This is a genomic window from Pseudarthrobacter sp. NPDC058362 (assembly GCF_042723515.1).
Lineage (GTDB): Bacteria > Actinomycetota > Actinomycetes > Actinomycetales > Micrococcaceae > Arthrobacter.
This window is the reverse complement of record NZ_JBHXIW010000003.1, coordinates 287,616-345,029: the sequence shown is the minus strand read 5'-3', so window position 1 is coordinate 345,029 and position 57,414 is coordinate 287,616. Positions and strand designations below refer to the sequence as shown.

Annotated in this window: 47 protein-coding genes and 1 pseudogene (2 of these 48 running past the window's edge); 17 read left to right on the top strand and 31 right to left on the bottom strand. The window is 67.1% G+C overall.

Annotation, left to right across the window (positions count from 1 at the left end):
* From gap to ACFWIX_RS09085, 13 genes are all read right to left on the bottom strand, one after another.
* On the bottom strand, nucleotides 1-600 hold the 5' portion of the coding sequence (gap, locus tag ACFWIX_RS09145; RefSeq protein WP_377215805.1) for a type I glyceraldehyde-3-phosphate dehydrogenase. It extends 411 nt beyond the left edge of the window; only the first 600 of its 1,011 coding nucleotides appear in the window; its start codon is at nucleotides 598-600; the stop codon falls past the left edge of the window.
* Between the two features lie 263 nt (nucleotides 601-863).
* On the bottom strand, nucleotides 864-1,490 hold the full coding sequence (locus ACFWIX_RS09140; protein ID WP_377215804.1) for a superoxide dismutase: 627 nt from the start codon (nucleotides 1,488-1,490) through the stop codon (nucleotides 864-866).
* A gap of 100 nt (nucleotides 1,491-1,590) precedes the next feature.
* A complete protein-coding gene (whiA, locus tag ACFWIX_RS09135) occupies nucleotides 1,591-2,571 on the bottom strand; it encodes a DNA-binding protein WhiA (protein ID WP_377215803.1) in 981 nt (326 codons plus the stop codon).
* Nucleotides 2,572-2,580: 9 nt separating this feature from the next.
* A complete protein-coding gene (gene yvcK, locus ACFWIX_RS09130) occupies nucleotides 2,581-3,600 on the bottom strand; it encodes a uridine diphosphate-N-acetylglucosamine-binding protein YvcK (RefSeq protein WP_377215802.1) in 1,020 nt (339 codons plus the stop codon).
* Nucleotides 3,600-4,523: an RNase adapter RapZ gene (gene rapZ / locus ACFWIX_RS09125; protein ID WP_377215801.1), complete on the bottom strand. Its 924-nt coding sequence runs from the start codon at nucleotides 4,521-4,523 to the stop codon at nucleotides 3,600-3,602. Before rapZ ends, yvcK begins: the two co-directional genes overlap by 1 nt.
* Nucleotides 4,524-4,590: 67 nt before the next feature.
* The gene (gene uvrC, locus ACFWIX_RS09120) at nucleotides 4,591-6,591 is read right to left on the bottom strand and encodes an excinuclease ABC subunit UvrC (protein ID WP_377215800.1); all 2,001 of its coding nucleotides are present in this window, start codon (nucleotides 6,589-6,591) and stop codon (nucleotides 4,591-4,593) included.
* Nucleotides 6,592-6,644: 53 nt separating this feature from the next.
* Nucleotides 6,645-7,313, bottom strand: a complete 669-nt coding sequence (locus ACFWIX_RS09115; protein WP_377215799.1) for a lysophospholipid acyltransferase family protein — start codon at nucleotides 7,311-7,313, stop codon at nucleotides 6,645-6,647.
* On the bottom strand, nucleotides 7,300-8,016 hold the full coding sequence (locus ACFWIX_RS09110) for an HAD hydrolase-like protein (protein WP_377215798.1): 717 nt from the start codon (nucleotides 8,014-8,016) through the stop codon (nucleotides 7,300-7,302). The genes ACFWIX_RS09115 and ACFWIX_RS09110 overlap by 14 nt, the downstream gene beginning before the upstream one ends.
* Nucleotides 8,017-8,095: 79 nt before the next feature.
* Nucleotides 8,096-11,017: an excinuclease ABC subunit UvrA gene (uvrA, locus tag ACFWIX_RS09105; RefSeq protein WP_377215797.1), complete on the bottom strand. Its 2,922-nt coding sequence runs from the start codon at nucleotides 11,015-11,017 to the stop codon at nucleotides 8,096-8,098.
* 56 nt (nucleotides 11,018-11,073) lie between these two features.
* On the bottom strand, nucleotides 11,074-11,469 hold the full coding sequence (locus tag ACFWIX_RS09100) for a GntR family transcriptional regulator (RefSeq protein ID WP_377215796.1): 396 nt from the start codon (nucleotides 11,467-11,469) through the stop codon (nucleotides 11,074-11,076).
* Entirely contained in the window at nucleotides 11,466-13,184 is a 1,719-nt protein-coding gene (locus ACFWIX_RS09095) for an ABC transporter ATP-binding protein (RefSeq protein WP_377215911.1), read from the bottom strand. Before ACFWIX_RS09095 ends, ACFWIX_RS09100 begins: the two co-directional genes overlap by 4 nt.
* A gap of 101 nt (nucleotides 13,185-13,285) precedes the next feature.
* Nucleotides 13,286-15,043 (bottom strand): ABC transporter ATP-binding protein, encoded by a 1,758-nt coding sequence (locus ACFWIX_RS09090; RefSeq protein ID WP_377215795.1) that lies wholly within the window; start codon nucleotides 15,041-15,043, stop codon nucleotides 13,286-13,288.
* A gap of 105 nt (nucleotides 15,044-15,148) precedes the next feature.
* Nucleotides 15,149-15,973, bottom strand: coding sequence for a trans-aconitate 2-methyltransferase (locus ACFWIX_RS09085; RefSeq protein WP_377215794.1), 825 nt, complete (start codon nucleotides 15,971-15,973; stop codon nucleotides 15,149-15,151).
* Between the two features lie 97 nt (nucleotides 15,974-16,070).
* Here ACFWIX_RS09085 and ACFWIX_RS09080 point away from each other — a divergent pair, with 97 nt between their 5' ends.
* The 3 genes from ACFWIX_RS09080 to ACFWIX_RS09070 are packed head-to-tail and all read left to right on the top strand — an operon-like array spanning nucleotide 16,071 to nucleotide 20,457.
* Nucleotides 16,071-18,614: a DEAD/DEAH box helicase gene (locus tag ACFWIX_RS09080; RefSeq protein WP_377215793.1), complete on the top strand. Its 2,544-nt coding sequence runs from the start codon at nucleotides 16,071-16,073 to the stop codon at nucleotides 18,612-18,614.
* A gap of 27 nt (nucleotides 18,615-18,641) precedes the next feature.
* Complete coding sequence (locus tag ACFWIX_RS09075) at nucleotides 18,642-19,142, top strand: GNAT family N-acetyltransferase (protein WP_377215792.1); 501 nt, start codon at nucleotides 18,642-18,644, stop codon at nucleotides 19,140-19,142.
* Entirely contained in the window at nucleotides 19,135-20,457 is a 1,323-nt protein-coding gene (locus ACFWIX_RS09070; RefSeq protein ID WP_377215791.1) for an alpha/beta fold hydrolase, read from the top strand. Before ACFWIX_RS09075 ends, ACFWIX_RS09070 begins: the two co-directional genes overlap by 8 nt.
* Here ACFWIX_RS09070 and ACFWIX_RS09065 read toward each other — a convergent pair.
* The 4 genes from ACFWIX_RS09065 to coaE all read right to left on the bottom strand — a co-directional run bounded on the left by ACFWIX_RS09065 (nucleotide 20,443) and on the right by coaE (nucleotide 26,312).
* Nucleotides 20,443-21,765, bottom strand: a complete 1,323-nt coding sequence (locus ACFWIX_RS09065) for an MFS transporter (RefSeq protein ID WP_377215790.1) — start codon at nucleotides 21,763-21,765, stop codon at nucleotides 20,443-20,445. The genes ACFWIX_RS09070 and ACFWIX_RS09065 overlap by 15 nt on opposite strands.
* Nucleotides 21,766-21,786: 21 nt before the next feature.
* Nucleotides 21,787-22,815, bottom strand: a complete 1,029-nt coding sequence (locus tag ACFWIX_RS09060; RefSeq protein ID WP_377215789.1) for a TerC family protein — start codon at nucleotides 22,813-22,815, stop codon at nucleotides 21,787-21,789.
* 164 nt (nucleotides 22,816-22,979) lie between these two features.
* Nucleotides 22,980-25,079, bottom strand: a complete 2,100-nt coding sequence (gene uvrB / locus ACFWIX_RS09055; RefSeq protein ID WP_377215788.1) for an excinuclease ABC subunit UvrB — start codon at nucleotides 25,077-25,079, stop codon at nucleotides 22,980-22,982.
* Nucleotides 25,080-25,088: 9 nt separating this feature from the next.
* Nucleotides 25,089-26,312, bottom strand: a complete 1,224-nt coding sequence (gene coaE, locus ACFWIX_RS09050; RefSeq protein WP_377215787.1) for a dephospho-CoA kinase — start codon at nucleotides 26,310-26,312, stop codon at nucleotides 25,089-25,091.
* Nucleotides 26,313-26,392: 80 nt separating this feature from the next.
* Between coaE and ACFWIX_RS09045 the strand changes: the two genes are divergently transcribed.
* Both ACFWIX_RS09045 and ACFWIX_RS09040 read left to right on the top strand, forming a co-directional pair.
* A complete protein-coding gene (locus ACFWIX_RS09045) occupies nucleotides 26,393-27,082 on the top strand; it encodes an IMPACT family protein (protein WP_377215786.1) in 690 nt (229 codons plus the stop codon).
* Entirely contained in the window at nucleotides 27,066-27,569 is a 504-nt protein-coding gene (locus ACFWIX_RS09040) for a GNAT family N-acetyltransferase (protein WP_377215785.1), read from the top strand. The genes ACFWIX_RS09045 and ACFWIX_RS09040 overlap by 17 nt, the downstream gene beginning before the upstream one ends.
* A gap of 78 nt (nucleotides 27,570-27,647) precedes the next feature.
* Here the strand turns inward: ACFWIX_RS09040 and rpsA are convergent, their stop codons facing one another.
* Together rpsA and ACFWIX_RS09030 are read right to left on the bottom strand one after the other, a co-directional pair.
* A complete protein-coding gene (rpsA, locus tag ACFWIX_RS09035) occupies nucleotides 27,648-29,126 on the bottom strand; it encodes a 30S ribosomal protein S1 (protein WP_377215784.1) in 1,479 nt (492 codons plus the stop codon).
* 198 nt (nucleotides 29,127-29,324) lie between these two features.
* Nucleotides 29,325-30,626 carry a GNAT family N-acetyltransferase gene (locus tag ACFWIX_RS09030; RefSeq protein WP_377215783.1) on the bottom strand — a complete coding sequence of 434 codons (1,302 nt, stop codon included), beginning with the start codon at nucleotides 30,624-30,626 and terminating at the stop codon, nucleotides 29,325-29,327.
* A 236-nt stretch (nucleotides 30,627-30,862) separates the two neighbouring features.
* On the opposite strand from ACFWIX_RS09030, the gene ACFWIX_RS09025 reads away from it, so the two are divergent.
* On the top strand, nucleotides 30,863-32,323 hold the full coding sequence (locus ACFWIX_RS09025) for an APC family permease (RefSeq protein ID WP_377215782.1): 1,461 nt from the start codon (nucleotides 30,863-30,865) through the stop codon (nucleotides 32,321-32,323).
* Nucleotides 32,324-32,397: 74 nt separating this feature from the next.
* Here ACFWIX_RS09025 and polA read toward each other — a convergent pair whose 3' ends face one another.
* Nucleotides 32,398-35,040 carry a DNA polymerase I gene (gene polA, locus ACFWIX_RS09020; protein WP_377215910.1) on the bottom strand — a complete coding sequence of 881 codons (2,643 nt, stop codon included), beginning with the start codon at nucleotides 35,038-35,040 and terminating at the stop codon, nucleotides 32,398-32,400.
* Nucleotides 35,041-35,206: 166 nt separating this feature from the next.
* Here polA and ACFWIX_RS09015 point away from each other — a divergent pair, with 166 nt between their 5' ends.
* Complete coding sequence (locus tag ACFWIX_RS09015; RefSeq protein WP_377215781.1) at nucleotides 35,207-35,674, top strand: hotdog fold thioesterase; 468 nt, start codon at nucleotides 35,207-35,209, stop codon at nucleotides 35,672-35,674.
* A 30-nt stretch (nucleotides 35,675-35,704) separates the two neighbouring features.
* Here the strand turns inward: ACFWIX_RS09015 and ACFWIX_RS09010 are convergent, their stop codons facing one another.
* Both ACFWIX_RS09010 and ACFWIX_RS09005 read right to left on the bottom strand, forming a co-directional pair.
* Complete coding sequence (locus tag ACFWIX_RS09010; protein ID WP_377215780.1) at nucleotides 35,705-36,250, bottom strand: dihydrofolate reductase family protein; 546 nt, start codon at nucleotides 36,248-36,250, stop codon at nucleotides 35,705-35,707.
* Nucleotides 36,251-36,256: 6 nt separating this feature from the next.
* Entirely contained in the window at nucleotides 36,257-36,691 is a 435-nt protein-coding gene (locus tag ACFWIX_RS09005) for a VOC family protein (RefSeq protein WP_377215779.1), read from the bottom strand.
* Between the two features lie 119 nt (nucleotides 36,692-36,810).
* Here ACFWIX_RS09005 and ACFWIX_RS09000 point away from each other — a divergent pair, with 119 nt between their 5' ends.
* The gene (locus ACFWIX_RS09000; protein ID WP_377215778.1) at nucleotides 36,811-37,431 is read left to right on the top strand and encodes an L-threonylcarbamoyladenylate synthase; all 621 of its coding nucleotides are present in this window, start codon (nucleotides 36,811-36,813) and stop codon (nucleotides 37,429-37,431) included.
* Nucleotides 37,432-37,467: 36 nt separating this feature from the next.
* Here ACFWIX_RS09000 and ligD read toward each other — a convergent pair whose 3' ends face one another.
* Nucleotides 37,468-38,484 carry a non-homologous end-joining DNA ligase gene (gene ligD / locus ACFWIX_RS08995; RefSeq protein WP_377215777.1) on the bottom strand — a complete coding sequence of 339 codons (1,017 nt, stop codon included), beginning with the start codon at nucleotides 38,482-38,484 and terminating at the stop codon, nucleotides 37,468-37,470.
* Nucleotides 38,485-38,525: 41 nt separating this feature from the next.
* Between ligD and ACFWIX_RS08990 the strand changes: the two genes are divergently transcribed.
* On the top strand, nucleotides 38,526-39,203 hold the full coding sequence (locus tag ACFWIX_RS08990) for an alpha/beta family hydrolase (protein WP_377215776.1): 678 nt from the start codon (nucleotides 38,526-38,528) through the stop codon (nucleotides 39,201-39,203).
* Nucleotides 39,204-39,223: 20 nt separating this feature from the next.
* Here ACFWIX_RS08990 and ACFWIX_RS08985 read toward each other — a convergent pair whose 3' ends face one another.
* The 5 genes from ACFWIX_RS08985 to ACFWIX_RS08965 all read right to left on the bottom strand — a co-directional run bounded on the left by ACFWIX_RS08985 (nucleotide 39,224) and on the right by ACFWIX_RS08965 (nucleotide 43,964).
* Nucleotides 39,224-39,367 (bottom strand): hypothetical protein, encoded by a 144-nt coding sequence (locus tag ACFWIX_RS08985; RefSeq protein ID WP_377215775.1) that lies wholly within the window; start codon nucleotides 39,365-39,367, stop codon nucleotides 39,224-39,226.
* A gap of 165 nt (nucleotides 39,368-39,532) precedes the next feature.
* Nucleotides 39,533-42,154 carry an ATP-dependent helicase HrpB gene (gene hrpB, locus ACFWIX_RS08980; protein WP_377215774.1) on the bottom strand — a complete coding sequence of 874 codons (2,622 nt, stop codon included), beginning with the start codon at nucleotides 42,152-42,154 and terminating at the stop codon, nucleotides 39,533-39,535.
* Nucleotides 42,155-42,181: 27 nt separating this feature from the next.
* A complete protein-coding gene (locus ACFWIX_RS08975; protein ID WP_377215773.1) occupies nucleotides 42,182-42,760 on the bottom strand; it encodes a hypothetical protein in 579 nt (192 codons plus the stop codon).
* Between the two features lie 76 nt (nucleotides 42,761-42,836).
* Complete coding sequence (locus tag ACFWIX_RS08970) at nucleotides 42,837-43,778, bottom strand: 5'-3' exonuclease H3TH domain-containing protein (protein ID WP_377215772.1); 942 nt, start codon at nucleotides 43,776-43,778, stop codon at nucleotides 42,837-42,839.
* A gap of 24 nt (nucleotides 43,779-43,802) precedes the next feature.
* On the bottom strand, nucleotides 43,803-43,964 hold the full coding sequence (locus ACFWIX_RS08965; RefSeq protein WP_377215771.1) for a hypothetical protein: 162 nt from the start codon (nucleotides 43,962-43,964) through the stop codon (nucleotides 43,803-43,805).
* Nucleotides 43,965-44,338: 374 nt separating this feature from the next.
* Between ACFWIX_RS08965 and ACFWIX_RS08960 the strand changes: the two genes are divergently transcribed.
* On the top strand, nucleotides 44,339-44,953 hold the full coding sequence (locus tag ACFWIX_RS08960) for a response regulator (protein WP_377215909.1): 615 nt from the start codon (nucleotides 44,339-44,341) through the stop codon (nucleotides 44,951-44,953).
* Between the two features lie 24 nt (nucleotides 44,954-44,977).
* Here the strand turns inward: ACFWIX_RS08960 and ACFWIX_RS08955 are convergent, their stop codons facing one another.
* The gene (locus ACFWIX_RS08955; protein ID WP_377215908.1) at nucleotides 44,978-46,633 is read right to left on the bottom strand and encodes a GAF domain-containing sensor histidine kinase; all 1,656 of its coding nucleotides are present in this window, start codon (nucleotides 46,631-46,633) and stop codon (nucleotides 44,978-44,980) included.
* A 170-nt stretch (nucleotides 46,634-46,803) separates the two neighbouring features.
* Between ACFWIX_RS08955 and ACFWIX_RS08950 the strand changes: the two genes are divergently transcribed.
* The 5 genes from ACFWIX_RS08950 (at nucleotide 46,804) to ACFWIX_RS08930 (ending at nucleotide 53,319) form a co-directional block, all read left to right on the top strand.
* Nucleotides 46,804-47,274 (top strand): pyridoxamine 5'-phosphate oxidase family protein, encoded by a 471-nt coding sequence (locus ACFWIX_RS08950; protein ID WP_377215770.1) that lies wholly within the window; start codon nucleotides 46,804-46,806, stop codon nucleotides 47,272-47,274.
* A gap of 6 nt (nucleotides 47,275-47,280) precedes the next feature.
* Nucleotides 47,281-47,733, top strand: a complete 453-nt coding sequence (locus ACFWIX_RS08945; RefSeq protein ID WP_377215769.1) for a universal stress protein — start codon at nucleotides 47,281-47,283, stop codon at nucleotides 47,731-47,733.
* A gap of 46 nt (nucleotides 47,734-47,779) precedes the next feature.
* On the top strand, nucleotides 47,780-50,176 hold the full coding sequence (gene ppsA / locus ACFWIX_RS08940; protein ID WP_377215768.1) for a phosphoenolpyruvate synthase: 2,397 nt from the start codon (nucleotides 47,780-47,782) through the stop codon (nucleotides 50,174-50,176).
* The gene (locus tag ACFWIX_RS08935) at nucleotides 50,176-52,926 is read left to right on the top strand and encodes an HAD-IC family P-type ATPase (protein WP_377215767.1); all 2,751 of its coding nucleotides are present in this window, start codon (nucleotides 50,176-50,178) and stop codon (nucleotides 52,924-52,926) included. Before ppsA ends, ACFWIX_RS08935 begins: the two co-directional genes overlap by 1 nt.
* Before the next feature lie 165 nt (nucleotides 52,927-53,091).
* Nucleotides 53,092-53,319, top strand: a complete 228-nt coding sequence (locus ACFWIX_RS08930) for an SHOCT domain-containing protein (RefSeq protein WP_377215766.1) — start codon at nucleotides 53,092-53,094, stop codon at nucleotides 53,317-53,319.
* 26 nt (nucleotides 53,320-53,345) lie between these two features.
* Here the strand turns inward: ACFWIX_RS08930 and ACFWIX_RS08925 are convergent.
* Nucleotides 53,346-53,737: pseudogene (locus tag ACFWIX_RS08925) on the bottom strand (SDR family NAD(P)-dependent oxidoreductase).
* Between the two features lie 366 nt (nucleotides 53,738-54,103).
* Between ACFWIX_RS08925 and ACFWIX_RS08920 the strand changes: the two are divergent.
* Both ACFWIX_RS08920 and ACFWIX_RS08915 read left to right on the top strand, forming a co-directional pair.
* Entirely contained in the window at nucleotides 54,104-55,474 is a 1,371-nt protein-coding gene (locus ACFWIX_RS08920) for a prealbumin-like fold domain-containing protein (RefSeq protein WP_377215765.1), read from the top strand.
* Between the two features lie 166 nt (nucleotides 55,475-55,640).
* Nucleotides 55,641-56,735, top strand: a complete 1,095-nt coding sequence (locus ACFWIX_RS08915; RefSeq protein WP_377215764.1) for an alanine racemase — start codon at nucleotides 55,641-55,643, stop codon at nucleotides 56,733-56,735.
* 15 nt (nucleotides 56,736-56,750) lie between these two features.
* On the opposite strand, the gene ACFWIX_RS08910 is transcribed toward ACFWIX_RS08915, so the two are convergent.
* Nucleotides 56,751-57,414: the end of a bifunctional polysaccharide deacetylase/glycosyltransferase family 2 protein gene (locus tag ACFWIX_RS08910; RefSeq protein ID WP_377215907.1), read on the bottom strand. The gene runs 1,514 nt beyond the window's last position; 664 of the gene's 2,178 nt are visible here — the last part of the coding sequence; the start codon falls outside the window, past its right edge; it ends in the stop codon at nucleotides 56,751-56,753.

Sequence of the window (57,414 nt, the reverse complement as noted above, 5' to 3'; positions counted from 1 at the left end):
CCGTGCGCGGCGGAGGTCGTTGTGCGGGCCGTCCTGGAGGTTCTGGTCCGCAGTGTAGGCGTGCACAGTGGTCATCAGGCCACGCTCGATGCCGAACTCATCATTCACTACCTTGGCCAGGGGCCCCAGGCAGTTGGTGGTGCAGGAGGCGTTGGAGATGATGTGGTGGGTGGCGTTGTCGTACAGGTTGTGGTTCACGCCCATGACGATGGTGATGTCTTCATCCGAGGCCGGGGCAGAGATGAGGACCTTCTTGGCGCCGGCGTCGATGTGCTTCTGCGCAGCGGCGGCCTTGGTGAAGAAGCCGGTTGACTCAATGACGATGTCGACACCCAACTCGCCCCAGGGCAGGTTGGCGGGATCGCGCTCGGCGAGGACCTTGATGACATTGCCATTGACGACGATGTTGCCGTCCTTGACCTCGATGGTTTCCTTCAGGCGGCCGCCCACGGAGTCGTACTTGAAGAGGTGCGCGAGGGCTTCGGGGCTGGTGAGGTCGTTGACGGCAACGATCTCCAGGTCTGCGCCCTGTGCGAGTGCTGCGCGGAAGTAGTTGCGGCCAATGCGGCCAAAGCCGTTGATACCAATACGGGTCGTCACTTTTTCAGTCTCCTTGGTGCTTTCGGGAAGCACTACTAGTTGAGCGGGCCAGAAAGCCTACTAACAGATCCCGCACGTCATTGGGCAGAGATGATTTACATACCGGAGGACGACCAGCCTCATTGCTGAAGGCTGACCGCCTTCCGTGACCCATCTTACGTTTAACCGGGTCCGCCCCCGCAACTGCGGGGGCGGACGGTCCACATCGCGGCCCTTTTAAGTCCGAATGTGAAGTTTGTTACACGAATGTGTAGCCGGGGTCACTACGGGAGGGTAATGAGCCCCGTGGCGTTGGCGCGTGCTGCATCGAAGCGCTTGGCGACATCTGCCCAGTTGACGATGTTCCAGAAAGCCTTGACGTAATCAGCTTTGACGTTCACGTAATCCAGGTAGAAGGCGTGCTCCCACATGTCCAGCATGAGCAGCGGGGTGGTGCCCAGCGCGACGTTGCCCTGCTGATCATAAAGCTGCTCGATGACGAGGTTGCCGCCGATGGGCTCGTAGGCCAGGAAGCCCCAGCCGGAACCCTGCAGGCCGAGGGCCGCGGCGGAGAACTGGGCGCGGAAGGCGTCGAAGGAACCGAAGGCGTCATCGATGGCTGCGGCAAGTTCACCTTCGGGCTTGTCGCCGCCGTCCGGGGAGAGGTTGTTCCAGAACACGGAGTGGTTCACGTGGCCGCCGGTGTGGAAGGCCAGGTCCTTCGAGAGGCGGTTGATGTTAGCGAAGTCGCCCTTCTCGCGCGCTTCTGCCAGCTGGGCCAAGGCGTTGTTGGCGCCGGTGACGTAAGCGGCGTGGTGCTTGCTGTGGTGCAGCTCCATGATCCGCGCGGAGATGTGCGGTTCGAGGGCGGCGTAGTCGTAGCTGAGTTCGGGCAAAACGTACTCGGTCACAAAATCCTCCAATATCGTGGACCTCCCGGTCCTTCTGGTGTCTCTCGGATTGTGCATCCGGACGTCAGGCGCCCGGAATTATTTCGATTCTATGGGCCTGCTACTCGTCCAGCATTTCCGGCGTCACATTGGCGTCCGTGCCGGGAATTCCCAGGTCGATGGCGCGTTTGTCCGCCATAGCCAGCAGCCGGCGGATCCGTCCGGCGATGGCGTCCTTGGTCATCACCGGATCCGCGAGGCGGCCCAGTTCGTCCAGGCTGGCCTGTTTATGCGCCACGCGCAGCTCGCCAGCGTACTTCAGGTGGTCCGGGACGTCGTCGCCAAGGATTTCCAACGCACGCTCCACCCGTGCTCCGGCCGCAACGGCTGCCTGGGCGGAGCGGCGGAGGTTGGCGTCGTCGAAGTTCGCCAGGCGGTTGGCTGTCGCGCGGACCTCCTTGCGCATGCGGCGTTCCTCCCACACCATCAGCGCGTCATGGGCGCCCATCCGGGTCAGCAGGGCGGCAATCGTGTCCCCGTCGCGGATGACCACGCGGTCTACGCCCCTGACCTCCCGGGCCTTGGCCTGGATGTCCAGTCGGCGGGCGGCGCCCACGAGTGCAAGTGCAGACTCCGGGCCAGGGCAGGTGACTTCCAAAGAGGATGAGCGGCCGGGCTCCGTGAGGGAGCCGTGCGCCAGGAAGGCGCCCCGCCACACCGCTTCGGCGTCCGCAGCTGATCCGTTGACGACGGCGGACGGCAGCCCCCGCACGGGGCGTCCCCTGCCGTCGAGCAGTCCGGTCTGCCGGGCCAGCGCCTCGCCGTCGCGCACCACGCGGACCACGTAGCGGCTGGCGCGGCGCAGGCCGCCGGCTGACACCACGATGATTTCGCTCTGATGCCCGTAGACCTCGGCGATGGCGGCGCGGAGCCGGCGGGCTGTGGATGCCAGGTCCACCTCCGCCTCGATGACGATCCGGCCGGAGATGATGTGGAGGCCGCCGGCGAACCGGAGCATGGCGGAGACCTCGGCCTTGCGGACGGAGGATTTCTTGATGTCCAGCCGGGACAGTTCTTCCTTGACTGATGCTGTCAGTGCCATGGCACCTTCCTAACTGTTCCCGAATATGTCCTGGTACGCCGTGGCCAGACGCAGGGGGTCATGGACGGGCCGGCGACCCGACGCCCCTACTTTACCCAAGACAACCTCTGCGCCGATCATCTCCGCCGCCCGTTCGAACTCCACCCGGTCCGGCACCGAGGCGGGGTCGGCCAGCACCACGTCCACGCTGAAGCCGGGAGCGTACCGGCGGAGCGCGTGCAGGTGGTCCGCCGCGGACATCCCCATGGTTTCCCTGGTGTCCGTGGCCAGGTTCATCGTCAGGCAGCGTTTGGCCGCCGTGCTGCAGAGCGCCTCGCGCATCTCGGGCAGCAGCAGGTGCGGGAGGACCGAGGTGTACCAGGACCCCGGGCCCAGGATGACCCAGTCCGCAAGTTCAATGGCGCTCAGGGCCTCGACGCAGGCGGGCGCATTCTCGGGAAGCAGCCTGACGTGCTCCAGCGATCCGGCCACCGCGCACTTGGCCTGGCCACGGACCGTCTCCAGGGCAGTGGTGCCGTCCGGGGCGGTGACGCGCGCCTCTCCCTCGATGGTCAGGGGAACAGTGGACATCGGCAGGACCTGGCCCCGGGCTCCGAGCAGCGCACCGGCCCACTTGAGCCCGCCCACCGCATCGCCCAGCAGTTCCCACAAGGTCACGATCAGCAGGTTTCCCATGGCGTGCTCGTCCAGCGATCCGCCCGGGCCCTTGCCCGGCTGGAACCGGTGCTGCATGACGTCGCGCCAGGTGCGGCCCCAGTCGGTGTCGTCGCACAGGGCGGACAGCGCCATCCGGAGATCCCCCGGCGGGAGGACACCGTACTCCTCGCGCAGGCGCCCGGAAGAACCGCCGTCGTCCGCTACCGTGACGATGGCCGTCAGCTCTGAGGTGAGCAGGCGCAGCGCCGAAAGGGAGGCCGACAGGCCGTGGCCGCCGCCAAGCGCCACGACGTTGGGCCCCTTGTCCTGCTGGCTGGCGACGCCGGCGGCCGGAGCCGGCACCAGGGGCAGGGCTCCGGTAAACAGCCCCATTATTCCCGGCCCAGGTCCCGGTGCGTGGTGGTCACGGTGACCCGGGGAAACTGTGCCAGCTTCTTCGAAATCTCCATGGCTACCGCCACGGAGCGGTGTTTGCCGCCGGTGCAGCCGACCGCGATGGTGGCGTAATGCTTATTCTCCCTGCGGTAGCCGTCCAGCACCGGCTCCAGCGCCATCACATAGCGGTCAACGAAGCTCTTGACGCCCTCAGCCTCAAGGACGTAATCGCTGACCTCCTTGTCCAGGCCGGTGTGGGGACGCAGCTGCGGCACCCAGTGCGGGTTGGGAATGAAGCGGACGTCCGCCACGTAGTTGGCGTCCACGGGCAATCCGTACTTGAAACCGAAGCTCATGACGTTGATGCGCAGCGCAACGGGGCCGGACTCGCTGAACAGTTCGGTGATGGCGGTCGCCAGGCCATGGACGTTGTAGCTGGAGGTGTCAATGACGACGTCGGAGCTGTCGCGGAGTTCCTGGAGCAGCTCGCGTTCGGCGGCAATTCCGTCCAGGATCCTGCCGCCGCCCTGCAGCGGGTGCGGCCGGCGGCCCTGCTCGAAGCGGCGGACCAGCACATTGTCGCTGGCATCCAGGAAGAGCACGCGGAACGTGATGCCGCTGGCCTCCAGCGCGCCCAGGGCAGCCCGGATGTCGGCGAACAGGCCCTTGCTGCGCACGTCCACCACCACCGCAAGCCGCGGGATTGACTGGGGCGCGTGGGAAACGAGTTCGGCGAGGGTGCCGAGCATCTGCGGGGGCAGGTTTTCCACGACGTACCAGCCGTGGTCCTCCAGGGCATCCGCTGCGGTGCTCCGGCCTGCCCCGGACATCCCGGTGACCACCAGCAGCTCCGCCTCCAGCGGCTTGACGGGTTCCATCCCGTCCCGCCCTGCGCCGGATTCCGCCGTTGTGCCTGCCATCAAGTCCCCGATTCCGTTCGTTGTACTGCCGGTGGGCCGCACCGGCGGTCCCCGTCCTTTACCCTAGCTAAGTTTCGATGATTTCGCCGGTGGTCATGTTGATGGCGGGCGCGGCCGGAGCCTCCATGTCTGAGGCCGCGAAGTGGCTGACGATCGCTCCCGCCAGCGCCGGACCGATCCCCTTGGCCATGGCGAGCTCCTCGGCCGAAGCAGCCTTGACGCCCTTGACGGATCCAAAGTGCGCCAGGAGGGCCTTGCGTTTGGCTGCGCCGAGCCCGGGCACGCTGTCCAGCGCGGACACGGTCATGGCCTTGCCCCGCTTCTGCCGGTGGAACGAGATGGCGAACCGGTGGGCTTCGTCGCGGATGCGCTGGAGGAGGTAGAGCCCCTGGGAGGACCGGGGCAGGATGACCGGGAAGTCGCTGTCCGGCAGCCATACTTCTTCCAGCCGTTTGGCCAGTCCCACCACGTAGACGTCGTCGATGCCCAGGTCAGCCAGGGCCCGGGCGGCAGCGTTCACCTGCGGCTTGCCGCCATCCACCACGACCAGGTTGGGCGGGTAGGCGAACTTTGCCTTGGGGGCGGGAGTGGTGGTGTCCAGCGCGGCACCGGTCGCCCCGGGTGACGCCTCCCCGGCCTCAGCAGCCGACCCGTCCACCTGGGCGGTCTTGTCCTGCAGGTAGTGCCGGAACCGGCGCGTCAGGACGTCCCGCATGGCGGCGGTGTCATCAGCGGCGGCAGCCCCTGAGATGGAGAATTTGCGGTAGTCCGCCTTTTTGGGGAGCCCGTCCTCCACCACCACCATGGACGCCACCACGTTGGTTCCCTGCACATGCGAGACGTCGAAGCACTCGATCCGGAGGAGGGCCACCGGCAGGTCCAGGGCCTCCTGGAGCTCCTGCAGCGCCTGCGACCTGACCGTGAGGTCGCCCGCACGGCGCGTCTTGTGCAGCTTCAGGGCATGTTCGGCGTTTTCCCGGACAGTCCCCATCAACGTTGCCTTGTCGCCACGGCGGGGCACCCGGATGTCCACTTTCGCACCGCGCAGCCCGCCGAGCCAGCGGGCCAGTTCTTCGGCGTTGCTTGGTTCTACGGGGACCAGGACCTCGCGGGGGAGCCGGCCCTCCGTGTCGCCGTCTTCGCCGTAGACCTGCTGGAGCAGGTGCTCCACCAGGTCCGGTGTGCTGGAGTCCTCAACCTTTTCCACCACCCAGCCGCGCTGGCCGCGGACCCGGCCGCCACGGACATGGAACACCTGCACGGCAGCCTCAAGCTCGTCCTCGTGCAGGGCAAAGATGTCCGCGTCCGTATCCTCGGCGAGCACCACGGCGTTGCGTTCGAACACCTTCCGCATGGCGGTGATGTCGTCACGGATCCGAGCGGCGCTTTCATAGTCAAGCCTCGCCACCGCCTCGCCCATCTGTTTTTCCAGCTTGGCAATGAACCTCTTTGCCTCGCCGCCCATGAAGGCGCAAAAGTCGTCGGCCAGGGCCCGGTGGTCCTCCGGCGAAATGCGTCCCACGCACGGCGCCGAGCACTTGTCGATGTAACCCAGCAGACAGGGGCGGCCACTGGCCTCGGCCCGCTTGAAGACACCGGCGCTGCAGCTCCGGACCGGGAAGACCCGCAGGAGCGTGTCCATGGTTTCCCGGATCGCCCCGGCAGTGTAGGGACCGAAGTACCGCGTCCCCTTGCGGCGGTCGCCGCGCATCACCTGGACGCGGGGGTACTTCTCGCCCATGGTCACGGCGAGATAGGGGTACGTTTTGTCGTCCCGGAACACCACATTGAAGCGTGGCTTGAATTCCTTGATCCAGGTGTATTCCAGCTGCAGCGATTCGAGCTCGCTGCCCACCACGGTCCACTCCACGCTGCTGGCGGCATGCACCATGGCGTGGGTCTTGGGCATCAGGCCTGCGGGGTTGGCGAAGTAGGAGTTCAGCCGCGACCGGAGGCTCTTGGCCTTACCCACGTAAATGACGCGGCCGTGCGGGTCCCGGAACCGATACACCCCCGGGTTGGTGGGAATTTCACCGGTCCGGGGACGGTAACTTGCTGGATTTGCCACTTATCCATTCTACTGAGCCGGCGGGCGGCGCCCGGCCGGCGTTCGCAGTTGGCCTACTCCGCGGTCTTGCTCTGGTTGTAGCTGGTGGACCGTTCCTGGCCGCTGAGGGCAGCGATGGCATCCATGATCCGGTCCGTTACTTCGCGGCGTGCCGGCAGCGAATGGTCCGGGCCGGTCTTGTCGAAGTAGAGCGGCTCTCCGACCTTCATGGTGAAGTGCTGCGGGCGGACGCCCTTCTCGCCCGCGCGCTGGAGTTTTTCGGTACCGATCAGTCCGACCGGAACCACTGGCGCGCCGGTGGTCAGCGCCAGCCAGCCAACGCCGGTCCGGCCGCGGTAGAGGATGCCGTCCCGGGAGCGGGTCCCTTCCGGATAGATTCCGATGCCCTTTCCCGCCTCCAGGATGTCCAGGAGTGTCTTCAGGGCCTGCACGCTGGCGGCCTGCTCCCCACGCTCCACCGGGATGGAACCGACGGACTCAAAGAACGCTTTCATGGCCCTGCCTTTGAGTCCCCCGGTGGTGAAGTACTCGGCCTTGGCAAAGAAGGCGACAGGCCGGGGCATCAGGGCCTGGACTATCACGCTGTCGAAAAAGGAAAGGTGGTTCGGCGCAACGATGAAGGGGCCTTGCGTTGGGACGTTTTCAAGTCCCACAACGGTGGGCCGGCAGGTGCCGGCAATCAGGTTTCGAGTGCTCCAGCGGACGGCATCAAACATTTCCATCGTTGGTCACCTCGCTCATGGCCGCGGTGTGGATGGCGTGAAGCCGGCCAACGGCTTCCAGGAGGGCTGCGGGGGTATCGACGACGGCGACAGCGCCGGCCGCCTCCAGCTCACCTTCGGGCGCAAATCCCCAGGCGACGCCAATGCAGTCGAGTCCATTCGCGACCGCGCCGTCCACGTCCTGGGCACGGTCCCCCACCATGACGGCGTGCTGGGTGTCCAGGCCCCGGAGCGCGGCAGCGATGATAGCCGTCTTACCGACGGGAACGCCTTCGACGGCGGTTTCGTCGTCGGGCGCCCCATGGATGCCACGGAAGAACCCGTCAATCCCGTGCAGGGCCAGCAGCTTGCGGGCCAGGCCCTGGGGTTTCTGGGTGGCGACCGCCAGCGGCCGTCCGGCTGCGGCAAAAGACTCCAGCACATCCCTGATGCCGGGGTAAAGGCGGCTTTGCGCCATTCCGGTGGCGGCGTAGTGGCTACGGTAGCGGCGCACGACGTCCCCCAGCCTGTCCGCCGGGACTTTGGCGACATTCAACAGCGAGTCACTGAGCTTGGGGCCGATCATGGCCTCCAGCAGTTCCGGCGCAGGTACGGGAAGTCCGGCTTCTGCCAGGGCTGCGGAGATGCCCCCTGTTATCCCACCGGCCGGGTCGACAAGAGTGCCGTCCAGGTCAAAGATCACGGGCACTGTTGTTTGAGTCACCGGGTTAGTTTCTCATGAGAGCACACAAGCCCGAAACTCGCATTCCCGTTAAGGAATATTCGAGTACCGGGCCTGCAGGCTACCCCAGGATTTCGGCGAGGAACCGGGCCGTGTGGCTGGTGGTGGACTTGGCGACCTGCTCCGGAGTCCCGGAAGACACGATCTGGCCGCCGCCGGACCCGCCGTCCGGGCCAAGGTCCACAATCCAGTCCGCGCTCTTGATGACGTCGAGGTTGTGCTCGATGGTGATGACCGTGTTGCCTTTGTCCACCAGGCCCTGGAGCACCAGGAGGAGCTTGCGGATGTCCTCGAAGTGCAGGCCGGTAGTGGGCTCGTCCAGCACGTAGATGCTGCGGCCGTTGGAACGTTTTTGGAGCTCCGAGGCCAGCTTGACGCGCTGCGCTTCACCGCCGGAGAGCGTGGTGGCGGGCTGGCCCAGGCGCACGTAGCCGAGTCCGACGTCTACCAGCGTCCGGAGATGCCGGGCGATCGGAGTGAACGCAGCGAAAAACTCCGCTGCTTCCTCGATGGGCATGTTGAGGACATCGGCAATGGTCTTGCCCTTGTAGTGCACCTCAAGCGTCTCGCGGTTGTAGCGCGCACCGTGGCACACCTCGCACGGGACGTAGACATCCGGCAGGAAGTTCATCTCGATCTTCAGTGTTCCGTCACCGGAACAGGCCTCGCAACGGCCGCCCTTGACATTGAACGAAAAGCGGCCGGGAAGGTAGCCGCGCACTTTGGCCTCGGTGGTCTCCGCGAATAGCTTGCGGATGTTGTCGAAGACCCCGGTGTAGGTTGCCGGGTTGGAGCGCGGCGTACGGCCGATGGGGCTCTGGTCCACGTGGACCACCTTGTCCAGGTGTTCCAGCCCCTGGACCGTCTTGTGCCGGCCGGCCACCTGCTTGGCGCCGTTGAGCTTGTTCGCCAGGACCTTATAGAGGATTTCGTTGACCAGCGTGGACTTGCCGGAGCCGCTGACGCCGGTCACGGCCGTGAACAGCCCCAGCGGGAACGCGGCATCCACGTTCAGCAAATTGTTTTCCCGGGCGCCGACCACCTTGATCTCGCGCTTCTTGTCGTACTTGCGGCGCTTGGCCGGGACGTCGATTTTCTTGCGTCCGGCAAGGTAATCGCCCGTCAGCGAAGCCTTGTTTTCCAGCAGGGCCGGGTAGGAACCCGAGTGGACCACTTGGCCGCCGTGCTCCCCTGCGCCCGGTCCGATGTCCACAATCCAGTCGGCAACCTGGATGGTGTCCTCGTCATGTTCCACGACGATGAGAGTGTTGCCCATGTCCCGCAGCCGGGTGAGGGTGTCGATGAGGCGGCGGTTGTCCCGCTGGTGGAGCCCGATGGAGGGTTCGTCCAGCACATAGAGCACGCCCACCAGGCCGGAGCCGATCTGGGTGGCAAGCCGGATCCGCTGGGCTTCGCCGCCGGACAGGGTGGCCGAGGGCCGCTCCAGGTTAAGGTATTCGAGTCCCACGTCCAGGAGGAAGGTGAGACGGGCCTGGATCTCCTTGAGGACCTGGTGCGCGATCTGGGCCTCGCGGCCCGTCAGTACAAGATTGTTCAGGAAGGCTGCGCAGTCCCGCATGGGAAGCGCGGCCACCTCGGCGATGGACTTGCCGTTGATCAGGACCGAGAGTGACGCCGGGTTCAGCCTGGCGCCGTTGCATGCGGGGCACGGAACCTGCCGCATGAATTCCTCGTAGCGGTCACGGGCCCAGTCCGAGTCCGTTTCGCCGTGCTTGCGGTGCACGTACTGGATGGCGCCTTCAAACCCGGTGCTGTATTTGCGTTCGCGGCCGAAGCGGTTCCGGTACTGCACCACCACTTTATGGTCCTTGCCGTGCAGGACGGTCTGGCGGACGTCCCTGCCCAGCTGTTCCCACGGGGTGTCCATGGAGAAGCCCAATTCGGAGGCCAGCCCTTCGAGGAGCCGGTTCCAGTATTCCGTGGTGGCAGTGCCGAGCGACCAGGGCGCGATGGCACCTTCGGACAGCGACAGCTCGGGGTTGGGAACGATGAGTTCCTCGTCGACTTCCAGTCGCGTTCCGATGCCGCTGCAGGCTGCGCAGGCACCGAAGGGGTTGTTGAACGAAAAGGACCGGGGTTCGATCTCGTCGATCGCGAGGGGATGCTCGTTAGGACATGCCAGGTTTTCGGAGAAGGCCCTGATCTTGCCCGCGGCGTCCGCTTCCAGGTCGACGAAGTCCGCCAGTACGCGCCCTTCGGCCAGTCCCAGAGCCGTCTCAATCGAGTCCGTCAGACGCTGCCTGATGCCTTCCTTCACCACGAGCCGGTCAACCACTACTTCGATGGTGTGCTTGAACTGCTTGCCCAGCTTGGGCGGGTCGCTGAGCTGGATGAGGTCGCCGTCCACCCGGGCGCGCGAGTAGCCCTTGGCCGTCAGTTCCTTGAACAGGTCCACGAACTCGCCCTTGCGGCCCCGGACGACCGGCGCGAGGACCTGGAAGCGGGTTCCTTCGTCCAGCTCCAGAAGCTGGTCCACAATCTGCTGGGGAGTCTGCTTGGTGACCGGCTCACCGCACTCTGGGCAGTGCGGACGCCCCACGCGGGCCCAAAGCAGGCGCATGTAGTCGTAAATTTCGGTTATGGTTCCCACCGTGGACCGGGGGTTTTTGCTGGTGGACTTCTGGTCGATGGAGACTGCCGGGGACAGGCCCTCGATGAAGTCAACGTCGGGTTTGTCCACCTGTCCCAGGAACTGGCGTGCATAAGCGGAGAGTGATTCCACGTAGCGGCGCTGGCCCTCGGCGAAGATGGTGTCGAAAGCCAGGGAGGACTTGCCGGAACCGGACAGCCCGGTGAAGACGATCATGGCGTCGCGGGGCAGGTCAAGGTCCACGTTCCGGAGGTTGTGTTCGCGTGCTCCCTTGACCACCAGCCGGGACAGGTCCGGGCGGTGCGGTACAACATCCGATCCGGCGGAAAGAACGGAAGGGGCGGCGGTTTCTTCAGCTAGGGCTTTAGGCACCCCACTATGCTAATCGAAAATTTCTTCGAACCTCCACGCAGGACAACCTCACGTCCCTACTGGCCGGCGTCGTACGCCGCGGCCAGTAGCTGGACTGCCTCCGCGAAGGTGGCGCCCTGCGCCCTGGCAGCTGCTGCATAGTCGGCGGCGGCCGCGGACAGCCCGCCCAGCCGCTCGTCCCGCGGGCAGACGACGGTGCCGTTCCGGCCGCGCGTGGCCACGACCCCCGCTGCTTCCAGTTCCTTGTAGGCCCGGGCCACGGTATGCGGGGCGACCTCCAGTTCCTCCGCCAGCGCCCGCACCGCCGGCAGGCGGGTCCCGGGCGGCAGAGTGCCCCTGTCCACCAGATGGATGAGCTGCAGGCGCAGCTGCTCAAACAGCGCCACGGTACTGGTGGGATTGGGCCGCCATGATCCCGGAAAATCCTGGGCGGCGGTCCTGGCGGCGTTCACGATCCGGCCTCCAGCGCTACCGCGCGGTCCTTCCGAGATGTGAACTGCGCGTTGTAGAGCCTGGTGTAATAGCCGTTGGCAGCGAGGAGTCCCTGGTGGGTTCCCTGCTCAACGATGCGTCCGTGGTCCATGACCAGAATTAGATCAGCGTTGCGGACCGTGGACAAACGGTGGGCGATGACCAGGCTGGTCCTGCCGCGGAGCAGCCGTTCCATCGCCTGCCTGATCAGGAGCTCGGTCCGGGAGTCGACCGAGCTTGTTGCCTCGTCCAGGACCAGGATGTCGCGCCTGGCCAGCTGGGCCCGGGCAATGCTGATCAACTGCCGCTGGCCCTCGCTCAGGGGGTCGCCGCCGTTCTCGAGCACGGTGGCATAGCCGTCCGGCAGGGAGCGCACGAAGCGGTCCACATGGCTGGCTTCGGCGGCCGCCATGATGGCCTCTTCCGGCGCCTCCGGATTCCCGTACGCGATATTGTCGCGGATGGTCCCGCCGAACAGCCACGTGTCCTGGAGGACCACGCCGAACCTGGCCCGAAGCCTGTCCCTCGCAATCGCGCCCAACTCCACCCCGCCGAGGGTGATGCGGCCGGAGTCCGGCTCACAGAAGCGCAGCAGGAGGTTCACCACCGTGGACTTGCCCGCACCGGTATGGCCCACAATTGCTACGCTCTGTCCGGGCTCTGCCGTGAAGGAGAGGTTGGCTACAGCGGGACCTGCGCCCGCGTAGGCAAATGTTACGTCCTCGAACACGATGCGCCCGTCTGCCGGAACGGCTTCGTCGCCTTGGCGCTCGCCCGGATCTTCGCCGGCGTCGAGGAGGGCAAACACCCGCGCCGCGGATGCCACGCAGGACTGGATCAGGCTCAGCATGCCGCCAATCTGGCCCACAGGCTGGGTAAAGAGCCGGCTGAACTGGATGAAAGCCTGGATGCCGCCGATGGTCATGGCGCCTGCCATAACCTGGAAAGCACCCACCACGGCCACGGCTATGTAGTTCAGGTTGGACACCAGCGCCATGAGGGGCTGGACCATTCCGGCGGAGAACTGCGCCCGCGCGGCCGCCCATTCCAGCCGGTCGTTGCTGCGGGCGAAAACCCCTGCTGCCCGCCCCTGCTGCCCAAACGCCTTGATGACCTCGTGGCCGGTGACGAATTCCTCAACGTGCGAGTTGAGCTCTCCGGTTTCCTTCCACTGCCTGGCGTAGTTGGCCTGGGACCTGCGCGTCACCAGGACAGTGATGAGGGTGGACACAGGCACCGTAGCCAGGGCGATAACCGCGAGGAGCGGTGAAATCCACAGCATCATCGCCAGCGAACCGCTGAGCATGAGCACGGACATAATGAGTTGGGTCAGCAGCTGGTTCAGCGCCTGGGCGATGTTGTCCACGTCGTTGGTGGCCCTGCTGAGCACATCCCCCCGGGACGTTCCCTGGAAGTACGTGGACGGGAGGCGGTGCAGCTTCTCTTCCAGGGCGCCGCGGAGTCCGTGCATGAGGCCCTGGACGGACCTGGCCGTCAGGACACCCTGGACCCAGTTGAACAGCGACGCCAGGATATACATCGACGCCACGAGGACCAGCAGCAGCCCCAGCCGCCCCTCATCGAGGCCGACCCGCAGTACGCCGGCCACCACGACGTCGGTGGCGTCGCCCAGGTATTTCGGTGCTGCGACGTTCAGGCCGGAGAACACACAGGTGGCAATCACTGCCCCAACCATGTAGCGGCGGTATGGCGCCAGCAGCCCCAGGAGCCTTCCGGCGGTGGCCCAAAAGGCAGCGTCCGTGTCCGGGGTGGCAGTTTCCCTGGGTGGCCGTCGCTTCACTGCTGGCCGCCCAGCGCGAGTTGCGAGTCCGCGATCTCGCGGTATGTGGACGACATCTGCAGCAACTCCGCGTGGGTACCCTGGGCGACGATGCGCCCGTCGTCGAGCACCAGGATCCTGTCGGCGTTCCGCACTGCCGAAATACGTTCGGCCACCACCACCACGGCCGCGGCAGCAAGTGCCGCGCCGAGCGCATCCCGGAGCCTCGTGTCCGTGTCATAGTCCAACGCGGAAAAGCTGTCATCGAACAGGAACAGGGGCGCAGGGCGCAGCAGCGCACGGGCAACGCAGAGGCGCTGCCGCTGACCGCCGGAGAGATTGGTTCCGCCCTGGCCCACCGGCGTCTCCAGCCCGAGCGGCAGGTGTGCCATGAAACGCATCGTCTGGGCTGTTTCGAGGGCATGCCACAGCTCGCTGTCGGTGGCTCTGGGTGCCGCCATCCTCAGGTTGTCCGCAATGGTGCCGGTAAAGAGGTGGGCGTGCTGGGGAACGAGCGACATGGACGCCCTCAGGGCATCCAGCGGTAGTTCCCTGATGTCCGTTCCGCCCAGTTTGATCCGCCCGTGGGTGGAGTCCAGGAAACGCGGGACCAGGTTCAACAGTGTGGACTTGCCGCTGCCGGTGGAACCAACGATTGCCGTGGTGGTCCCCGGTACCGCAGCGAAACTGATGTCTGCCAGCACGGGTACCTCCGCGCCGGGATACGAAAAGCCCACGTCATGAAATTCCAGGAGACCCTCGGCTGCTGTCGGCGACATCTCGCCGTGCGGCCGGTCCCTGGCCTGCAGCGGGACGTCGCGGACTGAAGATTTTGCAGCCAGCACCGCTTCTATACGCTCGGCGCTGACTGATGCCCGCGGCGCGGACATGAGCACGTACATAGACATCATGATGGCCAGCAGGATCTGCAGGATGTAGGAAATGAAGGCCGTCAGGGCCCCGATGTTCATGTCGCCCGCCTGGATCAGGTGGCCTCCGAACCACACCACGGCAACGGAGGACAGGTTGACCACCAGCATGATGAGCGGCAGCATCCCGGCAACAAGCAGCGCGGACTGCAGGTTGTTCGCCGTGAGGCTGCTGTTGGTCCGGCCGAAACGGCGGATTTCATGGTCCTGGCGGACAAAGGCCCGAATGGCCTGTGCCCCGATGATTTGTTCCCGGAGGATCCCACCCGCCCGGTCCAGCAGCTCCTGCCCCTCGCGGTAAAGCGGGACGAGGCGGCGCACGATCCCGTACATCACCAGCATGAGGACGGGAACAATGACGATGACCACTCCGGACAGGGCCACATCCTGTTGCAGGGCCAGAACGGTTCCGCCCACCCCCATGGCTGGACCGGCCACCAGCATGGTGAAGGCGAGCACAGCGAACGCCTGGATCTGTTGCGCATCATTGGTAGCCCGCGTGGTGAGGCTGTGGGTGCCGAAGGCAGCGATGTCCTGGCTGGAAAGTGTCTGGATCCGTGCGAAAGTCTCCGCCCGCAGGCGGTGCCCGATCCGCATGGCCACCACGGCAGCGAAGTATCCTGCCCCTATGGCTGCTGCTGCCTGCAGCGCGGCAACGGCGGCCATGACCAGGCCAAGCCGGGAGATGACAGCGGCATTTCCTGCAACGATGCCGTCATCGATGATCGCCGCATTGACCGTAGGCAGCATCAGGTTCGCCGCCGCCTGCACGAGCTGCAGCAGCACGATGGAGGCCACTGGGAGCTTCTGGCCCTCGAGCATCCGCCCCATCAACCCGATCAGCAAGGTGCCTCCACTTGGGTGCGGGGGTCCCGGGGGTGGCCAGGTCGGGCGGTGACACCCTGGCACGGCCGGACGGCTATTGTTGGCCGGATCACGTCTTGCCAGCCGTCACACCACATTACTGCGGCTGTCAAGATCATCCAACGAATGGATCGAACCCATTTTCCGGCCGACGGCAAAGACGCGCCGGAACGGAAACACCGTGCCGTGCCGGGTCGCAGGATACGCGGACCTCAGGGCGGCTGAGTACTCGTCCTCGAACCGGGCCGATTCCTCGGCGGACAGTGCTGCGAGGACAGGGCGAAGCGCAGTTCCCCGCACCCACTGGAGCACTGGATCCGGTCCTGGCAGAACCTGCTGGTAGGTGGTCTCCCAGGCATCGGCTTCGAACCCCGCGTCAAGGAGGATGCCAAGATAGTCCGCGGCGTTGCCCGCAGAATCCCCTCCCCTCAGCACGCCGTCAAGCCGTGGAGCCCATCCGGCCGACGCCGCCAGTTCACGCATCAGCACGTGGGACGGGGCGTCGAAATTGCCGGGCACCTGGAGTGCGAACCACGATCCGGGAGCCAATTGGGACAGCCAGCGCCGCATCAGGTCCTGGTGACCGGGCACCCACTGCAGCGCAGCGTTGCTGACCACCACGTCCGTTCCGGGCGCGGGCTCCCAAGCGGCAATGTCCCGCAGTTCGAAACGCAATGATGGAAACTGCCTGGACAGCGGCGCTGCACGGTCCAGCATGTCTGCCGACGAGTCCACGCCGACGACGTCCGCCTCCGGCCAGCGTTCCGCCAGCGAGGACGTCAGGTTGCCCGGCCCGCAGCCCAGGTCGACCACCAGCCCCGGCCGCGCGGCCCCGATCCTGGCCGTGAGGTCGAAGAACGGCCGGTCACGGTGCCCGCCGAACTGGACATACTTGGCTGGATCCCATTTCACGGCTGTCTCCACGGTGAGTCGATGCGTCGGCTACCGCGTAGCCTAGCGCGGTCCCGAAAGGATCCGGGACTGCGGCAGGGCACTAAGCTGGAAACCAATGAAACTCGTTGACCAGCTGCCCCGACCGTCTGCCCCAAACCCGACGGCTGCCGTCGACCCCGACCTGCTGTATACAGGGTTCGTTGAATGGACTGAAAGCCGCGGTATCACGCTCTATCCGGCGCAGGACGAAGCCATTATGGAGCTGGCGACCGGGGCGAACGTCATCCTGGCAACCCCCACGGGATCGGGGAAGTCGCTGGTGGCCACCGCGGCCCACTTCCAGGCCATGGCGCGCGGTGAGCGGAGCTACTATACCGCGCCCATCAAGGCCCTGGTCTCGGAGAAATTCTTCGCCCTCTGCGAGACCTTCGGGGCAGAAAATGTCGGCATGATCACCGGCGATTCCGGCGTCAACCAGGACGCGCCGATCATCTGCTGCACGGCCGAAATCCTGGCCAATACCGCCCTGAGGGAAGGCGCAGCCGCCAGCCTTGGCACGGTCATCATGGACGAGTTCCACTTCTACTCCGACCCCCAGCGGGGCTGGGCGTGGCAGGTACCGCTCCTGGAACTGCCGCAGGCCCAGTTTCTGCTGATGTCCGCCACCTTGGGCGATGTGAGCCGATTCGAGGAGGGCCTCACCTCGCTGACCGGCCGCGCCACCACCACGGTGAGCTCCGCCGAACGCCCTATTCCGCTGCATTACTACTACCACGAGACCCCCGTCCACGAGACGCTCGAGGAACTGCTCTCCACCCGGCAGGTTCCGGTATATGTGGTGCACTTCAGCCAGGTCGAAGCGATCGACCGCGCTCAAAACCTGATGAGCATCAACGTGTGCACGCGGGAGGAAAAGGACCGGATCGCTGAACTGATCGCGGGCTTCCGGTTCGCCGCAGGCTTCGGCAAAACGCTCAACCGGCTGGTCCGCCACGGTATCGGCGTCCACCATGCCGGGATGCTGCCCAAGTACCGCCGGCTGGTGGAACAGCTCGCGCAGGCAGGGCTGCTGAAGGTCATCTGCGGCACGGACACGCTGGGCGTGGGGATTAACGTGCCCATCCGCACCGTCCTCCTCACAGCACTGAGCAAGTACGACGGCGTACGCACCCGGCTGCTCAACTCCCGTGAGTTCCACCAAATTGCGGGCCGGGCCGGCCGGGCGGGCTACGACACCGCCGGGACCGTGGTGGTCCAGGCGCCGGAGCACGTCACCGAGAACGTCCGGGCCATGGCCAAGGCAGTGGCCAAGTTCGGCGACGACCAGAAGAAGCTGCGCCAAGTAGTGAAAAAGAAACCGCCGGAAGGATTCGTTTCCTGGGGCGAGCCCACGTTCAAGCGGCTGGTGGAGTCGATTCCGGACCCGTTGGCGTCCAGCTTCACGGTAACCCACGCCATGCTGATGAACCTGATGGAACGCCCGGGCGACCCCTTCGCCGCCGCACGGCGGCTCCTCACCGAAAACCACGAAAACCGGCCATCCCAGCTCCGCCTGATGAAGAAGGCCCTCGGCATCTACCGCGAACTGCTGGCCGCCGAGGTGGTGGAGCGGATCCCGGCGAATGAGCAGGGCCCGGACGGGCGCACCGTCCGGTTGACCGTCCACCTGCAGCCGAACTTCGCCCTGAACCAGCCGCTCTCGCCGTTTGCCCTGGCCGCGCTTGAGCTCCTGGACCCGGAGTCGCCGTCGTACGCCCTGGACGTGGTGTCCGTGATCGAGGCGACCCTGGAGAAACCCCGCCAGATCCTCTCCGCCCAGCAGAAGAAAGCCCGCGGCGAGGCGGTGGCGGCCATGAAGGCGGACGGCATCGAGTACGACCAGCGGATGGCCATGCTGGACGAGGTGACCTACCCGCAGCCCCTGGCGGAGCTGCTGGGCGAGGCGTTCGAGGTGTACCGGAAGGCCGCCCCCTGGGTGGGCGACTTCGAACTGGCGCCCAAGTCAGTGGTCCGTGACATGTACGAACGCGCCATGAACTTCGGCGAGTTCGTCCAGTTCTACGGACTGGCGCGCTCCGAGGGCATCGTGCTGCGGTACCTGGCGGATGCGTTCCGGGCGCTCCGGCAGACGGTCCCCCAGGACATGCTGCGCGAAGATCTGGAGGATCTCACGGCCTGGTTGGGTGAATTGGTACGGCAGGTGGATTCGAGCCTCCTGGACGAGTGGGAGGAACTGGCGTCCGGAGCGGCACCCACGCCGCACGATGCGCCGCCGCCTCCGCCGCCGTCGCTCACCTCAAACATCCGGGCGTTCCGGGTGATGGTGCGCAACGAGATGTTCCGCCGCGTGGAACTGTTCGCGGATGAGGACGCCTCAGCCCTGGGCGAGCTGGACGGCGCCTCCGGATGGGACGCCGAGCGCTGGGAGGACGCGCTGGACGCCTACTTCGACGACCACGACGACATCGGCACCGGACCGGCCGCGCGCGGGCCCGGCCTGCTGATCATCACCGAAGAACCGGGCATCTGGAAGGTGCGGCAGATCTTCGACGACCCCGCCGGTGACCACGACTGGGGAATTTCCGCGGAGGTGGACCTCGCGGCCTCCGACGAGACGGGCACCGCAGTGGTGAGGGTGACGGACGTCAACCGCCTCTGAGCGCCTCCGCGTTGGTAAGCTCGGGGAATGAGTGCCATCCGCCCCGCAACGCCCCACGATGTCCCCGCCATCCTCCGCATGATCCACGAGCTGGCGCGTTATGAGAAGGAGCCGGACGCCGTCCGCAACACACCTGAAATGCTGCACAGGGTGCTGTTCGGCGAGAACCCGCGCGTCTTCGCCACCATGGCGGAAAACGCTGCGGGCGAAGTGCAGGGCTTCGCGCTCTGGTTCCTGAATTACTCCACCTGGGAGGGCACGCACGGGATCTACCTGGAGGACCTCTACGTTAGCCCGGAGGCACGCGGCGAAGGCCACGGCAAGGCGCTGCTGCAGCACCTTGCCGTCACCGCCGTCGAGAACGGCTACGCCCGGGTGGAATGGAGCGTGCTGGACTGGAACGAGCCGTCCATCAACTTCTACCGCAGCCTCGGCGCGCGGCCCATGGACGGGTGGTCCACCTTCCGGCTGACCGGGGACGCGCTGTCACAGTTCGGCAGCCCCGTCGGCGCCGGCTCGCATGGCTGAGAACGGACACCGGGTCCGGGCCTGCCACGCCTTCCGCGGCATGCGGACCGTGGAGCACGAGGTCCAGGCGCCCCTGGACCATTTCGCAGCTGACCCGGCCGGCGGCGAAACCATTACGGTCTTCGCCCGCGAATACGTGTCTGCTGAGCACAGCCCCGCGGAAGCCGAGCGGCTGCCGTGGCTGCTTTACCTGCAGGGCGGCCCCGGTGGGCGCGGAAACCGCTGGGGTTCGCTGGGCGGCTGGGCGAAGGCCGCTGCCCGGGAGTTTCGCATCCTGATGCTGGACCAGCGCGGAACCGGACTGTCCACTCCTGCCGACCGGCACACGCTGCCGCTGCGCGGTGGGGACCAAGAGCAGGCGGCCTACCTGGAACATTTCCGCGCCGATTCGATCGTGGCGGACGCCGAACTTATCCGGCAGGCGCTCGGGTCCGGCCCGTGGACCGTTTACGGCCAAAGCTATGGCGGCTTCTGTGCTTTGACGTACCTTTCCTTTGCTCCGGAGGGGCTGAAAGAGGCACTGGTCACCGGTGGCCTGCCGCCGCTTACCGGACCGGCCGACGACGTCTACCGGGCAACGTTCCAGCGCGTCGCCGCCCGCAACGCCGAGTATTTCAGTTGGTACCCGGAAGACCGGACGACCGTCGAGCGCATTGCCCGGCACCTGCGCGGCACCCTCGAAGTGCTGCCCGACGGCAGCCCCCTCACCGTAGAGCGGTTCCAGATGGTCGGCGCGCTGCTGGGCGGCAACACGAGGGTGGACAGCCTGCACAGCCTCCTGGAGGACGCCTTCACTGATTCGGTGACCGGGCCACGGCTTTCGGACGCGTTCCTTGACCAGGTCCAGGGCCTGGTGTCGCGCCGGTCCAACCCGCTGTATGCGCTCATGCACGAATCCATCTACGCCCAGGGCCAGGCCACCGACTGGGCGGCGTGGCGGGTCCTGGAAGAATTCCCGGAGTTCCGGCCGGAAGCCGAACCACTCCTCCTCACCGGTGAAATGGTCTACCCGTGGTACTTCCGCCAGGATCCGGCGCTGGCACCGCTAGCCGGCGTGGCCCAACTGCTGGCGGCGAAGCAGGACTGGATGAACCTGTACGACCTGGACCGGCTGGCGGCCAACACCGTGCCGGCAGCCGCTGCCGTCTACGCCGACGATATCTATGTGGACCGGAAGCTGTCGCTGGAGACAGCGGCGAGGATCAAGGGTCTTCAGGTCTGGGAAACCGGGGACTTCCACCACGACGGCATCGCCGACGACGGCGAAGCCATCTTTGCCAGGCTGCTCGGAATGGCCCGCTCAGCCGGCAGCTGACGCCGGGGCGGGGCCGCGGCGGCCCGTGAGCACGATGGCGCCCAGCACCACCGCGGCCAGCGCGGCTGCGCCGGCGTTCAGCCCGGGGTAGCCGACCCAGCTCAGGATCAGGCCGGACATCCCGGCACCGACAGCACCGGCGCCGCTCATCAGCGTATCCGAGACACCCTGGGCCAGTACCCGGTCGCCCGGAGCGACGCTTTCCGCGAGGAGGGTCGAACCGGCAATGGTCGCCGCCGACCAGCCGAGGCCCAGCAGCACCAGCCCCACGGTAACCAGCTCTGGACGGCCCGCTCCGAGCCCGGCCGTCAGGGCGGCCGCCAGGATCAGTCCGTGACCCAGCACGAGGGTCGGGAGCCGCCCGGCCCTGTCCGTGAGCCACCCCATCACCGGGGACAGGGCGTACATTCCGGCGATGTGCAGCGAGATGGTGAACCCGATCAGGACGAAGACGTCAGTGCTGGCCGCATGCGCGTGGCCGGCGCCTGGGTGGAGGGGGCCTTCGGTCAGCAGCTGGAGGTGCAGGGGCGTCATCGACATGACGGCGGCCATGGCGGCGTGCGCCGTCACCACGGCCAGCATCGCCAGCCTGGCAGACGGTGAAGACCGGACTGCGGCGAGGCCGCGTTTCAGCACGCCCCGCTGCCGGCCGGGCGGGCGCGCGGCTTCCCCGCGAAGCGCGAGGGCGTGCAGCAACGGATCCGGCCGCAGGCCCACGAGCAGGAGGAGTGCTGCGAGGCCCAGCCCTGCTGCGGAGAAAATGAACGGCCCGGCGATGCCCGGCAGGCCCAGCGCCTCCCCCACGACGGCGCCCGGGCGGATCAGGTTGGGACCCGCCACGGCGCCCGCCGTGACGGCCCAGACGACGACGGCGAGTGAGCGGCCGCGCTTTTCCGGTTCCGCGAGATCCACGGCTGCGAAGCGGGCCTGCAGGTTGGCGGCGGTGCCCAGCCCCAGCAGGGCCGCTCCGGCGAGCAGCAGGATGAAGAGTCCCGTCACGGTGGCTGCGACGACCAGGATGGCTCCGGCCATCCCGGACAGCACGCCGGTGGCGAGGCCGGCCCGCCTGCCGCGCCGTTCTGCCAGCCCGGCCAGCGGCATGGCGGCCACCGCCGTGGCGAGTGTCATCACGGTGGTGACAGCACCGGCCCAGGCGTTGGACCCCGAGAGCTGGACGGCCAGGAGGGAGCCCACGGAGAGGCTTGCCCCGTTTCCGATTCCGCTGAGCAGTTGGGCGGCGCTGAGGATTAAAACGGTACGGCGCTGGACCCTGCGGGGGTCCAGCGCCGTAGCGGTATTCGTGTTCACGCTCCGAGCATAGCCAACCGGCTAGTCAACGTCGCTGTGGCTCTTCCGTACGTCTTCCTCGAGCCGCGGGTCCATGTGGGCGCTTGCGGCCTTGGAGCTGACCAGGCTGGCGATGACGGCAATGAGGATGGTGCCGACGATGACCGCCAGCGAGACGAAGGTGGGAATCTCCGGGGCCCATTCAATGTGCCGGCCGCCGTTGATGAACGGCAGTTCATTGACGTGCATGGCGTGCAGGACCAGCTTCACGCCGATGAACGCCAGAATGAAGGACAGGGCGTGCTTCAGGTAGACCAGGCGGTTCATCAGGCCGCCCAGCAGGAAGTACAGCTGGCGTAGACCCATGAGGGCGAACAGGTTGGCCGTGAAGACGATGAACGGGCTCTGGGTGAGGCCGAAGATGGCCGGGATGGAGTCCACGGCAAAGAGCAGGTCCGTGAGGCCGATGGTGATGAAGACGATGAGCATCGGCGTGAAGACCCGCTTGCCGTCCACGGTGGTGCGCAGCTTGTTGCCGTCGAACTTCTCGGACATCGGGATCACCTTGCGGATGGCGGCGATCATGGGGTTCTCACGGTCCTCTTCGTCCTCACCTTCATCCTGGGCCTGCTTCCAGGCGGTCCAAAGGAGGAAGGCACCGAAGATGTAGAACACCCAGCTGAACTGCTCGATCACGATGGCGCCGAGCATGATGAAGATGCCGCGCAGGATGAGGGCGATGATGATGCCCACCATCAACACTTCCTGCTGGTACTTCCGGGGCACCGAGAAGCGGGCCATGATGATGATGAAGACGAACAGGTTGTCGATGCTGAGACTATATTCGGTGACCCAGCCGGCCACGAACTGGCCGCCGTATTCCGGGCCGGTGAAAAAGAACATCGCTCCGGCGAACACCAGGGCGAGGGTGACGTAAAACGCCACCCACATGCCGGCTTCCTTCATGGAAGGTTCGTGCGGGCGGCGGACCACCAGGAGAAGGTCAATCAGGAGGATCAGTCCGAGGACGGCAAACGAGCCGACCTCGAACCACACGGGCAATTCGAGCACAAGGCAGCCTTTCGCAGGGTACAGAGAAGCGGTGTAAGTCTCTCCGGCCTGCCGGTGCACTTGGTGCTGAATTGGCGGCCCGCTACGCCCGGCGGGGCAACCATGCCCTGCGTGTTGACGATCGTAGCGCTCGGGATACTCCCCTACGTGGCCTTAACTGTACCTTAGGCGTGTCCGGCCGCCTGCATCTGCCGCAGCTCCTTCTTCAGTTCACTGACCTCGTCCCGGATCCTGGCGGCCACTTCGAACTGCAGCTCCGCTGCCGCACCGTGCATCTGCTCGGTGAGCTGTTCGATCAGGCCCACCAGATCCTCGGCAGGTGCAGCCGCCAGCCCGTCGGAACGGACCTTGGCGGCGCCCTTGGCTGCGGACTTGGCCCGCTTGGCACCCTTGGCCAACCGGTTGTTGTTCAGCAGCTCCTGGGTGTCGGCGTCTTCCTTGGCCAGCTGGTCCGTGATGTCGGCGATCTTCTTCCGCAGGGGCTGCGGATCGATCCCGTGCTCGGTGTTGTAGGCCACCTGGATGGCACGGCGCCGGTTGGTCTCGTCGATGGCATGCGCCATGGAATCCGTGATCCGGTCCGCGTACATGTGCACCTGGCCGGAGACATTTCGGGCGGCACGGCCAATGGTCTGGATCAGCGAAGTGGAGGACCTCAGGAAGCCTTCCTTGTCCGCGTCAAGGATGCTGACGAGGGAGACTTCGGGCAAGTCCAGGCCTTCGCGGAGCAGGTTGATGCCCACGAGGACGTCGAAGGTACCCATCCGCAGCTCGCGCAGCAGCTCCACGCGGCGCAGCGTGTCAACGTCCGAGTGCAGGTACTCCACCTTGACCCCGTGCCCCAGGAGGTAGTTGGTGAGGTCCTCGGCCATCCTCTTGGTCAGCGTGGTGACCAGGACGCGCTCGTCCCTCTCGGTCCGTTCCTTGATCTCGCCCAGGAGGTCGTCGATCTGCCCCTTGGTGGGCTTGACCACCACTTCCGGGTCGATGAGTCCGGTGGGCCGGATGATCTGCTGCACGAAGCCGTCCGCCTTGCCGAGTTCGTACTTGCCGGGCGTGGCGGACAGGTAGACGGTCTGGCCCACGCGCTCCAGGAATTCATCCCATTTCAGCGGGCGGTTGTCCATGGCCGACGGCAGGCGAAAGCCGAAGTCCACGAGGTTCCGCTTGCGGGACATGTCGCCTTCGTACATGGCGCCGATTTGCGGGACGGTGACGTGGGATTCGTCAATGACCAGCAGGAAATCGTCCGGGAAGTAATCCAGGAGGCAGTGCGGCGCGGAGCCCGGCTCGCGGCCGTCAATGTGCACCGAGTAGTTCTCGATGCCGTTGCAGAAGCCCATCTGCTGCATCATTTCGAGGTCGTACGTGGTGCGCATCCGGAGCCGCTGGGCCTCGACGAGCTTGTTTTGGCTTTCGAGCACCTTGAGCCGGTCCGCCAGTTCGTCTTCGATCCGCTTGATGGCCCTGGCCATGCGTTCAGGACCGGCGACGTAGTGCGACGCTGGGAAAACGTACATTTCTTCTTCGTCCCGGATCACCTGACCGGTCACGGGGTGGAGCGTCTGGATGTTTTCGATCTCGTCGCCGAAGAACTCGATCCGGATGGCCAGTTCCTCATACATGGGGATGATCTCCACCGTGTCGCCCCGCACGCGGAAGGTGCCGCGGTGGAAGTCGATGTCATTGCGGGCATACTGCATCGCGACGAACTTCCGGAGGAGATGGTCGCGGTTCATCTCGTCGCCCTTGCGGAGCGTCACCATCCCGGCGATGTACTCCTCGGGCGTCCCCAGACCGTAGATGCAGGACACGGTGGCCACCACTACCACATCGCGGCGGGTGAGCAGCGCGTTGGTGGCAGAGTGCCGGAGCCGCTCCACTTCCTCGTTGATGGAGGAGTCCTTCTCGATGAAGGTATCGGTCTGCGCCACGTACGCTTCGGGCTGGTAGTAGTCGTAGTAGGAGACGAAATACTCCACCGCGTTGTTGGGCAGGAGTTCCCGGAACTCGTTGGCGAGCTGTGCGGCGAGGGTCTTGTTCTGCACCATGACCAGGGTGGGCCGCTGTACCTGCTCGATCAGCCAGGCCGTGGTGGCGCTCTTGCCGGTTCCGGTGGCGCCCAGCAGCACCACGTCCTTCTCGCCGTTCCTGATGCGTTCGGTGAGTTCGGCGATGGCGGCGGGCTGGTCACCGGCCGGCTTGAACTCGCTGATGACCTCGAAGGGCGCTACAACACGGTTGATATCCTGCGCAAGGCTCATGAATCTAATCTACAGCCGGGCGGGAGGGTACGACGGCGGCTCCCACCCGGTTGCCTCGGCCCAGGCGGACATCCGGGGCCAGGCGGCTTCGGCGAACCACGGTTCCTTGGCCGCTGCATAGGCGTCGGTATCGGCGTCCCCGGCGAAGTGTTCAGCCAGCGCTGTCTTGTGTTCTTCGTAGAGGCTGCGGGCTTCCGCGTCGCTCCGGAGCCAGTCGCGGAACATCAGGGCGAAACGCCAGCCGGCAGAGCCGGCTGCCCGGACGTGCACGTTGACAGGACGGCCGGGGTCTGCGCTGGCGTGGAATTTTTTCTGCCACAGGGCGGGATCCGGGTGCAGGGGTTTTGGCGTGTCCTGCCCGATGCCCGGCACCGGAGGGAAGCCCGCATCCGCCAGTGCGGGTGCAAGGGCGCCGGCATCTGCCAGGTCCCCCACCACTACCTGCAGGTCGATAACGTCCTTTGCAGCCAGGCCCGGCACCGACGTGGAGCCAATGTGGTCCACCGCCAGGATGAACTCAGGCGCCGCTGCGCCCAACCGCGCCGCCAGACGGGCAGCCTGCTGCTTCCACTCCGTACGGTGCTCTACCAGGACGGGCCCGCCGTTCCGGGGTGCACGGCGGCCCGCGGCGAGGTTGCGGGCAAACGGCGCCAGCCTGCCATCCCACAGCCTGTCGACCTGCTCGAGCAACTCCTCGACGCTGCCGGAATTGTCCAGGACCACGTCCGCTGCGGCGAGCCGGTCCTCCCGTGTGGCCTGTGCAGCCATCCGGGACCGCGCCTCGTCCTCCGACATCCCGCGGTTCGCACGCATCCGCTGCAGCCGGACGTCATCCGGGGCATCAACCACCACCACCAGGTGGAAACCGTTCCCCTGGCCGGTTTCCACCAGGAGCGGAATGTCCTGAACCACCACCGCGTCACCGGCAGCGGCAGCAGTAATCTCTGCGGCGCGCGCCCGGACCAGGGGGTGCACGATGGCGTTCAGGGCCGCCAGTCGTCCGGCGTCGCCAAAGACCGCCGCGCCAAGCTTTGCCCGGTCCAGCCGGCCGTCGCCGCCAAGCATGCCGTCGCCGAATTCTGCCACGATACGGTCCAGGCCCTGGGTCCCAGGCTCGACCACCTCACGGGCCAGCGCGTCTGCGTCCACCAGCACGGCGCCCCGGCTCCGGAGCCGGGCAGCCACCACCGATTTTCCTGAGGCAATTCCGCCCGTCAGTCCAATTTTCAACACGCCGCCAGCCTACTAGCCGGACCGTCCGCAGGTCCCGGCCGGATGCAGCGCCGGTGGGTGGAGGGCCTAGACTGGAGCGGATGCAGGCGAAGGAGAGCAGGGCAACGTCCTACACCACGCTGGCCCCCGGTCCGGCCTTCCGGCACGAGATCGAGGTGAAGCGTTCCCGGTTCATCACCGTCCTGCGGCGGGCCGGCACCGAGGAACAGGCCCGGGAGCTGGTGGCGGAACTGCGGCGCGAATTCCATGACGCACGGCACCACTGTTCCGCTTTCCTCGTCGGCCCCGACCGTAACGTCCAGCGTTCCAGCGATGACGGCGAACCGTCCGGAACCGCAGGGATCCCGATGCTCGAGGCCCTTGCCAAAAGGGAGACCGCGCCCGGGGTGGCCGACCTCAGTGACGTGAGCGCCGTCGTCGTCCGTTACTTCGGCGGAATCCTGCTGGGTGCCGGTGGGCTGGTCCGCGCTTATTCCGAGTCGGTCTCCGCCGCGCTGGCCGAGGTCCGCCTGGTCCGCCGGAGCCGGCTGCGGATCTGCGCCGCGGAAGTGCCCCATATGGCGGCGGGGCGGCTGGAAAACGACCTGCGCGCCGCCGGTTTCGCCATGGCGGAGACCAGCTACAGGAGCCAAACAGCCGTCCTGCGGCTTGCGCTGCCGGATGATGCTGCGGCCATTGCGGCGGCCGCCGAACGGGTCCGCGCGCTGACCGCCGGCGCCACGGACCTGTCGCCTGAGGGAACGGAGTGGGTTGATGCCGCACTCCCCTGACGTTTCACTGGTGGACGTCGACGACGTCGTGATGGAGTCTCTGCTGGCCCTGGCACGGCGCGACGCGTCGCCGGACGAGGTGGCTCCCCCGCTGGGTGGTCCCGGCTGGAACGCCGAACGCACCGCATGGTTCCGCAGCCACCACCGCGCCGCCGCGGACGGGCTGGACGGTCCGGCCGGTGAAAAAACCTGGGCCGTACTGTGCGACGGCGAGGTAGCAGGTTCCGTGCGTCTCAAGAGGGTGGACGCACCAGGTCCGCGCCCGGCCGGTGAGACCGGAATCTGGCTGGGCCGGAGCTACCGTTCCAGCGGTATCGGAGGCACGGCCCTGAAGCTACTGCTGGCAGAGGCGCGCAGGGCGGGACTGGCGCAGGTCCTGGCCCGGACCCTTTCCGGAAACAGGGCCGCGCAGCACCTGCTGTCCGGGCTGGGGGCACCGCTGACTGAGGATGACGACGGAACCGTGCTTGCCGCCGTCGTGCTTTAACAACTCGCCAGAAAAGCAGGAGACCCCCTGCCGAAGCGGCAGGGGGTCTCCTGGACGGCCCGGAAGGGCCTGTGGCAATTAGTTGCCGGTCAGCTTCTCGCGCAGTGCGGCGAGGGCCTCGTCGGATGCAAGCGTGCCTGCACCGGCGTTGGACTCGACAGCCGGCTCCGAGGAGTAGCTGGTGGCGCCGGAGTCGCTCTCGCCGGACGTTGCAGCTGCAGCGTCGTCGGCAGCGTGCTGGGCAACCTGCTTCTTGTGCGCTTCCCAACGGGTCTGGGCGTCAGCGTACTGCTGCTCCCAGGCGGCGCGCTGGTTCTCGTAGCCCTCGAGCCATTCGTTGGACTCGGGGTCGAAGCCCTCGGGGTACTTGTAGTTGCCCTCTTCGTCGTACTCTGCGGCCATGCCGTACAGAGCCGGGTCGAATTCGGTGCTGTCGGCGTCGACGCCCTCGTTGGCCTGCTTGAGGGACAGCGAGATGCGGCGGCGTTCCAGGTCGATGTCGATGACCTTGACGAACAGTTCGTCGCCAACGGAGACAACCTGCTCGGCGAGCTCCACGTGGCGGACGGCCAGCTCGGAGATGTGGACCAGGCCTTCGATGCCGTCTTCGACGCGGACGAATGCACCGAACGGAACCAGCTTGGTGACCTTACCCGGAACAACCTGGCCGAGGGCGTGGGTGCGGGCGAAGGTCTGCCACGGATCTTCCTGCGTAGCCTTGAGCGACAGGGAGACGCGCTCGCGGTCCAGGTCGACCTCGAGAACCTCGACGGTGACTTCCTGGCCAACCTCGACAACCTCGGACGGGTGGTCGATGTGCTTCCAGGACAGCTCGGAAACGTGAACCAGGCCGTCTACGCCGCCCAGGTCCACGAAGGCACCGAAGTTGACGATGGAGGAAACGACGCCGGGACGGACCTGGCCCTTTTCCAGCTTGTTGAGGAAGGTGGAGCGGACCTCGGACTGGGTCTGCTCGAGCCATGCACGGCGGGACAGCACAACGTTGTTGCGGTTCTTGTCCAGCTCGATGATCTTGGCTTCGATCTGCTGGCCGATGTACGGAGCCAGGTCGCGCACACGGCGCATCTCGACGAGGGATGCGGGCAGGAAGCCGCGCAGGCCGATGTCGAGGATAAGACCACCCTTGACAACCTCGATGACGGTACCGGTGACAACACCGTCTTCTTCCTTGACCTTCTCGATGTCGCCCCAGGCGCGCTCGTACTGAGCACGCTTCTTGGAGAGGATCAGGCGGCCTTCTTTGTCTTCCTTGGTGAGCACCAGGGCTTCGACCTGATCGCCAACGGAGACAACTTCTCCGGGGTCAACGTCGTGCTTGATGGAAAGCTCGCGGGACGGGATGACACCTTCGGTCTTGTAACCGATGTCGAGCAGGACTTCATCGCGGTCGACCTTGACGACGGTGCCCTCAACGAGGTCTCCGTCGTTGAAGTACTTGATGGTGGCGTCGACAGCTGCGAGGAAGTCCTCAGCGGTACCGATGTCGTTGATCGCGACTACGGGGGTACCGGGCTTCTCGGTGGAGGTGATGGTCATGTAGTAGGGGCTCCGTTGTGGATAGTTAGTCGGTCAGGCAAACCGGCGCGCCCGCGTCATGGAACGCAGGCGCGATTCGCGGTGAATCCGACGGATCCTCCGGGTCATCCTGATTTTGTGGATTTTACAAAGAGCGCGCGTAGTGCACGCCCGTTCATTCTAGTCGCTGCGGACAACAGGGGTCAAAAGCAGAGGGAGTCAGAAGTGCGTCAGACAGTGGGCAGGACGTTCGACGGCGAACATGGCGGCCGCGCGGGCGGCGGCCCCGGGCCCACCTTCCCGGATCCGCCCGGCAGCGGCGAGGGTCACGGGGTGCACGGCGCCAAGGTAGATCGAGGAGAGCGCGGAGATATCCAACTCAAGGTCGGGTTCGTGACCGGGTGCAACGCGTTCGACGGCGGCCTCCCCGCCCTGGACGTCCAGCAGGAATGTTCCATCGTCGAGACCGAGTGGGTCAGCAACCTTAAGCAGAAGGCGGCCGTCCGCGGAGAACTTCCGGGCTTCCAGGACTTTGCGCACGTCCAGGATGCGTAACCAGAGCATGTCCCGCGGCGTCGAGGCGTCCACGCAGCGGGCGTCGGCCAGCGCCCAGGGCAACGGGTCGTCCACCGGCGCTTCCTCCCACGCGATCCGTTCCACGAGGTCGATCGCGCCAAGGTACTGCCACAGCTCCAGGTACGCGTCCTGCGTTGCAGCCACCAGGTCCACGATCTCCATGGTGTACGGCCCGGCGTCCCAGCCGCGGAACCGGTAGGAGACGTAGCCGTCCACGTCAGCGCCCGGCCCGTAATGCAGTGCCACCTTGACCTTTGGGTCCGGGCCTTCCTCGTCCCGGCGGACCAAACCGGACGCCAGCTGGCGGTAGAACTCGTGCCGCCCGATGGACCCCGGGGTGAGGCGGTGCACGCGGTCGAAGACCTGCGGCGCAAGCTCCAGCAGAACCTTGGGATCGGCCACTTCCACACTGCCCGCCGGGGTGTGGTCCAGGATGAACCGGGCGCTGGTGTCCACCTTGACCGACTGCTCCGACGTAGCGGCGCCGAAGCCGAAACGGCCATAGATTGAAGCCTCGGATGCGGTGAGGGCCGCCATGGCCATCCCCTGCTCCTGGGCCAGCGAAAGCTCTTCGATCATCATGCGGCGCAGGAGGCCACGGCGGCGGTGCGGCGTCCGTACGGTCACGGCCGTCACCAGCCTGGTGTCCAGGAGCCTTCCGAAGCCCACGTTCAGCGTCTTGTCCATGGTGCCGAAAGTGGCCACGGGCACGTCCGGCCCCAGGGCATGGGCAGGAACAGGCCCGGTCTGGTAGGCGCCGGTCATCATCCGGCCGTCAGCGAGCTGCATCTCCAGGCCCTGGTCCACACGCGCATCGGGACGGCGCGCATCGTGGAAACCGAAGGCCACCGCGCGCATCCAGGCAACCGCTGCCGGATAGCCGGGGCTGCCCTTGGCCGCCGGCCCGAAGCGCCTGATTTCGTAGTCCACTCCTGGATTCCCCACGGACCCGAGCCTAGCCACGGATCCGCGGAAGGGCCAGCATCCGGACCCGCGCTTCCCGTGAAATCCCGTCATTGGTGACAGTGCTTAAGTCCGCACAAACGATTCTGGACTGATGCACAATGCGCAACGCGTCGCAAACGTCTACCTTGGAGCACGGCGTGGCGCAGTTCACACGCTTCCGTCCAACGTGCATCTACCACCAAGCCTGCAGCACGGGGCACCCGAAACGAGGACACATGAAACTAACCCAAACGGCTCCCACGCCGGACACTTCCCTGCTCAAAGTACTCGGAAACTGGGACGCGCTTGCCCTCGGGTTCGGAGCCATGATCGGCTTCGGCTGGGTTGTCCTGACCGGAGGCTGGATAGCCTCTGCAGGCACCATGGGCGCAGTCCTGGCAATGGTCACGGGCGGAGCCATCATGGCTGTCGTGGGACTGACCTACGCCGAGCTCACCGCCGCCATGCCCAAGGCGGGCGGTGAACACAACTTCCTGCTGCGCGGGATGGGACCCCGATGGTCCTTCATTGGATCCTGGGCCATCACCGGCGGTTACATCACCATCGTCGCGTTCGAAGCCGTCGCGCTGCCGAGGACTGCCCAGTACCTCTTCCCCGACCTGAGCCAGGTTCCGCTGTGGGAAGTGGCCGGCTACCAGGTGCACCTTACCTGGGCGCTGGTGGGAGCCATCGCCGCTGTGGTCATCACCGGAATCAACATCCTTGGAGTGAAGCTGGCCGGGGCCGCACAGACGTTCGTGGTGGTGTTCCTCCTGGTCATCGGTCTCCTACTGGTCTTCGGCTCTTTCACCGGCGGCTCGCCGGTGAACATGCAGCCGTTCTTCACCGGCGGAATGGGCGGCTACTTCGCGGTCCTGGTGGTTGTTCCATTCCTGTTCGTGGGCTTTGACGTCATCCCGCAGTCCGCCGAGGAAGTGAATATTCCGGCCCGCCAGATCGGCAAGCTGGTGGTCATCGCCGTGCTGCTGGCTACCGTCTGGTACATCATGACCGTACTGACCACCGCCTCTGCCATGCCGGCCGCGGACATTGCGCAGGCAGACATCGCGACAGCGGACGCCATGGGCGCGCTCTTCGGCAGCGACATCATGGCCAAAGTCCTGATCGCCGGTGGCATCGCGGGCATCCTGACGTCCTGGAACTCCCTGCTCCTCGGCGCTTCCCGGCTCATGTATTCAATGGCCCGCTCCGGGATGCTTCCTGCCTGGTTCGGCAAGCTGCACCCGCGGTTCCGCACGCCGGTCAATGCCCTGCTGTTCATCGGAACGCTGTCCTTCCTTGCACCCTTCTTCGGTGTTTCCATGCTGGGCTGGCTTGTGGATTCCGGCGCACCAAGCATCGTCATCGCCTACATCCTGGTATCCGTAGTCTTCGTGATCCTCCGCCGCCGGGAGCCGCTGATGGACCGGCCGCTGCGCGTGGGCGGAAAGGGCAACGGCGGTACCCTCATCGGGATCACCGCGATCGTCCTGTGCACAGCGCTGCTCAGCCTCTACCTGCCCGGCATGCCCGCGGCGCTAACGCCGCCACCGTGGATCCTGTTCGGCCTCTGGTGGGTCCTTGGCCTGGTGTTTTTCTTCCGCGTCCCTGCCGGAATTGCTCCAGGAGAGGACGCCGAGCACCGCCTGCTGGAACGCCTGGGCCGGCACGGCAGCGCGGCAAGCGACCGCGGCTGAGCCCGACCTTCCGGATAGGAACGGCCCGCCACCCAACAGGGTGGCGGGCCGCTCCTATGAGACGCGGTACTGGATCAGTGGCCGGCGTCGTACCAGCTGGGGCCGACACCGATCTGAACTTCGAGCGGTACGCTCAGGTCCGCTGCGGCGGCCATTCGTTCGGTGACCAGCCGCTCCACCGCCTCCCGTTCGCCGGGCGCGACTTCCAGCACGAGTTCGTCGTGTACCTGCAGCAGCATCCGGGACTTGAGCCCCTGTGCCCGCAGTTCGGCGTGGACCCCCAGCATCGCGCGCTTGATGATGTCCGCCGCGGATCCTTGGATGGGGCTGTTGAGGGCGATGCGCTCGGCGTTTTCGCGCAGCTGCCGGTCGGTGCTGGTCAGGTCCGGGAGGTAGCGGCGGCGGCCCTCGATAGTGGCCGTGTATCCGTCGATCCGGGCCTGGTCCACCACGCCGCGCAGGTAGTCGCGGACGGCGCCGAACCGGTCGAAGTAGTCCTTCATGAGGGTTCGGGCCTCGTCCACGGAGATTTCCAGCTGCTTGGACAGGCCGAAGGACGTCAGCCCGTAGGCCAGGCCATAGGACATCGCCTTGACCTTGGAGCGCATGGCGCTGGTGACCTGGTCCGTGGGCACGTGGAAGATGTTGGAGCCGACGAACCGGTGCAGATCCTCGCCGTCCTTGTACGCCTGGATCAGTCCTTCGTCACCGGACAGGTGGGCCATGATCCGCATTTCAATCTGCGAGTAATCCGCCGACAACAGGCACTCGTAACCGTCGCTGACCACGAAGATGCCGCGCACGCGCCGGCCTTCCTCGCTGCGGATGGGGATGTTCTGCAGGTTGGGATTGTTGGACGAGATCCGGCCGGTGGCCGCCACGTTCTGGGCATAGGTGGTGTGGATCCGGCCGTCCCCGCCCACGGACTTCTTCAGCGATTCCACCATCTGGCGCAGCTTGGCGGCTTCCCGGTGGGCCATGAGCTGGACCAGGAACTCGTGGCCGGTTTTTTCCAGCAGATTTTTCAGGGATGCGGCATCGGTGGTGTAACCGGACTTGATCTTCTTGGTTTTGGGCAGCTGGAGCTCGTCGAACAGGACGGCCTGCAGCTGCTTGGGCGAACCAAGGTTCACCTCGTGGCCGATTGCGGCGAATGCCTGCTCCTGGGCATGGTCGATCACCCGGGACAGGTCAGCTAGCTGCTCATCCATCCGGGCCATGTCGATGCCGATACCCGCCAACTCCATGTCCGCCAGCACCCGGCTGACCGGCAGTTCCAGCGTGGAGAGCAGTTCCTCGGCGCGGCGTTCCTTCAGTTCCGCTTCGAAGTAGCGGCTCAGGGAGAGTACGACGGCGGCGGCCTGGACCAGCGCGTCAGCGGCGGCGGCGTCGTCCCCGTCAAAGGACAGTTCAAGCTGCCCCGCTTTGGCGGTTGCCGACGGAATCCCGACGTTCAAGTGGTGCTGCGCGAGTTCCGCGAGTTCGTAGGTCCGGCGGTCCGGCTGGATCAGGTAGCCGGAAATGGAGGTGTCATCCACCACGCCCTCCAGTTCCAGGCCCCGCGCGGTCAGTGCCTTCAACGCTGCCTTGAAGCCGTGCATGACCTTGGGGGCTTCCGAGTCACGGAGCCAGGCAGCCAGCACATTCTCGGTCTCCGCGTCCTGGGCCGCCAGGTCCAGGTACACCGCGGCGTCCGGGCGGACGATGGCCACTGCTGCAGCGTCCTCCCCGATCCGGCCCGGGACCAGGTCCACGGCGAGGGCTGACCGCTGCCCGGCGCCTGCCGACAGGAATGCCTGAAGGTCGGCAGGGGTGGACGGCATGGCGTAGGCCGGCGTCTCAATGCTTTCGCGCTCGGCCGCGGGGGCGGTCTCGTCGCCGTAGAGGGCGAAAAGCCTGCTGCGGATTGTCTTGAATTCCAGCTGGTCGAAAAGGTCTTCCAGGGCCGCCTGGTCCGGGCGGGGCTGGTAGAGATCTTCGAGTGTGACGGGCAGTTCGAGGTCGGTGTGCAGCTGGTTCAGCCGGCGGTTGCGCTTGACGTTCTCCACGTTCTCGCGGAGGGCATCGCCCACCTTCCCGCCGATGGCGTCGAGGTTCTCCAGCACTCCTTCCAGCCCGCCGTAGAGGTTGATCCACTTGGCGGCTGTCTTGGGGCCTACGCCCGGCACCCCTGGTAGGTTGTCCGCCGTCTCCCCGACGAGGGCGGCAAGGTCCGAGTAGTGGTCCGGGCCCACGAAGTACTTGGCCTGGATGGCGGCGGCGTCCATCCGCGGAATGTCGCTGACGCCCTTCTTGGGGTAGAGCACGAAGACGTTGTCCGTGATGAGCTGGAAGGCGTCCCGGTCGCCGGAGACCAGGAGTACCTCGAAGCCGGCTTTTTCACCCATGGCCGCGAGCGTCGCCAGGATGTCGTCCGCCTCGTAGCCGGGCATTGTGATGGTCTTGATGCCCCAGGCCTCCATCACCTGGGCAATGAGGTCGATCTGCCCGCTCATCTCGCGCGGGGTCTCGTTCCGGCCGCCTTTGTATTCGCTGTAGTCGGCCTTGCGGTGGGTGGTTTCATCCGAGACGTCAAAGGCAACGGCGATGTGCGTGGGCTGCTGTTCCTTGATCAGGTTGATCAGCATGGAGGTGAAACCGTGGATGGCGTTCGTGTGCTGGCCGTTCGAGGTGGAGAACTTGTCCGCCGGCAAGGCGAAGAAGGCCCGGAACGCCATGGAGTGGCCATCAAGGACCAGGAGGCGGGGCTGGCCCGTCATCGGGACCACGGGGGCGTTAGTCGCTGAAACCGGAGTTCCCTGCGGAGCAGGCTCTTCCTGCAGGGTCTGGGACGGGAAGGGGGCCGGTTTGGTTGTTTCACTCACAGGTGCCAGCCTAGTTGCCATGATGGACAATTTCACGCCCGGCCACTTCGCCGAAGAACTCGCCGCCGCCGGTGTTCCCGGGCACCTGCATGGCTGGCTGGGGCGGTACGGCATCGGGCCGCTGGTGGTCAAGATGGGTATCCGTTTCCTGGAGATGGACCCCGAACTGACGGTGGCCACCATGCCGGTGGAGGGCAACACCCAGGTGGCCGGAATCCTGCACGGCGGCGCCCACGTGGTGCTGGCCGAAACGCTCGGCTCTTTCGCCTCCGGCCTGCACGCAGGACCGGGCCGCCACGCCGTCGGCATCGAGGTGAACGCAACCCACCACCGGTCCATCTCCAGCGGTACCGTAACGGGCACCTGCAGGGCCATCCACCTGGGCCGCACGCTGGCCACGCACGAGATAGTGGTCACGGACAGCGAAGGCAGGCGGCTTTCCACGGCGCGGATCACCAACCTCCTGAGGGACAATCCCACGGATTAGCAATTGCCACCGGGCAGGAACCCCGAAAGGTCAACCCGCCCGCATGCTGTACCGCAACTCCACCACGCCCCTGCCCATGGTGCGTGAGGCAACCAGCCCAAGCGGCGGCGTCGGGCCCGCCATGGGCAGGAGTCGCTTGCCCTCCCCCAGCACCACCGGCACCAGGGACACGATCAGTTCATCGAGCAGTCCGGCGTCGGCAAACTGGGCGGCGAGGTTGCCGCCGCCCATCACCCACACGTTCTGCCCGCCTGCACCCCGCTTCAGGTCGTCCACGAATTCGCGGACATCTCCGCGCACGAAGGTGATGTCCGAGTCCGGCGGGGCGGCATGCTCGTGCCGGGTGAAGACATAACAGGGCGTGCCGGGGTACGGCCAGGCGTCCGGTCCGTGCCTGCGCAGCCAGGCGTAGGTGCTCCGCCCCATGGCAATGCACCCCACACCGGTGATGAAAGCGTCGTAACTTTCCTGGCCGCCGTCGAAGCCGTCGAACTGCAGCAGCCACTCCAGCCCGTCGTCGGGCGTGGCGATGAACCCGTCGAGGGATGCCCCCACAAAGTACTGGATGCTTGGCATGGCAGGTCAGGACGCGCCCGCGGCGGCCTGTCCGTTGTTGACATTGACCAGCCATGCGATGCCGAACCGGTCCGTGCACATGCCGAAAACGTCTCCCCACGGCGCGCGTTCCATGGGCACGGTGACGGATCCGCCGTCCGCGCAGAGCTTTTCGTAGTAGCCGCGAAGTTCAACTTCGTCGTCGCCGCTGAGCGAGATGGAAATGGCCGACCCCGGCGTGTGTTCCATGCTGTTGGGCGTGTCCGCGCCCATCAGGACCATGCCCTGGGTGGTGGTGAGCATGCTGTGCATGACCTTGTCCGCCTCGGCCGGGTCCTCGCTGGCGTGGAACTCCGCGAAGGTGCTCACCGTCAGCTCCCCGCCGAACACGGACTGGTAGAACGTCATGGCCTCCCTGGCGTTGTCGCGGAAGCCGAGGTAGGGGTTCAGTGTGGTGGGCATGCGGGATCTCCTTCGCGTAGAAACGGGTGCTGCAGTGGACCAGACAACATCCTGCCCCATGGGGCACCCGGTGGGTAGGGCCGGCTGCACTTCCGGAGCGGGCGACGTAGGCTCTGTCCATGGCCAGATACTTTGACGTTCACCCGCAGGACCCGCAACCCCGCGCCATTGCGCAGGCCGTCCAGATAGTGCGCGACGGCGGACTGATCGCCTACCCCACGGATTCCTGCTACGCGCTCGGTGCACAGATGGGCAACAAGGATGCGCTGGACCGCATCCGGGCCATCCGGGAGCTTGACGACAAGCACCATTTCACGCTGGTGTGCCGGGATTTTGCCCAGCTTGGCCAGTTCGTGAATATCGGCAATGACGTGTTCCGCAGCATCAAGTCCGTCACGCCGGGCAGCTACACCTTCATCCTGCCGGCCACCCGCGAGGTGCCCAAACGGCTGCTGCACCCGAAGAAGAAGACGGTGGGCGTGCGGATTCCGGACAACCGGGTGGTGCAGGCGCTGCTGGCTGAACTCGGCGAGCCGCTGCTCTCCAGCACCCTGCTCCTGCCGGACGAGGAGGATCCGCTGACGCAGGGCTGGGAAATCAAGGAACGGCTGGATCATGTGGTGGACGCGGTGATCGACGCCGGCGACTGCGGTGCCGAGCCCACTACGGTGATTGATTTCTCCAGCGGTGTTGCTGAGGTGGTGCGCCGCGGAATGGGAGATCCGTCCCGGTTCGAGTGAGGCCTGGCGGGTCCGGCTACTCCAGTCCTGCTAATCCTACTTCTTTGCGCGGCTGGGCTGGACGCGGGGCGGCTCGCCGGGCATCTTGGGGTAGTCCGGCGGGAAGGGCAACTCCCCCAAGCCGTGGCTGAGGTCCCGATCCCACCACTCGAGCAGCGCGTCGATGTTACCGGGGTTCTTACCGAAGCCTGCCCAGGGGTCTCCTACGGTCCTGAGCCGTTCGGGAACGGTCTGCACGGTGAAGTCCCGGGGATCGACATCCGGCAGTTCTTCCCATGTCACCGGGCAGGAAACGGGGGCGTGCGGCAGCGCGCGCGGGCTGTAGGCGCCGGCAATGGTGCGGTCACGGTTGGCCTGGTTGTAGTCCAGGAACACCTTGGTGCCGCGTTCTTCTTTCCACCAGGCCGTGGTGACCTTCTCCGGCATCCTCCGCTCCACCTCGCGCGCGGCGGCAATGACGGCGTGCCGCACGTCCAGGAACTCGCGGTCGGGCCGGATAGGTGCATACACGTGCAGGCCGCGGTTGCCTGAGGTCTTGATGAAGGCGGTGAGACCGGCCTCCGCCAGGACGCCCCTTAGTACCAGGGCCGCGGGAACCGCCTCCTCGAAGCCCGTACCGGGCTGGGGATCGAGGTCGATCCGGAGCTGGTCCGGATTGTCGGTGTTGTCTGCGCGTGACGGCCAGGGGTGGAACACGATGGTGTTCATCTGGACAGCCCAGACAGCGGCGGCCGGTTCGTCCAGGACCAGCTGCGGATGCGACCGCCCGCTGGGGTACACCACCTTGACCGAGCGGATGAACTCCGGGGCGCCCTTGGGCGGGTTCTTGGAGAAGAACTGCTCGCCGTCCACGTTGCCTGAGAACCGCTGTAGCGAGACCGGCCGGCCGCCGTTGGCCGCGATAAAAGCTTCGCCCACGTCACTGACGTAACGGGCCAGGTCCAGTTTGGTGATCCCAAGCTCCGGCCAGAGGATCCTGCTTGGGCTTGAGATGCGGACCTCCCGCTCCCCGTTGGGACCGGGCACGGTGATGGTGGTCTGTTCGCTCGCCATGGGGACAACGTACACCCCGCCCCGTCCGGCATGATGGAGGCATGCCCCTGACTGAACTGCACATACCGCTGCCCACGGGCCAGGCAACAGTGTCCGTTGCCTACGAGCGCCCCGCCGGCCCGACCGCCACGCTCGTGGTGGCCCACGGCGCCGGAGCCGGCATGGACCACCCCTTCCTGACCGGCTTCACGGCAGCTCTCAACGGGCTCGGCGTGGCAACGCTGCGGTTCAACTTTCCCTACCGGGAAGCCGGGCGCCGCTTCCCGGACCGCCCGCCGGCAGCCATTGCGACGTGGCGTGCGGTGATGGCCACCGCGGCCGGGGAGGCCGCACGGCACGGCGACACCGGACCGGTGTGGGCCGCAGGCAAGTCCTTCGGCGGACGAATGGCCTCCATGGCCGTCGCCGAGGGAATGCCGGCCGCCGGCCTGGTCTACCTCGGCTACCCGCTGCACGCCCCCGGCAAACCGGAGAAGCTCAGGGACGAACACCTTTATGGGCTCACCGTGCCCATGCTGTTCCTGCAGGGCAGCCGGGATACGTTCGCCACCCCGCCCATCCTCGAGGACGTTGTGGGACGGATCGGGCCGAACGCCGTCCTGCGGTGGGTCGACGGTGGCGACCACTCCTTCGCGGTGGCCGGCAGGAAGCGGTCCGCTGAGGAAATCGGCGCCGGCCTGGCCGCGCCGGTGGCGGAATTCATCGCCCGTTCAGCGTAAGGCGGGTATGGCGCGCTGACTCAGGCTGCGCCGTCGTACCACCAGCCCTCCCAGGCGGTGGAGGTGATCCGGCCTTCACCCGACCCCATCTGTGCGCTGCCCGTGGACTGGTCGTCCTGCCCGGCTCCGGCATCGGTCAGGAAGTTGCTGTTCATGAGAAACATTCCGTTGTCCTTCCATGGTGGGCCCGGGCGGCTACCCCCGGATGCCAACGAGCGTAACGGCGGCATGTTTCAATGCGTCGATGACAGGTTTCGGCTGTGTATCGAAGTTTTCACCCCGGCCTGGCAAACGGGACAGAAGGTTCCCGGACGACGCGCGCGCCCGGCTTATTTCCGCCGGTTGGTCCGGGCCGTGGCGGGTGCGGTCCAGGGGTCCTCGGGCCAGGGGTGGCGCGGATAGCGTCCCCGCATCTCGGCGCGGACCTGCGCGTAGGGCCCGGACCAGAAGGATGGCAGGTCGTCGGTCACCGCCAGCGGACGGCGGGCGGGCGAGAGCAGGTGGAACAGGACCGCCACCCTGCCGCCGGCGACCCGCGGCGTCTCCGCCAGCCCGAAGCATTCCTGTAGCTTCACGGCCACCACGGGACGGCCGTCCGGGTCCCCCGCTGCCGGGTAGTCCACGCGGATCCGCGAGCCGCTGGGCACGGCCAGCCATTCCGGGGCAAGCTGCTCCAGCGAGGCGGCCTCGGGCCATGGCAGCAGCCGCCGCAGCGCGTCAGTCAGGTCAACAGAAGCGAAGGCCGCCCCGCCGCCAAGGACTTCGAGTTCCGGCCCTAGCCAGGCATCAGGATCGGCCAGCAGCGCCTCATCCGAAACATCCGGCCACGGCTCCCCCAGTTCGCGCCGCAGCAAGGCGAGCCGACGGCGTAGGGCCGCTGCCGCCGTCGACCATTCCAGGGCCCCCAGGCCGTCCCGCCGCAGCAGCCGCGCCAGGGCGGCACGCCCCTGCTCCGGGGAAGGGCGCACGGGCGTTGACGCCAGCACGATCGCACCGAGCCGCCTCACCCGGCGGGCAGCCACCTTACCCTGCACCACCTCCGCTTCCACCTCCTCCGACACCAGGTGCGCAGCGCATTCCTCAGCGGCGTCCGCGCTCAACGGCGCCGCTGAGCGGATCACGGCCCCGGTGCCGGCAGCGTCCCGCCCCTCGGCCCGCGCCACCTCCGCCACCGCAAGCCATTCGTGCCCGGCCAGGCTGCTGCCGGCGGGCAGGCCCGCCCGCGTCCCGGAGGACAGCAGGTAGCGTTCCCCCTCGCCCGGCACCCGGCGCGCCACGCGGTCCGGGTAGGCAAGCGCAACGACGGAACCCACCAGGGCGGCACCACCCCCGGAGCCGTTGGTCCCCGCAACTGCCCCGGCCCGCCGCGCGACCTCCCGGAGCCGAAGCGACTCGTGTTTCCACCGGCGGCCCTCCGGCCCGGCGTCGGACCGCAGCCGCGTGAGCAGTCCGGCCAGATCCGCCCCCGGCGCCCGGTGGTCCCCCGCGACGACAGCAACAACGTCCGCTGCCACCGCACCTGCGACAGGGGTGCCGTCCAACAACGCACGGGCGAGCCTGGGGTCGGCCGGGATCCCGACAAGAAGCTTTCCGTGGGCGGTCGCGTGCCCGTCCGGGTCCACGGCGCCCAACTCGCGGAGCAGCTCCATGGCATCATCCATCGCGGGCCCGGGCGGCGCATCCGGCAGCGCAAGTCCTTCTCCCCTCGGCGAGCCCCAGCAGGCCAGCACCAGGGCCGCCCCGGTGAGGTCCGCCGTCGCGATTTCCGGGGTGACGTGCGCGGGGGCGGCGCCAAACGCCTGGTCGCTGTAGCAGCGCACCACGGTGCCCGGCCCCTGCCGCGCGGCACGGCCGGCACGCTGCACGGCGGACGCCTGCGAGCAGGAGACGGTCACCAGCCCGCTCATCCCGCGGGCGGCATCCCGGCGCGGCTCGCGGGTGAGGCCGGAGTCCACCACCAGCCGGACGCCGGGGACGGTCAGCGACGATTCCGCCAGGTCGGTGGAGACGATGATCCGGGGCCGGCCGCCCGGCGTCCGGCCGGAAACAGCCCGGTCCTGCTCGGCGGCACTGGCCTGGCCGTGCAGTTCCACGATGTCCGTGGTTCCGCCCGATGCTCCGCGGAGCACGGCGGCCACGTGAGCCACCTCCCGCGCGCCGGGCAGGAAAACCAGGGCATCCGTGCTGCCGTCCCGGGCCAGCGCCTGCGCGTGCGCGCCGGCGACGGTCGCAGCCACGTGGTCCAGGAACGCACGGGTCACGCCCCGCGCATCCAGCCGGGGGCCGGGCGCCGGAACCCAGCGGGTCTCCAGCGGGTGGAGGACGGCAGGGCAGTCGACGACGGCGGCCAGGGTGCCGCCCTCGGGCCCTGCCAGGAGCGCGGCGAACCGGTCAGCGTCCAGGGTGGCGGACATGGCGACGACGGCAAGGTCACCGCGGAGCGCACGGACCTCGGCCACCATGCCGATGAGGAGGTCGGTGTCCAGGCCGCGTTCGTGGACTTCATCCAGGATCACGGCGCCGACGCCGCCCAGGCCCGGATCCGCCAGGAGCCGGCGAAGCAGGATGCCGGGGGTAACGAACTCGACCCGGGTCCGGGGACCCGCGTTGCGCTCGCCGCGCACCGTGTAGCCGACTCGGTTGCCCGGGATGCTGCCATCCAGGGCCGCGAGCCGCCGCGCGGCTGCGCGTGCCGCCACCCGCCGCGGCTGGGTGACCACCACCTTCGTACCCGGCACCATGTTGGCCAGCAGAGGCGGGACCAGCGTGGTCTTACCGGTGCCGGGCGGGGCCTGGACCACAGCCGCGGCGCCGGTTCCGTCAGCCTCCCCCGCCGCCAGCGCGGAAGCCAGCGCAGACAGGGAACCGGCGAAGGCGAGTCCCGAACCGATGGCGTCGAGGTCAAAGGGGGCCGCGCCCTTGGCGGGGTTGTCCAGGCGCAGAGAAGTCATCCGTCCATTCTGCCTGCCCGGACACACTCAGGGCTTTCCGGCCCCCTTCGCCTTGCCCTTGGGCTCCTGGACATCGGCAGGCGGTCCTGGCTTGGCTGCGGGAACCGGTGCCGGTTCCTGCACCGCTCCGGGCTGTTGCGGAATCGGAGCAGGCACCAGGGACGCCACGGTGGGCGCCGGCGCAGGAGTGGGACTGGGGGACGCAGCCGCAACGGCAGCCTTGGCGGCGGCAGCCCCGGCGTCGGCCTCCCGCATCAGGTCCGCGCGGACGGCCTCAAGCGCCGCGTCGATCCCCCTGAAGCGGGCTGCGGAAACGAGGCCTGATCCCGCGGCCTCGTCAAGGTCGCGTTCGAGCGCGGCCAGTGCGTCCAGGGCGCCGTCGATCCGGTTCTCGGCGGCAGCCTGGCTAATGGCGAGGACTCGTATCTGGAGACCGCGCAGTGCCGCGTCATCCGGTTCAGCGTTGCGCAGCGCCGGGATGGCGGCCAGGGCGATGGCGCCCGCTGCCAGAAGCGTCAGCAGAGCGACGGCGGCACGCCTGCCGCCAGGCACGATCGTCCGGCCGGCTGGCCGGCGCACAACGACAGGAGCCCTGTCCTGGTCCATGGCGTCCCCCTACATCCATCCGGTTCCCACGTGCCGGCCATTCAGCCATCACGGTATTGATCAGCAAGCTTACTACCTATTGTTCCGGGCGTAACAGTGCGCCCACCAGGCGGCCCACCGAACCGCCCAGGTTCCACTCCCCGGCAAGCCGCTCAAGGTCCCTCCGGCGGGCCGCGGGAAGCGGCGCCAGGGCAGCACCGGCTTCTTCGAGGCCAGGAAGGGACAGGTCCCGCACCAGGCGGACGACGGCGGGTGCCGACCTGAGATACTCTGCTGCCGCGGCCAACCGGGCCTGCACGGGAGCCGCGACCGTACTTGCCGGCGCAGCGGCCTCTTCCAGCAGCGCTTCAAGCGTGCCGTAGCGAAGCAGCAGTGACGCCGCGGTTTTCTCACCTATTCCTGCCACACCGGGCAGCCCGTCCGAGGCGTCGCCGCGCAGGGTGGCGAAGTCGGCGTACTGGCGCGGCAGCACCCGGTACCTTTCCACCACGGAAACTTCTGTAAAAACCTCAAGATTCTTCATGCCACGGGCTGTGTAGAGGACGCGGACCTGCCGCTCGTCGTCGCACAGCTGGAACAGGTCCCGATCCCCCGTCACTACGTCCACCGGCATGTCCGCGTGGCTGGCATAGGTGCCCGCGACGTCGTCGGCCTCGAACCCCGGCGCGCCCACCACGGCGATCCCCGCCGAAGCGAGCACCTGGCGGATCATCGGCAGCTGCTGTTCCAGTTGCGCGGGGACGATTTCAATGTCCGGCATTCCCGCCCGGGCTTCCGCTACCCGGTGGGCTTTGTAGGACGGGATCAGGGCCACGCGCCATTCAGGCCGCCAGTCGTCATCCCAGCACGCGACCAGGTGGCTCGGCCGGAACTCGGCCACCAGCCGGGCGATCATGTCCAGGAGGCCCCGGACGGCATTCACCGGAGTCCCGTCCGCCCTCCGGAGCGTATCCGGCAGTCCATGGAAGGCGCGGAAGTAGAGCGACGCAGTGTCCAGCAGCATCAGGCGGTCAGGCATACCTGATCCTGCCACGGATCAGGGTCAGAACGAACGGACCGGGAAGCCCAGCCCGAGGAGCCCGCGGCCCGCCTGCTCCAGGATCGCGTTCAGGCACAGGGTGGGGTGGGACAAGAGGACGCCCATGTCGCTGGATCCGCTGCAGCGGGTGGGGCCGGCGGTGGGATCCGCCGCCAACCACGGCATCGGCCGGACGGCTGCGGGACCTGCCGGTGTTCGTGGCGCAGGGCGAAGCCGACCACGTCATCCCCGCAGAACTCCTGGGTGCAACCTGGGACTACCTGGGCGGGACCTCCAGCGCGGCCGCAACAGCTCTGAAGTCGCGGGGCGGCCAGCACAAACGCCGCTCAGCCATAGCGCCCGCGCCGAACCCGCGCGCCGGACACGCGGAAGCGGTCTTTAGTCCCTACCCGGACACCCTGCCGCAGGGAACAATGGATTGCATGCCCATCAGGGCCGTGCACACGGTGTGCGCGGCCGGGCTGGAAGAACGGGAGCACCACGTGCACACGCAGGACGCGGGACAAGCCGGATCGACGGGACGCCGCAGGGAAATCCGGGTGTTCATCCTCGATGACCACGAACTCGTCCGGCAGGGACTCAAGGACCTCCTCGAAGGGGAGGACTTCACGGTGGTGGGCGAAAGCGGGTCCGCAGCGGAAGCCACGCGCCGCATCCCGGCCCTCCACCCTGACATCGCCATCCTGGATGGCCGCCTTCCGGACGGCACCGGCATCGAGGTCTGCCGCGATGTGCGCTCCCTGGACCCCGACCTGCGCTGCCTGATCCTGACCAGCTACGACGACGAACAGGCCCTCCGCGGCGCGGTCCTGGCAGGCGCGTCAGGATACATCCTCAAGCAAATCAGGAGCGACGCCCTGCTGGACGGCATCCGCCGGGCAGCGGCCGGCGAATCACTCTTCGCCCCGGGCGTGGAACAGCGGATCATTGACGGACTCACCGAAGCCCCCTCCGATCCGCGGCTTGAAGCGCTCAGCGCCCAGGAAAAAAAGGTGTTGGCACTTATAGGCCGCGGACTGACCAACCGGCAGATCGGCGAAGAGCTTTTCCTGGCCGAGAAGACCGTCAAGAACTACGTGTCCTCCATCCTGGCCAAGCTGGGCTTCGAACGCCGCACCCAGGCCGCCGTGTACGTCACCAGGGCCGGTGGATAGCGCGCCGCAAACCGGCCCGGATGGTCAGCCGACGGGCGCCGACCAGCGGATCCGGGTCCCGGATCCGGGTGTGCTGTCAATGTTGCACGAGCCGCCCAGCAGCGCCGCGCGGCTGCGCATGTTGGCCAGGCCGCTCTCCCGGTCCGGCGGATCGAAGCCCTTGCCGTCGTCTTCGACCATCAGGTCCACGCTGCCGCCGCCGGCCGTGACCGAGATGGCCACCGCGCCCGCCTCGGAGTGCCGGAGCGCGTTGCTCAGCCCTTCGGAAAGGACGGACAGCAGGTGCCCAGCCACCTCTTCCGGCACCAGGCTGTCCACGGAGCCGGCAAAGGCCACCGTCGGCCGGACGGCCTGCCCGCGCGACCCCTCCTGGACAACGCGGAGGACACGGCGGGTCAGCGGCTCCCGATCCAACTCGCCGGTGCGCAGCGAATAGATGGTGTCCCGGAGTTCCCGGATAGTGTCATCCAGTTCGCCGGTCACGGCGCCGATCCGCTCGTGGGCCACAGGATCGGCCGTGTACCGGCGCAGGCTCTGCATGCTCAAACCGGCAGCGAACAGGCGCTGGATCACCAGGTCGTGAAGGTCCCGCGCGATGCGTTCCCGGTCCGTGAACAACAGGTTCTGCTCGCGCAGGGCGTTCACGTGGGCCAGGTCCAGGGCTACACCGATCCGGCTGCCGAACAGGGAGCTGGAATCGATGTCCGCCTGGTTGAAACTGGCGGCGCCCTTCGGCCGGGCCAGCAGCAGCACCCCGTTGCCCGTCCCACGTCGCCCCAGAGCACAGACCAGTACGGGCCCCAGTTTTTCAGCGGCCCCCTCGCCCAGAACCACCCGCGGATCCCGGACCAACCGCGACTCCCCCGTCTCCATGACGCTTTCCACTACATCAGGGGAGGGTATTTCCTGCCCCGACTGCAGTCCCTGCTCCCCGATCGCCGAGCGGCAGCGCAGCACGCCGTCGACCCCGGCGACAGCAACGACGGCGAGCGCCGCGTCAGACACCCTCAGCGCCGCTTCCGCCACCTGGTCCAGCGTGCGCGTATCCGCCGGCGCGCCGGCAGTGATCAGCCGGTTGCTCAATTCCATGCCGGCTTCCAGCCACCGCTGCCGGCGGCCGCTGTCCTCGAAAAGGCGCGCATTCTGGATTGCCACGCCGGCGGCAGCGGCGAGCGCCACGGCAAGGTCCTCGTCGTCCGGTGTAAAGTCCTGCCCGCCGCTCTTCTCCGTCAGGTAAAGGTTGCCGAACACCGCATCCCGCACCCTGACCGGAACGCCCAGGAAGGTCTTCATCGGCGGGTGGTTGGCCGGGAAGCCCGAGGCCATGGGGTGCTTGCCCAGGTCATGGAGGCGCAGGGGCTTGGGCTCGCGGATCAGGTGGCCCAGGACGCCGTGGCCCGTCGGGAAATCCCCGATGGAGCGGATGCCGTCATCGTCGATGCCCACGGTAATGAAGTGGCTGAGCGTCCGGTCTTCCCCGATCACGCCCAGCGCACCGTACTTGGCGCCAACCAGCACGCAGGCGGACTGGACCACGCGATCCAGCACCGCTTCCAGGCTGAGGTCCTCGGCGAGCGAGACGACGGCGGCCAGCAGTCCATTGATCCGCTCCTGGGAGTCCAGGAGCTCATCCGCCCTTGCCACGAATTCGCGCAGCAGGTCCTCGGCCCTCCTGGTCATCGGAGAACTCCACGGCAGTTCGTTGCCCACGCCTGACCTCCTGTTGCCGCCCCCACCGGAGCCGGGGCTATCCTCTTTGACGAGTCTAGGAGAGTCGCCGCCGCCAGGCATACTGCCATGCGGGTCTTTGGGCCCTGTTTCGAGGCGGGGCGTCCCCGTAGGCTCACGGCATGAGCAATAAGAACATGGTCCCCGAGGCGGAAATCCTGGACCCGGACGAGTGCTGGAAACTGTTGGCCGAAGCCAAGGTAGGGCGCCTGGCGGTGATCGCGGACGGGCATCCTGACGTATTTCCCGTCAATTTCATGGTGGACGGACACACTTTGGTGTTCCGCACCGGGGCAGGCACCAAGCAGCAGGCCATCGCCTCGGACAGCGTGGTGGCACTGGAGGCGGACGCCCTCAGCGGTGAATTTGGGCTCGCATGGAGCGTGGTGGTCAAAGGCCGGGCGGAGGATACCCGCTCCACCGGCGAGGAACTCAACAAGATCCGCCGCGGCCTGTTCCCCTGGCAGGGCGTGGGCCAGGAGCACCTGATCCGCATCACCCCCGATTCAATCACCGGACGGCGTTTCAACCTGACCGCCCCGATGGCCTGGCACACATCACTTGATGACGTGACCCGCGCCGGCTTCGAATAGGCCGCCATGAACAGCGGAGAGCCGTACCAGCGGATCCTGGTGGGCGTGGACGGCTCGGATGCCTCCCTTGAAGCCCTGCGGCAGGCCCAGAGGCTCGCTGCCGCCCTGCACGCCCAGGTGGATGCCACCGCGTACTGGGATTACCCGCAGGCGTATGCGGGCTACGTCGCCGTCGGTTTCGAGGAATTCGAGGAGGAGGCCGGCGCGGTGCTCCGGAAGGCGATGGCGGACACCTTTGGCGGGGACACGCCGTCGAACGTTCATCCGCGCCTGGTGCGTGGACATCCGCGCGACTCGCTGATCGAGGCGAGCCGCCACGCGGATCTGGTGGTGGTGGGCAAGCGCGGCCACGGCGGTTTTGGCGGCATGCTGCTGGGTTCGGTCACGTCCGCCCTCGTGGCACACGCCCACTGTCCGGTGCTGGTGGTCCACACCCCCGAAACAACCACGCACGGGTAGGCCCGGCACCTGCCGCCGCCCGGAGAGCTACGAAGGAGGACGCAGGATGCAGGAAGAATCGGTCATGTGGTTCGAGGCCCTGGGTATGGCCGATGTCCCGCGGGTCGGCGGGAAGAACGCTTCCCTCGGTGAACTGACGCAGGCGCTGCGCGCGGAGGGCGTCCGCGTCCCCGTAGGCTTCGCGACAACCTCCGCAGCCTACCGCGCCTTCGTCCGCGCAAACAGGCTGGAGCCGGTCATGCGGGAATGGATCGAGGCCTACCGCAGCGGCCGCAGTTCCCTGCGCGAAACCGGCGAAGCGGTCCGGGAGCTGTTCCTCGCCGGGGAATTCCCCGAGGATACGGCCCGTGCATTCACGTCCCACTACCGGGAACTCTGCAGGCGCACCGGACAGGCCGACGTCGCCGTCGCCGTCCGGAGCAGCGCCACCGCCGAGGACCTTCCCGATGCCAGCTTCGCCGGGCAGCAGGAGACATTCCTGAACGTCTCCGGCGAGCGCGCGCTCCTGGATGCCTGCCGCCGCTGCTACGCGTCGCTGTTCACCGACCGGGCCATCAGCTACCGCGAACTTAAGGGCTTCGACCACATGGACGTCGCCCTGTCCGTCGGGGTGCAGCGGATGGTAAGGTCCGACGCCGGTGCTTCCGGCGTGATGTTTTCGATCGACACTGATTCCGGGTTTCCCCGGGCCGTGGTCATCAGTGCGGCGTGGGGCCTGGGCGAAACAGTGGTGCAGGGAACCGTGAACCCCGACCAATACCAGGTGTTCAAACCGCTGCTGGCCACGGAAGGCGCGGTGCCGATTATCGAAAAGTCCCTGGGCGCCAAGGAGCACAAGCTCGTCTACGGGCGGGGCGGGCATGCACGTACCAGGCTGGTGCCCACCTCCGCGCGGGAGCGGGCCGCCTTCGTCCTGCCGGACGCGGACATCATTGCGCTGGCCCGCTGGGCCGTGGCAGTGGAAAACCACTACGGCCGGCCCATGGACATGGAATGGGCAAAAGACGGCCTCACCGGTGAACTGTTCATGGTGCAGGCCCGGCCGGAGACAGTGCAGGCCCTCCGGAGCGCGACCCGCTTCACGGTCCACCACCTGCGCGGCAGCGGCGAGGTCCTGGCCACCGGCGCGGCTGTGGGTGACACCATTGCCCGCGGCGACGCCTGCGTGATCCGGGACGTCTCCCGGATCGGGGACTTCCGGGACGGCGCCATCCTGGTCACGGAGATGACGGACCCGGACTGGGTGCCGGTGATGAAGCGGGCCGCCGGGATCATCACCGACCACGGCGGCCCCACCAGCCATGCCGCAATCGTCAGCCGGGAACTGGGGGTTCCTGCCGTCGTCGGCACCAGGCACGGCACCGAAAGCATTCCCGACGGCGGCCCGGTCACCCTGTCCTGTGCCGGGGGCGAAGCCGGGACTGTCTATGCGGGGCTGCTGGATTTCGACACCGAGGAAGTGGACCTGGGGAGCCTGCCGTCCACCCGCACCGCCATGATGGTCAACATCGCCAGTCCCGCCGCGGCATTCCAGTGGTGGCGGCTGCCCGCGGCCGGTGTGGGACTGGCGCGGATGGAGTTCATCATCAACAACCTCATCCAGGTCCACCCGATGGCCCTGGTCCACCCCGAACGGGTGGCCGACCCTGACGAGGCCCGCCGTATCCGCGAACTCACCGCCGGCTACCCGGACCCGGAAGAGTATTTCGTACAGACCCTCGCCACCGGCATTGCCAAGATCGCGTCGCCCTACCACCCCCACCCGGTCATCGTCCGGCTCAGCGACTTCAAGAGCAACGAGTACGCCCACCTGTTGGGAGGGTCTGCCTTCGAGCTGCCCGAGGAGAATCCCATGCTGGGCTTCCGCGGCGCATCCCGCTACTACCACGAACGCTACCGTGAGGGCTTTGCCCTCGAATGCCGTGCACTCAAGCGGGTGCGGGAGCTGGCCGGGTTCGTAAACGTGGTGGTCATGGTGCCGTTCTGCCGGACCCCGGACGAAGCGGACAGGGTCCTGGCCGTCATGGCTGAACACGGCCTGGTCCGCGGCCGCGACGGGCTGCAGGTCTACATGATGTGCGAAATCCCGGCGAACGTGGTCCTGGCGGGGAAGTTTGCCTCCCGCTTCGACGGGTTTTCCATCGGCTCCAACGACCTCACCCAGCTGGTCCTGGGCGTGGACAGGGACTCGGAGCAGCTGGCGGACCTGTTCGATGAACGGGACGAAGCCGTCACCGCCATGATCAGCCAGGCCATCAGGGAAGCTCACAGGGCCGGCATCAAGATCGGGATCTGCGGGCAGGCGCCCAGCAACTACCCTGACTTCGCCGCGTTCCTGGTGGAGCAGGGCATCGACTCGATCTCGCTGAACCCGGACAGCTTCCTCCGCACAGTGCACACTGTGGCCGCGAGTGAGACCGGCGGCGCACAAGGGCGCCCATGATGGCAGGACCACCAGGCATTGGCGCACGACCGGCGGGCAACGGCTCCCGCGAGGCCGCCCACCATGGCCTGCCGGCGCACGAAGTGCTGCTGCTGCTGGAGACCGACGCTGAACGGGGGCTGGACCACGGGACAGTCACGGCCCGGCGCGAACGCTTCGGCGCCAATGTACTGCCCCCGGCCAACGACGGCGGGCTCCTGCGCAAAATCCTCCGCCAGTTCAACAATCCCCTTATTTACGTCTTGCTGGCGGCAGCCGCGGTCACGATGGTCCTGGGCGAATATCTGGACTCCGGCGTCATCCTGGCCGTGGTGCTCATCAACACCCTGGTGGGACTGGTCCAGGAAGTCCGGGCCGAAGCGGCCCTTGACGCCTTGCGCTCCATGGTCCACACCCCGGCCACCGTCATCCGCAACGGCGAGCGCCGGGAAGTCCCCTCCGAGGATCTCGTGCCCGGCGACCTGGTGCTCGTGGAGGCCGGCAACAAGATCCCGGCGGACCTGAGGCTGGTCCGGCTGGCGGGGCTGAAGGTGGACGAATCCGCCCTCACCGGGGAATCCGACCCCGTGGCGAAGGACCCGGTTGCCCTCCCGCCCGGCACTCCGGTGGCTGACCGCCGGAACATGGCCTACAGCGGCACCCTGGTGACCGCCGGTACCGGCGCGGGCGTTGCCGTGGCCACCGGAGGGGAAACCGAACTCGGCGAAATCCACCGTCTTATGGGCTCCGTACAATCCCTGGCCACGCCCCTAACCCAAAAACTGGCCCGGTTCAGCATGACCCTGACGGTTGCGATCCTTGCGCTCGCCGCCGTCGCCTTCGCTGCCGGTGTGGCACGGGGGCAACCCGCCGCGCTCACCTTCACCGCCGCCGTCGCACTCGCCGTGGGTGCCATCCCGGAAGGCCTGCCGGCCGCGGTGACCGTCACGTTGGCGATCGGTGTCCGCCGCATGGCCCGGCGCCGCGCCGTGGTGCGGCGCCTTCCTGTAGTGGAAACGCTGGGCAGCACCACGGTGATCTGCTCGGACAAAACCGGAACCTTTACCGAGAACCAGATGACTGTCCGGGCATTGTGGACACCTGCCGGCCGCTATGAGGTGACCGGGTCGGGCTACGGACCCGAAGGTGCCATCCGTCCTGCAGGGGGGCCCGCCGCGGACATGCTGCGGGAGCACCGGCACGACGAAGCGCTACGCTGGTCCCTGCTGGCCGGCGCTGCCTGCAACGATTCGACCGTGGTCCGCGAGGACGGCGCATGGGTGGCCAAGGGCGACCCCACGGAGGCGGCGATGCTGGTTTCCGCCGGCAAGGGCGGTGTGGACGGCCAGGTGTTCCTGGCCGACGCCCCGCGGACGGGGACGCTGGCCTTCACCTCCGAACGGCAGTACATGGCCACCATCCATGGCCGGGCGGACGCAGGCGCCATTGTGCTGGCCAAGGGGTCCGTGGAGCGCATCCTGGACCTGTGCGGCAGCCAGCTGGACGCCGCCGGCCGGGAGATCCCGCTGCAGCGTACGGAAGTCCTGGCCGAAGCCCACCGGCTCGCCCGGACCGGGCTGAGGGTCCTGGCCACCGCGATGGTTCAGCTGCCGGACGGTTTGCCCGGCACGCTCTCGGATGCCCGGCTCCGGGGGCGGCTGTCGCTGACCGGGTTGCAGGCCATGCAGGACCCGCCGCGGCAGGCGGCCGCCGCCGCGGTGGCCGCCTGCCACCAGGCCGGCGTCGCGGTGAAAATGATCACCGGCGACCATCTGGGCACTGCAGTGTCCATCGCCTCAGCCGTTGGCCTTGCCGCTTCCCGGGAAACCGGAACAGCCCTCACCGGGGCCGACATCGATGCCCTCTCTCCGGCGAAGCTCCCGGCAGCGGTGGAGAAGGCGAATGTGTTCGCCCGCGTCTCGCCGGAGCAGAAGCTGCGGCTGATCGGGGCCCTGCAGGAGCGCGGGCATGTGGCGGCCATGACGGGCGACGGCGTCAACGACGCACCGGCGCTCCGGCAGGCCAACGTCGGGATCGCCATGGGAAGGTCAGGGACGGAGGTGGCGAAAGAGGCCGCAGACATCGTCCTGACCGATGACGACTTCGCCACGATCGAAGCAGCGGTCGAAGAGGGACGCAACGTCTTCGACAACCTCACCAAGTTCATCGTGTGGACGCTGCCCACCAACATGGGCGAGGGCCTGGTAATCCTCGCCGCGATCCTGCTGGGCACTACCCTGCCGATCCTGCCGACGCAGATCCTGTGGATCAACATGACCACAGCCGTGGCCCTGGGCCTGATGCTCGCCTTCGAGCCGAAGGAACCCGGGCTGATGTCCCGGCCGCCGCGGGACCCTGCCCGACCGCTCCTGACCTGGGCGCTGACCCTCCGCATCCTGCTGGTCTCGGCCCTCCTGGTGGGGGGCACCTGGTGGATCTTCGGACTTGAACTGGCCGCCGGGGCCTCCGTGGCCGAGGCCCGGACCGCGGCCGTCAACCTCTTCGTCGCCGTCGAACTCTTCTACCTGTTCAGCTGCCGTTCCTTCACCAGGTCGGCCTGGCGCATCGGGTTCTTCAGCAACCGCTGGATCATCCTGGGCGTCCTGGTCCAGGCCGCGGGGCAGCTGGCCATCACGTATGCGCCCGCCATGAACGGGCTCTTCCACACGGCGCCCATCACTGCCGACGCCTGGCTGAGGATCCTGGGGATCGCCGCGCTCGCCTCGGTGGTGGTGGGCGCTGAAAAGCTCCTCCGGCGGAACCGCTACTAGCCTTCCGGTCGGTCCCGGGGCAGTGGCGGATCCGGTTCCAGCAGGGGACCTTCGCCCCTGCCCCGGCGCCCGCCCACCGGCAATAGTGGAAGTACACACGACGGGCAGCAAGCCCGTCCCCGAATGGGCGGAGGTCCCGAAATGATGTATGGCTGGAGCGGTGACATGGGGATCTGGGGTTACATCATGATGAGCATCAGCATGCTCATCTTTTGGGGAGCCATCATCGCCGGCGTTGTCCTGCTGGCCCGCTCGCTGCGCGCTCCCGGGCATCAGCACTACCAGGCCCCGCCGTCACGCAGCGCCGAAGACCTGCTGGCGGAGCGGTTCGCACGCGGCGAGATCGACGAGGCCGAGTACCAAAACCGGTTGGCGGTGCTGCGCAGCCGCTAAGGACCGCCAGCGTCGGACGGCGTCTGTCACACCGCGTTCCAGCCGTTGTCCGATGCCAGGACCACGCCGTTGATGTTGGTCCCGTCCCGGCTCAGCAGGAACGTGATGCCGGCAGCGAGTTCCTCGGGTTCGGCAATGGGCGGCACGTTCGCCTGCATGTAGGGGCCCAGCACTTCCGCCCCCAGTTGGGTCTTGAACTCTGCGTGGATATTGGTCCGGGTGCCGCCCGGAGCCACGGCGTTGACCCGGATCCGCGCAGGCCCGCTTCCGAGGTCACGTTGACCACCGAGCCGTAGCCGGCCTCCAGCATCAGGGGCACGGTTGCGCGCATCAGCCGCATGAGGGACGTGACGTCGATGTTGAACACGAGGTCCCAGGTTTCGTCGTCGAGTTCGTGCACCGGCTGGAAGCTGTCCATGATGCCGGCTCTTCTGCCGCTGAAGGCTCCGGCCATGGCCAGGGTTTAAAAAGTTCTTGTTGCCCGGTGGGGGCCGGGACTAGGATGTGCGCGGGGGTTGAGACTTCCTCGCCACGGATTTCACTCAGAGCAGTCCGCGGGACCCGGCAACGGCCGGGTCGGCGCCTTGCCGGCGCCATCACGTGCAGGCGCATCTGACGCGTTTGCGACCGGACCGCGCCCCGGCGATTCCTCTTCTCACCGGATTCACTACACGGGCCCTTTTCCGGACGCACCGTACAGCTGCACCCCTTGCGCTGGCTGGGCAGCATCCGCCGGACACTGGGTCCGGTGAACACTTTCTTCCGTACTCTCTGGAAGTGAATCATGCATACAAAAATTCGGGCCCAAATTGGCGTGACCGTGGCTGTCCTCGCCCTTGCCCTCAGCGGCGCCCCGGCTTCCCAGGCAAACCTGGCCGGGAGCGGCTTCGACACCGGCGACGGCAACCTGGTAGTCAACGATGAGGCCATGGACTGGGCCAACGCGGGAATAAACTGTTCCGTCACCACCGGCGGCTGCGGCATCGACCTTCCCACCGGGCAGGGCGATAATTCGTTCGGCAACGGCACCAAAGAGGACGATGCTGTTCCCACGGTAGTCAACGGCTCCATCCCCAACAACAAGAGCGACCTCCTGCGGTTCTACACAAAAATGACCCAGGAGGGCGGCAAGGACTTCCTCTACCTGGCATGGGAGCGCGTCCAGGAACCCAATGGCACCACCAACATGGACTTCGAGTTCAACCAGTCGAAGGTGACATCCGCCAACGGCGTCACCCCAGTCCGCACCGCCGGTGACATCCTGGTCAAGTACGACCTCTCCCAGGGCGGCGTCAACCCCAGCCTCGGCTACCACGAATGGATCACCACGGGAAACCCCCGCACGGACTGCGAAGCCTCGAACACCCTCCCCTGCTGGGGCACGGTAAACGCGCTGACAGGGTTCTTTGAAGGCTCCATCAACACCGTGGAGGTCGTGGACCCGATCGCTCCGGACGCACCGCGGACCCTGAGCGTGCGCACCTTCGGTGAGGCCGCCATCAACCTGACGGATTCGGGCATCATCCCGGCCAACACCTGCCAGCCGTTCGCGTCCGCATACCTGAAGAGCCGGTCCTCCGATTCATTCACGTCCGCGGTCAAGGACTTCATCGCGCCCATCAGTGCCGGGGCGTCCCGGTGCGGAACCATCAACATCACCAAGGTGAACGATGACAGTCCGGCCTCCGCACTGCAGGGTGCTGTCTTCACGCTCTACAACGACTTTGCCCCCGTGGGCACTGCGATGGGAGCCGAGGACACTGCGGTAACCCCGGCCACCACCTGCACCACCAGTGCTGCGGGAACCTGCTCCTTCACCAATGTGCCCATCGGCAACTACTGGGTGGTGGAGACCACCACGCCGGCGGGCCACGACACAGCGGCACCCCAGCAGGCTGTCGTCGGCGCGGGCGGAACTGTTGCCCTGACGTTCGTGAACCCCAGGGACTTCAAGGTGATCGTGCTTGTCTGCAGCGAAGCCACGAACTCGCTCTACCCGAGCCAGGTCACACTGGACGGCAGCTCACCGGCGAAGACGTCGCTGGGTGCACCGCCGTCCGGCATGACCGCAGCGCAGCTGTGCGGCCTGGGCGGGGCAGCATTTGATGACCAGAGTTACGGCAGCCACACCGCCGGGGTGACCATCCCGCAGTAAGCGGGCGGATTCCAGCACCCCTGACACAGTGGAGCGTACGACGGCGGGGCCTCCCGCCGTCGTACGCTTGCCTCTGCACTGTGCCCGATTGAGCGCGGCCCGTTTCAGCGCGGCCCGCTTCCGCGGCATTGAACCGCACCGCGAACATCTCCAGGAGGAGCCTGCCATGACCATCCCGGCGGACATCGAGACACCCGAAATCCTCATCGACCGGGACGTCCTGGCCCGCAACATTACCCGGATGGCGGAAACGGTGGGCGGGAAGGGCCTGCAGCTGAGGCCGCATGCCAAGACGCACAAGATGACCGAAATCGCCCGGTTGCAGCTGGCCGCAGGGGCCGCGGGACTCACGGTGGCCACGCTGGGTGAAGCGGAGGTGTTTGCGGCGGACGGCGTGCAGGACATCTTCATCGCCTATCCCCTGTGGGTCCGGCCGGCCCAGGCGGAGCGGCTGCGCCGGCTGGCGGGGTCGGTGGCGGTATCGGTGGGCGTCGACTCGGCTGAGGGCGCGGCGGCGATGGGTGCAGCGCTCGGTGATGCGGCCGGATTGGTGGAGGTGCTGCTGGAAATCGACAGCGGCCACCACCGCAGCGGAGTGCTGCCGGAGGACGCCGTCTCCGTGGCGCGCACGGCGACGAACGCCGGGCTGCGCGTGACCGGTGTCTTCACGTTCCCCGGCCACAGCTATGCGCCCGGAATGGCGGCGGCGGCGGCCCGGCAGGAAGGCACCGCCCTCACCACCGCCGCCGGGCTGCTTGAAGCCGCCGGGTTCCGGATTTCCCGGCTCAGCGGCGGATCCACCCCCACGGCCATGCTGACCGCACCGGCCCAAGCAACAGAGGTGCGTCCCGGTGTCTACGTCTTTGGTGACGCCCAGCAGCTGGAACTGGAACGCTGCGCCCCGGAAGACATTGCCCTGACGGTGGCCGCCACGGTGGTGAGCCGGCACGACGGCGGCGCCGCACCGCGCCGGATCGTCCTGGACTCGGGCAGCAAGATCCTGGGCGGGGACCGTCCCGCCTGGACCACCGGCTTCGGCCGGCTCCTGGACTACCCCGACGCCCGGGTCTCGGCATTGTCCGAACACCACGCAACGGTGCAGTGGCCGGCGGATGTGGAGCTGCCCGCCCTGGGTGAGCGGCTTCGGGTGGTACCGAACCATGTCTGCGTGGCCGTGAACCTCGTGGACGAAGTGGCCGTGGTCAGCGGCGGCTCCGTGGTGGACCGCTGGCGCGTGGCGGCCCGGTGCCTGAACCGTTAGGACATCCGGGGTGGACTAAACCAGAGCGCGGGTGGAGGTACTTTCCGCGGGCGGCACCTTCAGGCTGCCATACCGTTCCATCCGGTGCCAGCGCAGGTGCACCCCGGCCAGCGCGGTGGCCACGGACTGGATGACCACCAGGTACATGACCTGCCGGTAGACGAACTGCTGGAGCGGCAGGGTCCAGAGCGGCCGGAGCGGCTCATTGTCCAGCCTAAACGCGTAGGCGGCCATGAGCAGCTGGACGCCCAGGAAGACAAACCAGAGCAGGGCTATCCTGGCCGGGTCGAGGAAGATCAGGCCGTAGAGCGCGAAGACGTCCACCACCGGCGCGAACAGCGGCAGCAGGACCTGGAGGACCATCAGGTAGCCCAGGCCGCGCCGGCCGAGCTTCCCGGCAGCGCCCCGCTGGAAGACGGCTCCGCGGTGCTTCCACATCGCCTGCAGCGTGCCGTAGCACCAGCGGTACCGCTGCTTCCAGAGCGCCCCGAGGCTGGCCGGGGCTTCCGTCCAGGCGCGGGCGTCGTCCTGGTAGACCACGCGCCACCCGTCGCGGCACAGCGCCATGGTCAGGTCGGTGTCCTCGGCCAGGGTGTCGTTGCTAACGCCGCCGACGGCGAGCAGGGCCTCGCGCCGGAACGCACCGATCGCACCGGGAACAGTCGGCATGCACTCGGCG

Excerpts from the sequence above, each read along its gene's own strand:
- whiA (WP_377215803.1), bottom strand. The coding sequence starts at position 2,571 with ATGGCACTGACAGCATCAGTCAAGGAAGAACTGTCCCGGCTGGACATC.
- yvcK (WP_377215802.1), bottom strand. The coding sequence starts at position 3,600 with ATGGGGCTGTTTACCGGAGCCCTGCCCCTGGTGCCGGCTCCGGCCGCC.
- rapZ (WP_377215801.1), bottom strand. The coding sequence starts at position 4,523 with ATGGCAGGCACAACGGCGGAATCCGGCGCAGGGCGGGACGGGATGGAA.
- ACFWIX_RS09115 (WP_377215799.1), bottom strand. The coding sequence starts at position 7,313 with ATGGAAATGTTTGATGCCGTCCGCTGGAGCACTCGAAACCTGATTGCC.
- ACFWIX_RS09095 (WP_377215911.1), bottom strand. The coding sequence starts at position 13,184 with ATGGTTGGGGCAGTGATTGCCACCTGTGTGTTCTCCGGCCTGAACGTC.
- ACFWIX_RS09080 (WP_377215793.1), top strand. The coding sequence starts at position 16,071 with ATGAAACTCGTTGACCAGCTGCCCCGACCGTCTGCCCCAAACCCGACG.
- ACFWIX_RS09075 (WP_377215792.1), top strand. The coding sequence starts at position 18,642 with ATGAGTGCCATCCGCCCCGCAACGCCCCACGATGTCCCCGCCATCCTC.
- ACFWIX_RS09070 (WP_377215791.1), top strand. The coding sequence starts at position 19,135 with ATGGCTGAGAACGGACACCGGGTCCGGGCCTGCCACGCCTTCCGCGGC.
- uvrB (WP_377215788.1), bottom strand. The coding sequence starts at position 25,079 with ATGAGCCTTGCGCAGGATATCAACCGTGTTGTAGCGCCCTTCGAGGTC.
- ACFWIX_RS09045 (WP_377215786.1), top strand. The coding sequence starts at position 26,393 with ATGCAGGCGAAGGAGAGCAGGGCAACGTCCTACACCACGCTGGCCCCC.
- ACFWIX_RS09040 (WP_377215785.1), top strand. The coding sequence starts at position 27,066 with ATGCCGCACTCCCCTGACGTTTCACTGGTGGACGTCGACGACGTCGTG.
- rpsA (WP_377215784.1), bottom strand. The coding sequence starts at position 29,126 with ATGACCATCACCTCCACCGAGAAGCCCGGTACCCCCGTAGTCGCGATC.
- ACFWIX_RS09025 (WP_377215782.1), top strand. The coding sequence starts at position 30,863 with ATGAAACTAACCCAAACGGCTCCCACGCCGGACACTTCCCTGCTCAAA.
- polA (WP_377215910.1), bottom strand. The coding sequence starts at position 35,040 with ATGGCGTTCCGGGCCTTCTTCGCCTTGCCGGCGGACAAGTTCTCCACC.
- ACFWIX_RS09015 (WP_377215781.1), top strand. The coding sequence starts at position 35,207 with ATGATGGACAATTTCACGCCCGGCCACTTCGCCGAAGAACTCGCCGCC.
- ACFWIX_RS09010 (WP_377215780.1), bottom strand. The coding sequence starts at position 36,250 with ATGCCAAGCATCCAGTACTTTGTGGGGGCATCCCTCGACGGGTTCATC.
- ACFWIX_RS09005 (WP_377215779.1), bottom strand. The coding sequence starts at position 36,691 with ATGCCCACCACACTGAACCCCTACCTCGGCTTCCGCGACAACGCCAGG.
- ACFWIX_RS09000 (WP_377215778.1), top strand. The coding sequence starts at position 36,811 with ATGGCCAGATACTTTGACGTTCACCCGCAGGACCCGCAACCCCGCGCC.
- ligD (WP_377215777.1), bottom strand. The coding sequence starts at position 38,484 with ATGGCGAGCGAACAGACCACCATCACCGTGCCCGGTCCCAACGGGGAG.
- ACFWIX_RS08990 (WP_377215776.1), top strand. The coding sequence starts at position 38,526 with ATGCCCCTGACTGAACTGCACATACCGCTGCCCACGGGCCAGGCAACA.
- ACFWIX_RS08985 (WP_377215775.1), bottom strand. The coding sequence starts at position 39,367 with ATGTTTCTCATGAACAGCAACTTCCTGACCGATGCCGGAGCCGGGCAG.
- hrpB (WP_377215774.1), bottom strand. The coding sequence starts at position 42,154 with ATGACTTCTCTGCGCCTGGACAACCCCGCCAAGGGCGCGGCCCCCTTT.
- ACFWIX_RS08975 (WP_377215773.1), bottom strand. The coding sequence starts at position 42,760 with ATGGACCAGGACAGGGCTCCTGTCGTTGTGCGCCGGCCAGCCGGCCGG.
- ACFWIX_RS08970 (WP_377215772.1), bottom strand. The coding sequence starts at position 43,778 with ATGCCTGACCGCCTGATGCTGCTGGACACTGCGTCGCTCTACTTCCGC.
- ACFWIX_RS08965 (WP_377215771.1), bottom strand. The coding sequence starts at position 43,964 with ATGCCGTGGTTGGCGGCGGATCCCACCGCCGGCCCCACCCGCTGCAGC.
- ACFWIX_RS08955 (WP_377215908.1), bottom strand. The coding sequence starts at position 46,633 with ATGACCAGGAGGGCCGAGGACCTGCTGCGCGAATTCGTGGCAAGGGCG.
- ACFWIX_RS08950 (WP_377215770.1), top strand. The coding sequence starts at position 46,804 with ATGAGCAATAAGAACATGGTCCCCGAGGCGGAAATCCTGGACCCGGAC.
- ACFWIX_RS08945 (WP_377215769.1), top strand. The coding sequence starts at position 47,281 with ATGAACAGCGGAGAGCCGTACCAGCGGATCCTGGTGGGCGTGGACGGC.
- ppsA (WP_377215768.1), top strand. The coding sequence starts at position 47,780 with ATGCAGGAAGAATCGGTCATGTGGTTCGAGGCCCTGGGTATGGCCGAT.
- ACFWIX_RS08935 (WP_377215767.1), top strand. The coding sequence starts at position 50,176 with ATGGCAGGACCACCAGGCATTGGCGCACGACCGGCGGGCAACGGCTCC.
- ACFWIX_RS08930 (WP_377215766.1), top strand. The coding sequence starts at position 53,092 with ATGGGGATCTGGGGTTACATCATGATGAGCATCAGCATGCTCATCTTT.
- ACFWIX_RS08920 (WP_377215765.1), top strand. The coding sequence starts at position 54,104 with ATGCATACAAAAATTCGGGCCCAAATTGGCGTGACCGTGGCTGTCCTC.
- ACFWIX_RS08915 (WP_377215764.1), top strand. The coding sequence starts at position 55,641 with ATGACCATCCCGGCGGACATCGAGACACCCGAAATCCTCATCGACCGG.